This window comes from Actinomadura spongiicola, assembly GCF_003432485.1.
GTDB classification, from domain to species: Bacteria; Actinomycetota; Actinomycetes; order Streptosporangiales; family Streptosporangiaceae; genus Spirillospora; species Spirillospora spongiicola.
Map to the genome: position 1 here is coordinate 401,836 of NZ_QVNQ01000007.1, position 56,667 is coordinate 458,502.

Sequence of the window (56,667 nt, forward strand, 5' to 3'; positions counted from 1 at the left end):
CCAGGAACGGCGTCGGGTCCTCCAGCTCGCTGACCGCGACCCACACGACCGGCGCGTCCGGCGGCGGGCCGGTCAGCGACCGCAGGCCGAGCTGCGGGAGGGCGGCCACGGAGGCCAGCGTGGGCGGCATCGCAATCCCTGTGCAAAGTGTCTATCCCAAGGGGCGGATTTCGCCGTCCCGTACGGTTCATCGTAGGCGCCCGCCGACCTATGTTCAGGCCATGACCAGCCAGGACCCAGCCCCGACCGTGACCGGTGAACGCCCGCCCGCCGAGCCGCGCCTGCCCCAGGAACGCCGCCTCGTCACCGAGATCCCCGGCCCGCGCTCCCAGGAGCTGCACAAGCGCCGGACCGCGGCGGTGCCGCCGGGGGTCGGCAGCGTGCTGCCGGTGTACGTGACCGACGCGGACGGCGGCGTGGTCGTCGACGCGGACGGCAACTCCCTGATCGACTTCGGCTCCGGCATCGCGGTCACCAACGTCGGCAACGCCAACCCGCGCGTCGCCGCGCGGGTGAAGGCCCAGGCCGACCGGTTCACCCACACCTGTTTCATGGTCGCGCCGTACGAGTCGTACGTCGCGGTGTGCGAGAACCTCAACCGGATCACGCCCGGCGACCACGAGAAGCGCTCGTTCCTCGTCAACAGCGGCGCGGAGGCGGTGGAGAACGGCGTCAAGATCGCCCGGTACGCGACGGGACGGCAGGCGGTCGTGGTGTTCGACCACGGCTACCACGGCCGGACGCTGCTGACGATGACGCTGACCGCCAAGAACCTGCCGTACAAGCACGGCTTCGGGCCGTACGCCCCCGAGGTGTACCGGATGCCCCTCGCGTACCCGTACCGCTGGCCGACGGGCCCGGAGAACTGCGGCCCCGAGGCGGCGGCGCAGGCGATCGACCAGATCGGCAAGCAGATCGGGGCCACGAACGTCGCCGCCCTGGTGATCGAGCCGATCCAGGGCGAGGGCGGGTTCATCGAGCCCGCGCCGGGCTTCCTGCCCGCGCTCGCCGAGTTCTGCCGCGCCAACGGCATCCTGTTCATCGCCGACGAGGTGCAGACGGGCTTCGCGCGGACGGGCGACATGTTCGCCTGCGAGCACGAGGGCGTCGTCCCCGACATCGTCGCGACGGCGAAGGGCATCGCCGGGGGACTGCCGCTGGCGGCCGTCACCGGCCGCGCGGACATCATGGACAAGGTGCACGGCGGCGGCCTCGGCGGCACCTACGGCGGCAATCCGCTGGCCTGCGAGGCGGCCCTGGCCGTGCTGGAGGAGATCGAGGAGGGCAAGCTCACCGAGCGCGCCCGCCGGATCGGGGAGATCATGCTGCCCCGGCTGCGCGTCCTGGCCGAGAACCGTCCCGAGATCGGGGACGTCCGCGGTCGCGGCGCGATGATCGCGATCGAGCTGGTGCGGCCGGGCACGAAGGAGCCCGATCCCGAACTGACCGCGCGGATCGCGCGCCGCTGCCACGAACAGGGCCTGCTCGTCCTGACCGCCGGGACGTACGGGAACGTGCTGCGCTTCCTGCCGCCGCTCGTCATCCCCGAGGGCCTGCTGACCGAAGGGCTCGACCTGCTGGAGGCCGCCTTCACGGGCTGACCTGCGCGAACAGCGACCGCCGACCTCCGAACGGGGGTCGGCGGCGCTGTCATGTCCGGGTCACGTCCGGGTACCTGTGAACCCCGCCACTCCGTTACGCGTCCGTTATTGACCCTGGTTAACGGGCCCCGTACGTTCGCAATACGTTTGGGCCCAAATTTTCATGGACGGGCAAGACGAAGGGCGAGGCACTAACATATGGCTAACTCGGACGCAACCCCGGACCTGGTGCTGCTGAACGGCGAGGTCCTCACGGCCGACGCGGAGTTCTCCGTGGCGCAGGCGGTGGCGATCACCGGAGGCACCATCACCGCGGTCGGCGGCACCGAGGAGATCCGCGCGCTGGCGGACCCGCGCACGCAGGTCGTCGACCTGCGCGGCCGCACCGCGCTCCCCGGGATCAACGACTCCCACCTGCACGGCTGCGCGTTCGGCGCGGCCCGCCCGCCGCTCGCGGTGGACGTCGGCTACCCGGCCGTCCGGTCGATCACCGACATCCAGGCGGCCGTGAAGGAGGCCGCGGCCCGCATCCCCGAGGGCGAGTGGATCCGCGGCGGCGGCTGGGACCCCGGCTACCTGTCCGAGTGCGCCGACGGCGGCCGGATGCCCGACCGCGCGGACCTCGACGCGGTCGCGCCCGCCCACCCGGTCTACCTCCAGGACTTCAGCGGCCACCTCACCTGGGCCAACTCCCGCGCCCTCGAACTGGCCGGGGTCACCCGCGACACGCCCACCCCCGAGGGCGGCGTCATCCACACCGACGGCGCCGGCAACCCGACGGGCCTGCTCGCCGAGGGCGCGCAGCTGCTGATCCAGGGCCGGCTGCCCGCGTACACCCGCGACGAGGTCGTCAAGGCCATCCAGGAGTGCGTCGCCGTCCTGCACCGCGAGGGCATCACCAGCTACACCGAGCCCGGTCTCGGCCCCGGCGGCAAGAGCCTGTTCGCGGGCGCCGCCGACCAGCTCACCCTGGACGTCTACGGCGACCTCGCCCGCGCCGGCGACCTCGGCGCCCGCGTCAGCGTCCTGCTGATGCTGACCGGCATGGGCGGCTCGGCCGCCGCGCTCGCCGAGGGCCTCGCGAACGCCCGGATCCCCGAGGACGTGGACCCGCGCCTGCTCCGCGTCATCGGCGTGAAGCTGTTCGCCGACGGCACCCCGCCCAACAAGACGGCATGGATGCGCGACGAGTACAAGGGCGGCGGGTTCGGCTGCCTGTGCGTGCACGGCGCCGCCGACGCGTTCCGCACCAACGAGCTGAACGAGATGGTCCGTCTCGCGCACGTCGCCGGCCACCAGCTCGGCGTGCACGTCACCGGCGACCGCTCGCTCGACGCCGTGGTCGACGCCCTGGAGGCCGCGCAGGTCGCGCACCCGCGCGAAGACCCGCGGCACTACGTCATCCACGCCGACCTCCCGGGGCCGCAAAGCCTCCGCAAGCTCGCCGAACACCGCTTCGGCGCGAACATGAACCCGGCGATCAAATGGACGATCGTCGACATGCTGGTTGAGATCCTCGGCCCTGAACGGGCCGCCTACCAGTACCCCGTCCGCTCGGCGATCGAGGCGGGGATCCCCGTCACCGCCAGCTCCGACGCCCCCGTCACCTACCCCAACTGGCGGCAGGGCATCGCGGCGATGATGCTACGCGAATCGAAGGTCAGCGGCCGCGTGTTCGGCCCGGAGGAACGCGTCGGCCTGCCCGACGCCGTCCGCGCCTACACCTCCAACGCCGCCTGGCAGGACTTCGCCGAGGACTGGAAGGGCACCCTCGAACCCGGCAGGGTCGCCGACGTCACCGTCCTCGACGGCACCATCACCTCGCTCGACCCGCACGACCTCCCGGACGTCCCCGTCGCGATGACCGTCTTCGACGGCAGGGTCGTCCACAGCACCGAAGGTCTCTGACATGCGAATCGCACACATCCTGGCGGCCGCCGTCCTGGCGCTGCCCCTGGCCGCCTGCGGCTCTTCCGACTCCGGCTCCGATTCGGGGCCCATCAACATCGGGTCCGTCTCCTCACTGAGCGGCGCGGTCACCTTCCCCGAGGCGTCGCAGGCAGCCCGCGCCGTCTTCGAGGAGGTCAACGCGAAGGGCGGCGTCAAGGGACGCAAGATCGCCTACACCGCGGCCGACGACAAGGGCGACCCGTCCAGCGCGGCGCTCGCCGCCCGCGACGTCATCCAGAACAAGAAGGCCGTGGCCCTCGCGGGCGGTGCGAGCCTGGTCGACTGCCAGGTCAACGGCCCCATGTACCAGCAGAACAAGATCACCGATGTGCGCGGCATCGGGGTGGACCCCGGCTGCTTCAAGTCGCCGAACATCTCCCCGGTCAACACCGGCCCGTTCTTCGGCTCGACCGTGACGCTCTACTACGCGTCCGAGACGCTGAAGATCGACAAGATCTGCGCGTTCTTCGTCATCATCGGCGGCACCGCGAACGCCTACAAGGAGGGCGTCGAGCGCTGGTCCCAGATCACCGGCAAGAAGCTGCTGATCAACGACCTGAGCCTGTCGGCGTCCACCACCGACTACACCCCCTACGTCCTGCGGGCGCGCGCCGCGGGCTGCAAGGCGGTCCTGTTCAACGGCGTCGAGCCGATGTCCATCGGCTGGGTCAAGGCCGCGCAGGCGCAGAAGATCAACGACATGAAGTGGTTGTTCCTCGCCTCCACCTACACCGCGGAGGCGTCGAAGGCGCTGGGCGACGCCGGCAAGAACGTCGTGGCCCTGTCGGAGTTCGAGCCGTACACCGAGGCCGACTCTCCGGCCAACAAGGACTGGATCGCGACGATGAAGAAGCACAACGTGCCTCTCACCGCGTTCGCGCAGGGCGGCTACCTCGCGGCCAAGCACCTGGTCACCGTCATGGAGGGCATCAAGGGCGACATCACCCGCGAGTCGGTGACGGAGGCGATGAAGAACCTCAAGCCTCTGGAGACGCCCATGACGGGCATGCCGTTCGCGTTCGGGTCCGGTGACACCCACGCGTCCAACCTCGCCGCCAAGTTCGTCCAGCCGGACGGCAAGGGCGGATGGACCGTGCTGACCGACCAGTGGATCAAGCTGCCCAATGCTTGAGGGAGCCATCGCGGGCCTGGCCGGGGGCGGCGCGTACGCCGCTCTCGGCCTGTGCCTCACGCTGATGTTCCGGCTGGTCCGAGTCGTCAACTTCGCGCAGGTCGCGATCGGCGTGATCGGCGTCTACACGATGGCGATCACGGCGGAGCACGGTTGGCCCTACGGCCTGGCCGCGCTCGCGGGCCTGCTCACCGCCACGGTCTGCGCCGCGGCGCTCGGCTGGGTGATGGGCAAGTGGTTCGGTGAGGCGGGCGCCGACCAGCGCTCCGCGATCTCGATCGCGTTCCTGGTCGCGCTGCTCGCCGTCTCCTACCTGGCGTTCGGCACGGACCCGCGCCGCATGCCCGGCAAGTTCGGCGGCTCGCTGTTCACCGTCGGGGACATCACGATCACGCAGGCGGCCGCGGTGTGCGTCGTCGGCTCGATCGCGGTCGCGGGCGGCGCGTGGCTCGTCCTCACCCGGACGGTCCTCGGGCTGCGGCTGCGCGCGCTGTCGGAGCGCCCGACGACCGCGGAGCTGCACGCGATCCCGTCCCGCCGTCTCGGCGTCGGGATGTGGGCGGTCACCGGGCTGCTGTCGGCGGCCGTGCTGCTCGTCATCGCGCCGCAGCAGACCAGCGACCAGACGTCGCTGGCCCTGATGATCATCCCTGCGGGGGCGGCCGCCCTCGTCGGCGGGTTCCGCAGTCTCGGCCTCACGGTCGCGGGCGGACTCGGGCTCGGCGCGCTGCAAGGAGCGCTCGCGCACGTGTCCGAGTTGCAGCAGTACCGCGACACGGTGCCGTTCCTGGCGATCCTCGCCATCTTGATCTGGTCCCAGAGGCGGGAGGTGTGGGATGCGGCGCGTTGATCTCACCTTGTTCACCCAGCCGGGCGCGGCGCTGCTGGTCGTCGTGGTCGCCGCGATCGCCGTACCGCAGTACTGGCTGTTCCTCGCGACGTCCGCGCTGGTGTCGGCGGTCTCGCTGCTCGGCCTCGGCATCGTCGGCCGCGCCGGCATGAACTCGCTGTGCCAGCTGTCGTTCGCCGCCGTCGGCGCGTGGACGGTCGCGCAGCTCAACGTGTGGCAGGCCCCCGGCACGCTCATCCTGTGGACGATCGCGGGTGGTCTCGTCGCGATGCCGTTCGGCGCGCTGATCGGGCTTCCGGCGCTGCGCCTGCGCGGCGTGCACCTCGCCGTCGTCACGCTCGGGTTCGCCGCCGCCGCGGACGTCGTCGTGTCCGCGATCAACTTCCCGGGTGTCGACAGCTACCAGCAGGTCATGCGGCCCGAGTTCATCGCGACCGACCGGCAGTACTTCGTCTACGCGGGTGTGCTGTTCGTCGTGCTCGCGCTCGCCGTCGAATGGCTCGGCCGCACCCGGATGGGCGCGGCGTGGCGGGCGGTCAAGTTCTCCGAACGGGCCACCGCCGCCGCCGGGACGAGCGTCGCCCGCGCGAAACTGTCGGCGTTCGCGCTCAGCGCGTTCGCGGCGGGCCTCGCGGGCGGGCTGCTCGCCGGACAGGTCGGCATGATCACGGCGCAGAACTTCGGGACGATCGGTTCGCTCTCCCTGTTCGTCGTCGCCGTCATGGCGGGCAGCGAATACGTGTTCGGCGCCCTGTTCGGCGGTTTCCTCATCATGTTCGTGCCGGAGTTCTTCCGCCGGGCCGGGGTCTCCCAGGACTGGGCGAACGTGATGTTCGGCGTCGGCGCCGTCCAGGCGCTGTCGCAGGGCAGCAGCATCAGCGAGGGATTCGCCCGCCGTCTGCGCGCCCGCAGGCCGGCGCCCGTTCCGCCACCGCGGGAGGCGTCGGACGGCGGCACACCGCCGCTCGGCACCAGGCCGCTGCTGAAGGCCGAGGGGCTCGGTGTGCGGTTCGGGCAGGTCGTGGCGTTGCAGGATGTGGACCTCGTCGTCCCCGAAGGCACCGTGATGGGCCTCATCGGGCCGAACGGCGCGGGCAAGTCCACGCTCACCGACGCGCTGTCGGGGTTCATCAAGAACGCCGCCGGTACCGTCACGCTCGACGGCCGCCGCCTGGACGGGCAGCCCGTCCACCGCCGGTCCGCCGCCGGGCTGCGCCGCACCTTCCAGCAGGACCGCGTCCCGACCGGCCTCACCGTCGGCGCCTACCTCCGCTTCGCCGCGCACCGCTCGGTGTCCCACGACGAGCTGGAGGAGGTCCGCGCGTTCCTCGGGTGCGCCCCGGCGAAGGCGCACGTCCTCGACCTGGACGTCGGCAGCCGCCGCCTGCTGGAGGTGGCCGCCGCGATCCTCGCCCGGCCCAAGCTGATCGTGCTGGACGAGCCCGCCGCCGGGCTCGCCCACGCCGAGTCGCTCGCGCTCGCCGACCGGCTCATCGAGGTCCCGGCGAAGTACGGCGCGTCCGTGCTGCTCATCGAGCACGACCTCGACATGGTCCGGCGGGCCTGCGCGACGATCGTCGTCCTCGACGCGGGCGCGGTCATCGCCGAGGGGCCGCCCGCCGAGGTCCTCGCCAGACCCGAGGTCGCCCGCGCCTACCTGGGAGACGAGGTCGCACTCACATGAGCGAAGCGAAACGGGGGTCGCGGGGGAAGGCCCCCTCGCTGGGAGCAGGCATGAAAGAGCTGAAACTGGAGGACGTGTCGGTCGGGCGGGGAGGCGCCCCGATCGTCCGGGACGTGAGCCTGACCGTCACGTCCGGGGAGGTCACCGTCCTGCTCGGCCCGAACGGCGCCGGGAAGACGACGCTGCTCGAGGCGATCGCGGGCGTCCTGCCGATCACGTCGGGACGGCTGACCGGCGACGGCGACGACCTGTCCGGCCTCGACCGGGTGTCGCGGGCCAAGCGCGGCATCGCGCTCGTCGAACAGGGACGGACGGTCTTCAGCGGCCTCACCGTCGCGGAGAACCTGCGAGTCGTGCGGCGCGGCACCGGCGGCGACCGCGCCCTCGACCTGTTCCCCGAACTGGGCAAGCGCATGGACACCCAGGCGGGCCTGCTGTCCGGCGGCGAGCAGCAGATGGTGGTGCTGGCCCGCGCCCTGTCGATGTCGCCGTCGGTGCTGCTGATCGACGAGATGTCGCTCGGCCTCGCGCCGGTCATCGTGAAGCGGCTGCTGCCCGCCGTCCGGGCCCTCGCCGACGCGGGCGCCGCCGTCCTGCTCGTCGAGCAGTTCGCGACGCTCGCGCTGGAGATCGGCGACACCGCGCACGTCCTCGCGGGCGGGCGCCTCACCCACAGCGGGCCCGCCGCTCCGCTGCGCAAGTCCCCGGACGTCCTGCACGCCGCCTACCTTGGTGAGCCCGCGGGCCAGAGTTGAGGAGACGCCATATGCAACGGGTTCTGATCGTCACGGGCGGCGGCAGCGGCATCGGCGCCGCGGTCGCCGCGGGCGCCGCCGCCCGCGGCGACCGGGTCGTCATCTGCGGGCGCCGCAAGGAGGCGCTCGAACGGGTCGCCGCCGAGACCGGCGCCGAGCCGCGCGTCTGCGACGTGTCCTCGCCGGAGGCCGTCACGGGCCTGGTCGACGACGTCGTCGCGGCGCACGGACGCCTCGACGGGCTCGTCGCCAACGCGGGCATCGTCCGCAACGGCGGCGTCCTCGACCTGTCGCCGGAGGACTGGGACGCCACCATGCGGACCAACCTCACCTCGGTGTTCCTGCTGGCCAAGGCCGCGCTGCCGCATCTGATCGAGACCAACGGGTCGCTGGTCGCGGTGTCGTCGGTCGCGTCGCTGCGCGTCCCGCTGGGATGCGCGGCCTACGCCACGTCCAAGGCCGCGCTGACGATGCTGACGCAGACGATCGCGGTGGACTACGGGCCGCGCGGCGTCCGCGCCAACGTCGTCTGCCCCGGCTGGGTCCGCACCGAGATGTCCGACGAGGAGATGGCCCACTTCGGTGAACCGCACGGCATCGGACGGGAGGAGGCCTACGACGAGGTCACCCGGCTCGTGCCGCAGCGCAGGGCCGCCGCGCCCGAGGAGATCTCGTCGGCGATCCTGTGGCTGCTCGGGCAGGAGGCGTCCTATGTCAACGGCGCCGTGCTGAGCGTCGACGGCGGCACCGTCCTGCCCGACCCGGGCACCATCCCGTTCGACTTCCAGGTCAGGCTGCGGTAGCGGCGAAGGCCTCCTTGTACAGGTCGGCGAGGATCTCGTAGGAGCGCAGCCGGTCGGCGTGGTCGAAGACCTGGGTCACCACCATGACCTCGTCCACGCCGGTCCGCGCGATCAGCTCGTCCAGTCGCCTGCGGACGGTCTCCGGGCCGCCGATCACCTGGTCCGCGAGCCGCGCGTCGATCATCTGCCGGTCCAGCTCCGTGTACGGGTAGGCCGCGGTCTCCTCCGGGGTCGGCAACGGGCCGGGGGTGCCCCGCCGCAGGCGCAGGAACGCCAGCGCCTGCGGCCGGGACATATCCCGCGCCTCGGCGTCGGTGCCGGCGGCCATCACCGACACGCCGATCATCGAGTACGGCTCGTCCAGCGCGCCGGGACGGAACGACTCCCGGTACAGATTCAGGGCGGGCACCGTGTTCTGCGCGCTGAAGTGGTGCGCGAACGCGAACGGCAACCCGAGCAGGCCCGCGAGCCGGGCGCTGTACCCGCTGGACCCGAGCAGCCACACCGGCGGCTCGTTGCCCGCGGCGGGCGTCACCGTGCTGTCGGCCGCGAAGTAGCCGCGCAGCTCGGCGACCTGCTCGGGGAAGTCGTCCACCGACAGCGCCTCCGGGGAGCGGCGCAGCGCCAGCGCGGTGGCCTGGTCGGTGCCGGGCGCGCGGCCGAGCCCGAGGTCGATGCGCCCCGGGTGGAGCGCCTCCAGCGTCCCGAACTGCTCGGCCACCACCATCGGCGCGTGGTTCGGCAGCATGACCCCGCCGGACCCTACCCGCATGGTGGACGTCGCCGCCGCGACCTGCCCGATCAGCACCGCCGTCGCGGAACTCGCGATCCCGGGCATCGCGTGGTGCTCGGCCAGCCAGTACCGGTGGTAGCCGAGCCGTTCGGTGTGCCGGGCCAGGTCGAGGGTGTTGCGCAGCGCCTGGCCGGACGTGGAACCGCTGACGACGGGCGAGAGATCAAGGACGGAGAAACGAACGCTCATAACGGGCGTCAACCCGCGTCGAGCGTGCCGTCTTCCCTATGCGAGCCACTTGGCGAGGAAGTACACGGCCAGGAACGCACCGAAGATGAGTCCCGGTATGCCGGGAACCGCGATGCTGATCCACGACCAGTTGACCAGCGAACGCGCCCGCCGCGGGTTCTCCTGGAACACGATCTCCGCGCGGCTGTAGAGCAGGGCGGCGACGACCATGAGCGGAAAGAAGACGAGCATCGTGGCGACGCCGAGGACGAACGCGGCCACCTGACCGGACCGGGTGTACGTCCCGTCCGGGCCGATGCCGAAGGGGAGACTGGAGGCGGACTCCGGGACCGAGGCGGAGGAGACGGCTTCTGTCATTCGAGCACTCCGTTCCGTAGTGGGAGTGACCTGGATCATACGCTCGCCTACCGTCCCGCGTGGAGACGAAACATCGTCCGCGTCGACCTCGATACCCCGCGAGGGCGCCGAAGGCACAAGAGAACAGCGAGAGGGGAGCCGTGACGGAGTCGACGGTCGGATCCGAGTACGCGCGCACCCGCGACATCGTCGTGGTGCTGGCCGTGCTGCTCGCCCTCACGGCGGTGCTGGTGATCGTCCTGGTCCAGGTGTGGCCGCCCGGGCCGCGGGTCACCCCCGACGGGCGCGCCGAGATCACGCCGACGTCCACGACGGTGCGCCTGCCGGGATGGTCGCCGACCGTGTCCCGCGAGACGAGCCTGTTCGTGATCGTGATGGCGGCGGGCGCGCTCGGCGCGATCGCGCACGTCCTGCGGTCGTTCTACTGGTACGTCGGGAACCGTGCGCTGCGCCGGAGCTGGCTGGCGATGTACCTGCTGCTCCCGTTCGTCGGCGCGCTGTTCGGGCTGGTGGTGTATCTCGTCGTGCGGGGCGGGCTGACCTCGCCTCTGGGCGGCGCGTCCGACATCAACCCCTACGGGGTCGCGGCCATCGCCGCGCTCGTCGGCCAGTTCTCCCGCGAGACCGCCGAGAAGTTCCGCGCGGTGTTCGGGACCCTCCTTGCGCCGGCGCCCCAGGGACGTGACCACGAGCCGACACCGAGCGTCACGGGCGTGGACCCGTCGGGCGGACCCGTCGGAACCGAGGTCGTCATCCGCGGCACCGGTCTGGCGGACGCGACGGTCGTCCGGTTCGGCGGGGTGCGGGCGGCGGTCGCCGACGTGACGGACACGCTCGTCCGGACGACCGTCCCCGCGGGCGCCGTCTCGGGACCGCCCGTCGTGCACACCCCCACCGGCGTGGCCACGAGCCCGGAGCCGTTCACGGTGGAATGAGCCGCCCGACGAGTTACTTGGTCTCTCGCCGGTGCCAGGCGTCGTACGCGGCGCCGGGGAACACGCGGGGCAGTTGCGAGGTCGGCAGGCGGCCGAGTTCGGCGCCCGTCCTGGCCAGGCCGAACTGGCGCTCGGTCGCGTACGCGGCGCGGTGCAGGCTCTGCGGGCCGGCGACGAGGCAGGTGTAGCGGGTGCCCGGCAGGTCCTCCTCGGGGATCGCGGCGCCGACGGCGAGACTGTTGGACACCGTCACCCACGTGCCGAGGCCCGCGACCTGCCGCTCGGCGCCCTGGTCCTCCCAGCGGTGCTCCAGGATCGGCTTGGAGAAGATCGGGACGAGCAGGTGGGAGGCGCCGACGGACTGGAGTTCACGCTCCCAGCCGATCGAGCGTCCGAGGTCCTCGCAGATCAGCACGGCGAGACGGCCGAGCGAGGAGTCGAGCACGCTGATCGTCGTGCCGGGGCGGGCGTACTCCACGGCCGTGCCGGACGGCGGCGCGTCCGGCAGCCGCCACAGCCTCATCTGCGCGGCGTCCAGCGTGAAGCCGGAGAGCTTGTCCTGGACGAGCAGTTCCTCGCCCGTCCAGCGATCGATGAGGACGGCGCGGTTCGGCGGCGGGTCCTCCCCGCCGAGGGGGCCGCTGCCGAGCATGAGGAACCGCAGCGGGCGCCGGTCACGGTCGCGTCCGGCGGTGTCGAACGCGACCTCCTTCCACAGCTCCAGCAACGCGTTCGACAGCGACGTCTCCGGCATGACGGCGAGCTGCGCGCCGGACTCGTCCAGGCGCCTGACGATCGCCTTGATCCGGCTGCGCAGCCCGGCGGAGTCCATGGGGCGGAGCCGGTACACGGTCATCCCGTGCCGCTTCTCGAACTCGATCTCCACGTCGTCGAGCGTCTCCAACACCGGCGCGCAGCCGACCGTGACCGGCTCGTCCCGGCTGAAGTGCGGATCGTGCACCGCGGGCAGCACCCGATGCTCGATCTTGTTCCAGGCGGCCTGCGGGACGCGGTGGACGCCGAAGAACTCCGCCTTCGTGCGCAGCCCGAGCGGGCGGCCGGGGAAGGCGCAGCGGGGGAGCAGGGCACCGGTCGTGCCCGGCCCGTTCAGCCTGCCCTCGGTCAGGTAGGTGATGAGCGTTCGGGCCATGGCGGGCGCGTCGTAGCTCGGCGCGTACGGGTTGGCGTGGGCCAGCGCGATGTCGAGCCCGAGCATGATGACGAAGCGGCCGCGGTCGCCGTGCTCGGCGACGATCTCGGCGGTGGTCGCGGGGTCGAGCACGCCGACGTCCAGGACGGTCTCGGCGATCTCGCCGGCCCGCCGCCGGATCCGCTCGTCGGCGTACCAGCGCGTGGCCGTCCAGTCCTGGAAGACGTCGTCGGCGATGGAGTCGTAGAGCCGGACGAAGAGATCAGCTGGTTCGGCCGGGTGGGCGGCGGTGGCCAACTGATCCGTCATAAGCGCCCCCGGGGTGATGGCATGCGCGATTACAGGTGGTGGCTCGATGCTAACCGTCGCGAGCCTCCGTTTCAGTGTCGTCTGCAACAGAGGTGGTTCTCCCGGCGTCACTTGACAGTCACTTGGCATGCGCGCATGCTGGAGGAGTTCGGCGGTGCTCGTCGACCTTGGGAGAGTGACCATGAGCGCTGACTTCACCCCCGCCCCCGACCGCCGGGCGGAGGTCCGGCGCCTCATCGACGCGATGGAGCATGCCAAGATCATCAGTGATGGGCACTTCAGCGCCCTCGGCATGCTGATCAACGACGCCTCGCTCAGCGCCGACGAGCCCGCCCTGGTCGAATGCCAGGACGGGCTCCAGTGGCTGCACCGTCACTACATCGACGTCGACGGCCTGGACGGCGCGCAGCGCGAGCAGCGCGGCCGCATCCTCGGGCTGATCGACGTCGTGCACTGGGCGCTCAGGCGGCTCCCGTCCGGGCTCCAGCTCGCGCTCCAGCCCGACGGGCACGCCGCCCGCTTCCTGGTCGCGGTGTTCCGCCGCCAGGGACTGTCCAACCAGGAGCTCGCCGCCGAACTCGGCACCGACGAGACCGAGATCAGCCGGGTCGGCCGCAAGCTGCTGGCCGCGGGCGTCGTGTGGCGGCGCAAGGAGTGGCGGCACAACGCGTGGGACCTCACCCCCCGCGGCCGCCACTACCTGGAGACGTCCGGGCTCCTCCCCGAGGAGACGCCGTCCGTCCGTCGCGCCGAGGCCGTCCGTCCCGCCGAGACCACGCCCCGGTCTCCGGACGCCGTTCCGCGCCGCGTGACGCCCGACCGGCGGTCCTCACCGCCGGAGCCGCGGCGTCCCGCGCACGGCTGAGGCCGCCCGCTACGACGCGGGACGCTCCAGCACGGTGATCAGGCGGGCCAGGCCGTCCGCGCCGTGGCCCTCGGCCACGGCGCGGTCCAGCAGTTCGCGCATCGGCACCAGCAGACCCGGGTCCACGCCCTGCTCGCGGCTGGTGGCCAGCAGACCGGGGAACGCGATCTGGCTGGTCGCCACGCTGGAGACGTCGGTGCCGAACTCGCCCGTGTCCACGGCCCGCGCGTACTCGGGGAACGACGCCATCATCGCGGTCAGCCACGCGGTGACCATCGGGGCGAACCTCGCGGCCTCCACCTTCTCCGACCGGACGAGCGCGACCGCGTGGAAGAAGCCGCCGAGCATCCCGTACATCGCGTCCAGCAGCGCGAGGTCGAACAACGGCGCCATGCTCGGGTCGCCGCCGACGAAATCGGGCCTGGCGAGCAGACCGAGCACGTCCCGGTACTCGTCGAACGCGGCCTCGTCGCCGCTGTAGAGGATGAGCGCGTCCGGCCCACCGATCATCGGCGGGACGGCCATGATGCCGCCGTCGACGTACCGGCCGCCGTGGCCGGTGACGCGTTCGGACATGGCCCGTGCCTGCCGGGGCGTGCCGCTGGTGAGCTGCACGATCGTCCGTCCCGCCAGGACGTCCCCGGTGAGAATGTCCTCCGCGTCGGCGTACACCGACAGGCACACGATCACCAGCAGGCTGGCGGCGACCGCGTCGGTGGCGGTCGCCGCCACCGTCGCGCCCTTCGCCGCGAGCGGCTCGGCCTTGGCCGGTGTGCGGTTCCAGACGGTGACGTCGTGCCCGTGCTTCAACAGCGTCTCGGCGAGCGCCGTCCCCATGAACCCCAGGCCGAGGACGCTCACCGGTGTCTTCACAGTCATGATCATTCCTTTCTGCTCAGGGGACCGAGTCTGCCGACGGCGGGTTCGGGAAACCTTCGGGCCGCATTACGGTGGCGGGTATGCGATCCGGGGTGCACGTGCGTTTCGGGGTGCTCGGCCCCCTGGATGTGCGGACGGTCGATGGCGCCCCGGTGAAGGTCGCCGACCGCAAGGTCCGCGCGCTGCTCGCCGACCTTCTCGCGCACGCCGGACGCGCCGTCCCCGCCGACCGGCTGATCGACGACATGTGGGGCGACGACCTGCCCGCCGACCCGGTCGCGACCCTCCGGGCACGCGTCTCCCAGCTCCGCCGCACCCTGGACGACGCCGAACCCGGCGCCCGCGCCCTGGTCGAGAAGAGCCCGCCCGGGTACCGCCTGAACGTCCGCCCCGACGACGCCGCGCGCTTCGAGGAACTCCTCGCCGACGCTCGCGCGGCCACCGACCCGGCGGTCAGGGCCGCGCTCGTGACCGACGCCCTGTCCCTGTGGCGCGGCCCCGCCTACGCCGACTTCGCCGACGCGGCGTTCACCGCGCCGGAGATCGCGCGCCTGGACGAGCTGCGGCTCGCGGCCGTGGAGACGCGCGCCGAGGCCCGGCTCGAACTCGGCGACCACGAGGCGCTGACGGCCGAACTGCGCGTCCTCGTCGACGAGCATCCGCTCCGGGAACGGCTCCGCGCGGCCTACATGCGCGCCCTGTACCGCGCGGGCCGTCCCGCCGAGGCGCTCACGACCTACGAGGACCTTCGCCTGCGGCTCGGCGAGGACCTCGGCGCCGATCCCGGCCCGGCCCTCACCGACCTGCACCTGTCCATCCTGCGCGGCACCTTCGCCGTCCCGCGCGACCTGCCCGCCGACGTCACGTCGCTGATCGGCCGCGACGCGGACGCGCACGAGGTCGAGGGCCTGCTGCGCGGCTCCCGGCTCGTGACGCTGGGCGGCCCGGGCGGGGTCGGCAAGACCCGGCTGGCCCTCGCCGTCGCCAGACGGACGAGGGAGCGGCATCCCGACGGTGTCCGGTTGGTGGCGTTGGACGAGGGACTGGAAGCGGGCGCGTCCCTCGACGACGTGGCGTCGTTCGTGGCCGGTGCCCTGGGGGTCCGCGACGACGCGGGCGTCGCGGGAGATCCGGCCGCCAGGCTCGGCGCGGCGCTGCGCGGACGGCGGGTCCTGCTCGTCCTCGACAACTGCGAGCACGTCGTGGAACCGGTGGCCCGCCTGGTCGCCGGGCTGCTGCGGGACACCGCCGAACCACGCGTCCTCGCGACGAGCCGCGAACCGCTCGGAATCTCCGGTGAGCGGCTGTGGCACGTCCCGCCGCTGAAGGCGGACGCCGCCGCCGAACTGTTCACCGAACGCGCCGCCGTCACCGTCGACTCGGCCGCGACCCGGACGGCGGTCGCGGAGATCTGCGCGCGGCTCGACGGCATCCCGCTCGCGCTGGAACTGGCCGCCACCCGGGTCCGGGCCCTCGGCGTCCGGGAGTTGGCGGCGCGGCTCGACGACCGGTTCCGGCTGCTCGCGTCCGGCAGGCGGGACGCGCCCGCGCGGCAGCGCACGCTCCGCGCCGTGATCGACTGGAGCTGGGAACCGCTCGGCGAACCGGAACGGACCGTGTTGCGGCGGCTCGCGGTCCACTCGGGCGGGTGCACGCTCGACGCCGCCGAACAGGTCTGCGGCGCCGACGTCGACGTGCTCGCGCGCCTCGTCGACAGGTCACTGGTCATCGTCGGTGAGGGCCCCCGCTACCGGCTCCTGGAGTCGGTCGCCGCGTACGGCGTCGAACGGCTCCACGAGGCGGGGGAGTACGCGCGGACGCGCCGCCGCCACGCCGAGTACTACGCGGCGTTCGCCGAGACCACCGACCTGTGCGGCCCCGGCCAGGGGGAGGCGCTGCGGCGGCTGCGGGCCGAGTCGGGGAACCTGCGGACCGCCCTGGACCACGCCGTCCGCGACGGCGCCGCCGACCTGGCGTTGCGGCTGGTCAACGCGATGGGCTGGGCCTGGTTCCTGTGGGGGCGGTCCGGTGAGGCGTGCCGCGCGTTCGGCCGGGCCCTCGCCGTCCCCGGAGGCGACCCGGACAGGACCGCCACCGCCATGACCTGGCACACCGGTTTCGCGATGCTCGAAGGCGACGGCCACGACCGCGACCGGCGCTGCCGCGACGCCCTCGCCGCGCACAGCGGGAGGAACCCGTGGGCGGAGTGGTTCCTCGGCTTCACCCGCAACGGGTTCGGCGACCTCGACGCGATCGACGAACTGGTGTCGTCCGCGCTCGACGGGTTCCGCGACATCGGCGACGCGTGGGGTGAGGCGGCGGCGCTCGCCACCCGGGCCGCGCAGGCGCTGACCGCGGGCGACCTGTCCCGCGCGGGCGTCGACGGCGAACGCGCCCTGGAGCTGTTCCGGAAGACGAACGACCGCTGGGGACGGCTCCGGGTGATCGAGACCCTCGGCCATCTCGCCGAGGTGACCGGCGACTACGACCGCGCCGCGCGGCTCCACGAGAGCGGGCTGCGCGACGCCGAGGAACTCGGGCTGGTGACGGAGATGGCCGCCGCCGTGTCCCGCCTCGGCCGTATCGCGCTGCTCACCGGCGACCTCGACCGCGCGGACGGCCTGCACGAACGCGGCAGGAGGCTGGCGGTCAGCGAGTCGCATCGCCGGTTGGAGCACTTCGCCGAGATCGGGCTCGCGCTGTCGGCCCGCCGCCGCGGCCGGCTGGACGAGGCGGAGACGATCCTGCGCGGCTGGCTGGACTGGTGCCGCGACATCGACGGCGCGCCCGGCCTGGCGTTCCTGCTGGCCGAACTGGGCTTCGTCGCCGAACAGCGCGGCGACGCCCGCCGGGCCCTCGACCTGCACGCCGAGGGACTGGCCGCGGCCCGCGCCACCGGCAACCCGAGGGCGGTCGCCCTGGCGATGGAGGGCATGGCCGGGGCGCTGTCCCTCGCGGGCCGTGACGCGGAGGCCGCGGCGTCGCTGGACGCCGCGGCCTCCGCCCGGGAAGCGGCCGCCGCGCCGCTGCCCGCGGCGGAACGCGGGGACGTCGACCGGATCGAGCGGCGCCTCAGACGCGGTCGGCCGCGATGAGCAGGTACTGGAAGCTGCCGCCCTTGTAGGCGTCGAGAAAGGCCGACTCGATGCCGGTGGCCAGGGACGACTTCGCGCGCAGCTCCCAGTACGGGATCGTCGAGGCGGTGAGGTCCACCACGCTCACCGGGACGAGCCGGTTCGCCGCCAACTCCCTGAAATACGTGCTGCGCGGATGGATGTCGCAGATGTAGTGCGCGTTGATCTCGCTGACGGCCCGCGACGGCAGCCCGTAGGCGTCGTTGTAGCAGCCGGTGACGCACACGTACCGTCCGCCGCGCTTCAACAGCCGGGCGTGCTCGGCGAACAGCAGGGAAAGCTCCACGTACATCGTGCTCTCGTTGTTCCAAGCGGCCTGGTAGGCGCCGGTCTCGAAACCGGTGTCGAGCATGTTCTTGAAGTGGAAGCTCACCTTGTCGTCCACGCCGCGCCGCTCGGCCTGCTCGGTGGCGAACGCGACCTGCGACTCGGAGATCGACACCCCGTCCACCCGGCAGCCGAACCGCTGGTGGGCCATCAGGCTGGACCCGCCGCGTCCACAGCCCGCGTCCAGCACCCGGTCGGAGGGCCGGAGGGGGCCGAGATGGTTCATCAGCAGGTCGGCCTGTGCGGTCTCCAACCGGTGCAACTCGGCGATCGTCCGCTCCTCGCGAGTGTCCTCAGGGCCGTCCAGAACGGTCCAGTCCACGACGCCGACGCCATAGTGGTGGTGGTAGATGCCGTCCACCTCGCCCAGCCGCAGGTTGACCGGGTTCCGCTCGGCGTTCCAATAGTCGGCGACGGAGTGCTGGTAGAGGCTGGTGAGAACCGCGGAGCCGTGGTTGGAGCTCATATCGGGGTGATCCTTTCTCGACGGGTCGTCACTTGTAGCGGTCGGAGGATCCGTGCCAGTCGAAGCCGCCGGCCATCCAGCCCTGCACGCCGAGCAGGAACCGCTGGAGTTCGGGGGACGGGAGCGCGGCGAGCTCCTTCTGACCGGCCTCGAAGCCCCGGACGAAGTGGTTGTGCATCGCGACGGCGGTCTCGGCCGCCTCGCGCAGCGGGCAGCCCTCCTCCTCGGCGATCAGCAGGACCACGTTGCAGTCGGGCAGCTCGTCGGCCGCCTCCTTCTCCGCCGAATACAGGTCGTTCACGATGACGGAGGCGGTGCCCGCCTGCATCACCGCGCGGTGGACGCGCGGCTCCCAGAACAGGTTCGCGTCGAGCTGGTAGCCGCCGACGATGTCGACCAGCGTCATCGACGTGTAGAAGCTGTCGTGCTGCCGCGCGGCCAGATACCGCCACACCGGGGGCCGTTCGCCGGTGTGGCGCCACGCCGCGTACGCGGCCCAGCTCACGTACATCTGGGACGTGATGGTGCAGATCCGCATGACCTGGGACGTGCTCCCGAGGCGCCGCACATGTTCGGTGGCCGAGCGCAGCGCGACGAGGACGGGATCGGCGCGGATCGCGTCCTCCAACTGCTCGGTGTACCTTCCGGCGGGCGGCGGCGGGTCCATCGCCGACATCACGAGGGCCAGCCGGGGCGGCAGCTCGACCGGCGCGGCCCCGAGGTCGGTCTCGTCGGCGTAGTAGTCGTCGCTGGCCCACCACGCGGCGTTCATCTTGGCCGCGAGGAGCAGCGCGTCGACGTCGTCGGTCTCGGGATGGGCGAGGACGGCCAGGCGCCCGAACCCGGTGTCGCGGAACCGGTCGAGCCGGTCGGCGTAGATCCCGACCTCGGCGGCCCACGCGACCAGCCGGTCGTTGACCTCGCGGGCGAGGTCGTCGTCGACCCGCGCCGTCAGCGGGCAGTACAGCGGGGGAAAGGAGCCGTCGCCCCACTCCCGCTCGGCGTACCCGGGGGAGAAGTGACCGCCCTTGCGCGTCGGACTCGGGAGACTTGGACCCGGGAGACTCGGGCTCGGGAGGCGAGGGGGCGGAGGCGCGAGGACGGCCCCCCGCGCGGGCGCGACGACCGCTTCCGCGTCCGGTGTGTCGACGCCCGGCATGTCGGGGCGCAGCAGGTCCGTGACACGCGCCGCCGACGTGCCCAGACCGCTCGGGCCGGACAGGAGCCGGTTCACCCTCTCCGCCAGCTGCTCGTCCATCGTCGTCCCCTCGCTGGAAGGCGTCTCCAGGGAGCCGTGTGGCTCCGGGGAACAGTTACTCATAGCTTTGCCTCGGCTACAACCGGCTATGACCTTTCCCTGCGGTGACAGAATGTGACCGGTCGGTTTCTAGCTCATATCGGCGCGGTGAGCAGGAGAACGGAGGCGGCGGCGCCCACCAGCCCGGCCGCCTGCGCCGCCGACAGCCGTTCGCGCAGCGCGGTGACACCGAGCAGGACGGGCACGACCGGGTACAGCGACGACAGGACGACCGCGACCACGACGAGCTGCTCCCGCGTGGCCAGCAGGTAGCAGACGAGGGCCGCCGCGGCGAGGCCCCCGTTCGCCGCCGACCAGAACGCCGGCATCCCGGACGACGACCGGCGTTCCGGCCCTCCCGGGCGCGTGCGCATGATCGGGAGGATCGTCAGTACGGCCGCGACGCGTCCCACCGCGACCGGCCAGATCCCCGAACCGTCGTCGGCCTGGGCGAGCGCGAGGTACTGGATCCCGATGCCGGCACCGGCGACGAGCCCGTTGCCGATCGCCGCCCGCACCCTGCCGTGTTCATCCGACCGTGAGCGGGACACCAGCCACAGCGCGGGCAGGACCACGACGATCCCGGCCCAGGCGGGCAGTGACGGACGGTCGCCCAGCAACGCCACGCCGACGACGACCGGCAGCGCCACACCGCCGACCGCGCTGACGGGCACGACCACGCTCATGTCGCCCCGGCTGAGTCCGCGGTAGAGGAACACCATCGCGAGGCCCGTTCCGGCTCCCGACAGCGCGCCCCAGCCGAGGTCGGCCACGTGCACCCGGTCGGCGGGGACGAACAACGCGGCGACGACCGCGCACACGAGCCCGCCCACCTGCCCGAGGAGCGCCACGGCCCGGTAGTCCACGCGCCGGGACAGCAACCCGCCCACCACATCGGCGACGCCGTAGGCGAGCGCCGACGCCAGTGCCAGGAACGCGCCCGTCACACGCTCCCCGCCGCGTCGCGTTCGGCCTGACCGACGGGGCACACCGCGCCCGCGACACAGCATCGCCGGTCGCACAGGCGGCACATGACGTCCGCGTCACCGATCCGCGCGTACAGACGGGTCAGCAGTTTGGCGAGGAGAGCGGTGAGCGTCGCCCGCTCGTCGTCGTCGAGGACGTCCAGCACGTCGGCCAGCGGCGCGCCACGCGCGGCGAGCATGTCGCCGACCGTGTCCTCGCCCGCCTGGGTGAGCCGTACGCGCACGACGCGCCCCTCCCCGCGCCGCCGGGTCGCCAGGCCGGAGGCCTCCAGGCCGTCCACCATCCGCGCGGCGGCGGACTGGGTGAGGCCGACGCGGCGCCCCAGTTCGGTGACGCCGACGTCGGGGGCGTCCGCCAGGACGATCAGCGCGGCGGCCGCGCTGGCGCTCACCCGTCCGGCCCCGGTGGCCCCGGCGAGCACGAGGTCGGTCACCGCCAGCGAGGTGGCGCCCAGCAGATTTCCCAGTCGTTCATGCATGACTCATGCATTATAACGCCGTGGGATGCTGGCCGGGTGGCGCGTGCACCCGGAGGTCGCCAGATGGATCAGCAGGCCGAGCCCGCCGACGCGCGGCGGCGCATCGCCCGCACGGACGTGCTGCTCGCCGACCCGCGCCTGGTCGAGGCCGCGGGACGGCTCGGTCGCGGCGTCGTCAAGGCGGCCGTCGTCCGGGCGCAGCACAGAGCGCGGGTGGGAGAGATCGCCCCGGAGGCGGTCGCCGACACGGCGGTGGAGGCGCTGCCGCCGACCGCGTCCGGGCTGCGTCCCGTGCTCAACGCGACCGGCGTCCTGCTGCACACCAACCTCGGCCGGGCGCCGCTGTCGGACGCCGCCCGGGACGCCGTGGCCGTGGCGTCCGGCGCCACCGACGTCGAACTCGACCTCGACACCGGCCGCCGCGCGAGACGCGGACGGTCCGCGCTCGCCGCCCTGGTGGAGCGGGTGCCGCCGGCGGAGGCCGCCCACGTCGTCAACAACGGCGCCGCCGCGCTCGTCCTGGCGGCGACCGCGCTCGCCGCCGACCGGGAGATCGTGATCAGCCGCGGAGAGATGGTGGAGATCGGTGACGGCTTCCGCATCCCCGAACTGCTCGCCGCGACCGGCGCGCGGCTCCGCGAGGTCGGCACCACCAACCGGACCACCCCGGACGACTACGCCGCCGCGGTCGGCGACGCGACCGGCTTCATCCTCAAGGTCCACCCGTCGAACTTCCGCGTCACCGGCTTCACCCGCGGCGCGGACGTCGCCGAACTGACCGGTCTCGGCGTCCCCGTCGTCGCCGACATCGGCTCCGGCCTCCTCGCCCCCGAACCGCTCCTTCCGGACGAACCCGACGCCGCGTCCATGCTCAGGGCCGGCGCGCACCTCGTCACGGCCAGCGGCGACAAGCTGCTCGGCGGCCCCCAGTGCGGAATCGTCCTCGGCCGCGACGACCTGGTGCGGCGCCTCGCCCGGCACCCGCTGGCCCGTGCGCTGCGGGTCGGCAAGATGACGCTCGCCGCGCTGGAGGCCACCGTCCGGGGCCCGCGCACCCCGACCGACGCGGCCCTGCACGCCGACGTCGCCTCGCTTCGGGAGCGGGCCGAACGCCTCTCCGCGCGCCTGCGGGACGGCGGCGTCGACGCCCGCGCCGTCGACGGCGAAGCGGCGGTCGGGGGCGGCGGCGCACCCGGCGTCGTCCTGCCCAGCGCCGCCGTGGCGCTACCCGAGCCGTACGCGGTGCGGCTGCGGCGCGGGACCCCGGCCGTCATGGGGCGGGTCGAGGACGGACGCTGCCTCCTCGACCTCCGCTCGGTCCCACCCGACCAGGACGACGTCCTCGCCGGAGCCGTCCTCGCGGCCGGACGCTAGACCTCGGTGCCCGTCTCGTCGGTGATCCCGGCCCGCTCCCGGTACTCGCGGACGAGCGCCACGGCGGCGGGCCCGCGCGGCCGCCGTCCCGGGCGGATGTCGCACGCGAGGGCCTTCGCCTCCTGGATGTGCGTGTTCGGGTCCAGGCTGAGATGCAGCAGCTCGTTCGCCGCGTCACCACGGCTGTAACCGTTCGGCCCCCAGTGGTAGGGCAGGCCGATCTGATGCAGCGTCCGGCCGTCCACGACGAGCGCGGCCATCCGCTCCGTCACCAGGACCCGCGCCTCCACCACGGCGCGCGGGCTCACGATCGTCGCCCACCCGCCGTGCTCCAGGTTCCGCATCGCCGCCAGTTCCGGCGACACCTCGCAGAAGAACTCCGGCTGCAACTCGGCCAGATACGGCTGCCACCGCGACATGCCGCCCGCCGTGTGATGCTCGGTGAGCCGGTACGTCGTCGCCACGAACGGGTACACGTCCGCGCCCGGCTCCCCGTCGACGGGTCCGTAGCGGTTGTCGGGATGCCGCGGCGGCAGATGCCGGACCGGATTGCGCTGCTGCCCGTACAGCGGGTTCGTGAACGGCGACTCCTGCGGTTCGTAGTGCGCCGGGAGGGGGCCGTCGGTCAGCCCCGCCGGGACGTACAGCCACGCCTTGCCGTCCGCCTGCATGATGAACGGGTCGTCGCCCGCGAGCGCGTCCGGGCCCGTCGCGTCTTCGGGGGGTTGGTAGTCCGGCGGCCGGTCGGCGATGAAGTCGGGCACGTCATGGCCCGTCCACGTGCCCTGCTCCGCGTCCCACCAGATGAGGGCCTTGCGTTCGCTCCACGGGTTGCCGTCCGGGTCGGCGGACGCCCGGTTGTAGATGATGCGCCGGTTCATCGGCCACGCCCATCCCCACTCGGGAGCGACCCAGTTCTGGTCCCGGCCCGGTTTGCGGCGGGCGGTCTGGTTGACGCCGTCCGCGTAGCAGCCGCAGTAAATCCAGCAGCCGCAACTGGTGGAACCGTCGTCCTTGAGCTGCGTGTAGGACGACAGCGGGTTCCCTTCACCGTCGAACCCGTTGATCTCCGCCAGCACCGCCTCGGCGTCCGGTTCGTCCAGGGGCCCCTCGGTCGGGTAGTCCCACGTCAGATCCAGCACCGGACGGTCCATCTCTTCGGACGACCCCGCGAGCTTCTCCCTGATGATCCGGCCCAGGTGGTACATGAACCACAGGTCGCTGCGTGTGTCCTCGACCGGCTCGACGGCCTTGTAGTGCCATTGCAGCATCCGCTGCGTGTTCGTGAAGCTGCCGTCCTTCTCGGTGTGCGCGGCGGCGGGCAGGAAGAAAACCTCAGTGCCGATGTCCTCGGTCCGCATCTCGCCCGTGTCGATCTCGGGACCGTCCTTCCACCAGGTCGCCGACTCGATCAGCGAGAAGTCGCGGACGACGAGCCACTCCAGGTTCGCCATCCCGAGCCGCTGGATCTTCGCGTTGGCCGACCCGACCGCCGGGTTCTCGCCCAGCAGGAAGTAGCCCTTGCAGTCGCCCGCGATCTGGGCCATCGACGTCTCGTACGTGCTGTGCGCACCCGTCAGGCGAGGCAGGTAGTTGAAGCAGTAGTCGTTGTCCTCCGTCGCCGCGTCGCCCCAGTACGACTTCATCAAGCTGACGAAGTACGCGCGTATGTTGCCCCAGAAACCCTTGCGGGCCGCCTCCGCCTCGATGAACGTGTCCAGGTCCTCGTTCGAGTGCGCGTGCGGCATCGGTATGTAGCCGGGCAGCAGGTTGAACAACGTCGGGATGTCCGTCGAGCCCTGGATGGACGCGTGACCCCGCAACGCCAGGATGCCGCCGCCCGGACGCCCGATGTTGCCGAGCAGCGTCTGCAGGATCGAGGCCGTCCGGATGTACTGGACGCCGACCGTGTGCTGCGTCCAGCCGACCGCGTAGGCGAACGCGGTCGTCCGTTCGGGTCCGGAGTTCTCCGTGACCATCTCGCAGACCTTCAGGAACTGCTCCTTCGGGACACCGCAGATCCGCTCCACCATCTCCGGCGTGTACCGCGCGAAGTGCCGCTTGAGCACCTGGAACACACACCGCGGATGCTCCAGCGACGGGTCGCGCTGCGGGTGGCCCTCACCGATCCCGGCACCGCCCGAACCGTGCGCCTCACCCCGTCCCGCCTCCGACACCCGGGGCTCCCACTGCATGTCGCGTTGCCCGGCCGCGGCCTGGGCGTTCATCCCCTCGTACTGCCACGAGTCGGTGTCATAGGTGCGCTTCTCCCGGTCGAGCCCGGAGAACACCCCGTCGAGATCCTCGGTGTCGCGGAAATCCTCCGAAAGGATCACCGACGCGTTCGTGTACGCCACCACGTAGTCGCGGAAGTACTTGTCGTTCTCCAGCACGTAGCGGACCATCCCGCCGAGGAACGCGATGTCACTCCCGGCCCGCAGCGGCACATGCGCGTCCGCGAGCGCACTCGTCCGCGTGAACCGGGGGTCCACATGGACGAGCTTGGCCCCACGCGCCTTCGCCTCCATCACCCACTGGAACCCGACCGGATGGCACTCGGCCATGTTCGAGCCCTGGATGACGATGCAGTCCGCGTTCTGCAGATCCTGCTGGAACGTGGTCGCGCCGCCGCGTCCGAACGAGGTTCCCAGACCGGGAACGGTGGAGGAGTGTCAAATACGCGCCTGATTCTCGATCTGCACCGCGCCGAGCGCGGTGAACAGCTTCTTGATCAGGTAGTTCTCCTCGTTGTCGAGGGTGGCGCCGCCGAGGCTCGCGAAGCCCAGCGTCCGCCGCACCCGCAGCCCGTCCTCGCTCTCCCACTGCCAGCCGCGCCGCCGCGCGTCTATCACCCGGTCGGCGATCATCTCCATCGCGGTGTCGAGTTCGAGCGGTTCCCACTCGGTGCCGTACGGCCGCCGGTAGAGCACCCGGTGCTCGCGGGCCGACCCGGTGGTCAACTGGAGCGTGGCCGACCCCTTCGGGCACAGCCGCCCGCGGCTGACCGGTGAGTCCGGGTCGCCCTCGACGTGGGTGACCTTGCCGTCCTTGACGTAGACGTCCTGGCCGCAGCCGACCGCGCAGTACGGGCAGACGGACTTGACGACCCGGTCGGCCTCGCTCACCCGCGCCCTGATCCGCTCGGTGCCCGCGCTCTTCGCCGCGGCCCCACGCCCCAGCGGATCGTCACCGGTGAACTGGCGGTAGACGGGCCACGACCCGATCCAGGTACGAACGCCCACGTCACCACCCCTCACCTCGGCGCGCCGTCCACCTACCCGGCGCCCCTCCCACGAAACACCCGGGGCCCTCCGCGAACCGGGAGGCGTCAACCCACGTACAAGTCAGCGGACGTCCAGGCGGACCCTCCGGACAGCGGGACTGCGCATGCGAAGTATCGACGACGGCTGGCTGCGATTCCTGACCGAACTGGAGGACGACTGCCCGGCGTGCCACGGCACCGGCAGGACGGCGAACGCGCGGTGGCGGGCCTGGCACCAGCGCGCCCACGAACTGATCGCGGTGGCCGAGGCCGCGCACCGCGCCAACGAACTGACCCCGGTTCCCCACACCACGCCGGACGGGCCCGCCATCGTCACCGCGGTGGAACGCGCCATCGAGGACCACATGAGGGCCCGTCCCGCGGACCCCGAGGAAACCCCCTGTGGCACGTGCCACGGCATCGGCAGGCAACTCACCCCCGCGGGCCGCATGTTCACCGACCTCCTGACCCGCCACGGCTTCATCCGCAACGCGTAATCGATCAAACCAGACTGATAGATCAAACCAGTTTGTTCTAAGCTGTCGTTGTGTCCACCGTCACAGCACAGCCGCCCGAGTTCCTCCAGCTGACCGGGCACCCGATCCGCTGGCAGCTGCTCACCGAGCTGACACACAGCGACCGCCAGGTCCGTGAACTGGCGGCGCTGATCGGTCGACGCCAGAGCCTGGTCTCCTACCACCTGGCCCAGCTGCGCGAAGGCGGGCTGGTGACCGTACGGCGCAGCTCGGCCGACGGCCGCGACACCTACTACCGCCTCGACCTGGAAGCCTGCCGCGACCGTCTCGCCGAGGCGGCCACCGCCCTTCACCCCGGCCTGCGCCTCGCCCCGGCGCCACCGCCCGCGCCCGTTCCGCGCCCGCCCGTCCGGGTCCTCTTCCTGTGCACGGGCAACAGCTCCCGCTCCCAGATGGCGGAGGCGATCCTGGAACAGGTGGGCGGCTCCCACTTCGAGGCCGCCAGCGCCGGAAGCCACCCGATGCCCCTGCACCCCAACGCCGTGCGCGTCATGCGTGAACGCGGCCTCGACATCGGCGGCCGCCGCTCCAAGCACCTGAGCGAGTTCACCGACCGGACGTTCCACCACGTGATCAGCCTGTGCGATCGCGTTCGGGAAGTGTGCCCCGACTTCCCCGGCCGACCCAGGACCGCGCACTGGAGCATGCCCGACCCGGCGACCGAGGGAACGGACGACGCGACCACCTACCCGGCATTCGTCCGTACCGCGTCCGAACTGAACACCCGCATCCAATTCCTGCTGTCCACGACCTGACAAGATCAAGGGGCGAAGAAATGCCGGAAGACCTGACGAATTTCGTGAACGTCCGCTACATGGTGAACGACGTCGAAACAGCGGTCGGCTTCTACACCGAACACCTCGGCTTCACCGTCAGGACGAACGCGGCACCGGCGTTCGCCGACGTCGTCCGCGGCAACCTGCGGCTCCTGCTCAGCGGCCCGTCCAGCTCGGCGGGCCGCCCCATGCCGGACGGCACCGAGCCGGCACCCGGCGGCTGGAACCGCATCCACCTCATCGTGCCGGACATCGCCGCCGAGGTGGACCGCCTCCGCAATGCGGGCCTCACTTTCCGGAACGACATCGTCACCGGCCCGGGCGGCAATCAGATCCTGCTGGAAGACCCGTCCGGCAACCCGATCGAACTCTTCCAACCGGCCGCCTGACGACCACCGAGCACCGGCGGCCTGACCAGGCCGCCGGTGCTCACGCATGCCCGGCCGGCGACCGTTTCCGGCCAGCACCCGATGCCCGTACACCTGCTCATCGACCCTCCCCACCCCCCGACCCCCGTTTGGAACGATTCTTTGTCAAAGACCCGGTATTGACCCTCGATGATCGATGATCAAGTCGGCTGAAGCGCTTTCATTGGACAATTGAAATGGATCGAAAAGTTGAAAAACTTAGATTGACGATACTTAACTATAGAAGTTATCCTCTGTTCAGATCTTGGATCTGTCAGCGCCGGTGTCCGTCCAGTCCAGACCTCCGGCCCCACTTCTTCGGTCTCCTGAAGAAGTGGAAGCTCCTACTGTTGAGCAGAGGAACCACATGCGTAGAGGTATCGCCGCTTCTGTCGCTGTCACCGCGCTCGCCTTGACCGCGGTGTCCACCACCCCCGCAGCCGCGTCCGGGGAATTTCTCGAACGCGGCCCCGAGGGAGTCACCATCGAGATCGCCACGGTCATGGGCAGTGGATGTCCGCAGGACACCGCCGCGGTGGCCCTGTCCAAGGACGCCGAGGCCTTCACCATCACCTACAGCAAGTACCTCGCCCAGGTGGGCGGCGCTTCACCGCCCACCGACGAGCGCAAGAACTGTCAGATCAACCTGAGAGTGCACGTTCCCCAGGGCTTCACCTACGCCGTCTCGAAAGTGGACTACCGCGGCTTCGCCAACTTGCAACCCGGCGCAACCGCCACCCAGATCGCCAGCTACTACTTCCAAGGCGATACGAGCACCAGGCACCACGCCACCGAATTCAAAGGCCCGCACAAGAAGTTCTGGCAGACCACCGACCTCGTACCGCTGGCCGCGCTCGTATGGTCACCATGCGGTGAACAGCGCAACTTCAACATCAATACGCAACTGCTGGTGGACGTCGGGACCTCGGACGATTCGAAGGTCAGCTACATCAACATGGACTCCACCGACGGCGACATCAACACCACATACCACTACTCCTGGAAGCGTTGCGTTAAACCAGGAAACTGATTCCGGCCAAGCGCAGGGAGTGGCCACCTGGACGCCGGCCGCATACCGGAAGAAGTGTCCAAGACACCGATCGGTCCAACCGGGCCATGCCCTCCTACAACGGGCACGGCCCGGTCCCGCCACAGCCAGAGTCGTGGCTCAGAGCACCGATCCAGACAGGCGCCTCGCTCTCGACACGTGATCCCGCCCACGGCAGGCTCGGGAACGTCCCCATGGTCCGCCATTGGAACGTGGGCCGTCCATGGCCTTCTCCGACGAGCACCAGGAAGTGCCGTTCGTAGTTCTGAAGCAATTCATCGACCGAGTCGGCAAAGCACTCGCCACCACGACCTGACCGGGCACGCCCTGGGCACGATCTCGGGGCGAGAAGGGCCCAGGCGGGAAGTAGGGTTCCTGCCTGGGCCTTTGGGGTGGAGCGGGCGACGGGAATTGAACCCGCGTAGGCAGTTTGGAAGATTTCGGGCCACGATCTTGAAACCAGCCCCAACGCAGGTCACCGCCCACACCCCGTGATCCGCAAGCGACCGTAGCCCCCCGCTATCGACCATCCCAACGGGCACGATCAGGGCACGGCCTTTCGGTGACCGAACCGATCATCGGAAGGCATGGGTGCGGTCAGCTTGGTGTCCTAGCGTTGAAGGGCGGCTCGGGAGGATCCGAGTGTCCGTTGCTGCCTGCGGCCGTCACTTGCCAGCAAGGTTCTCTCGCATCGTCGAGGTAGAGCCACACGTAGACGACGGGGAAGGGCTTGCCTTCGTGATCGAGGGGCGGCTCGGTGGCAGCAGTGGCAAGCTGCTGGGCCAAGATGCCGGCGTAGCCCGTGGAAAACTGCGGACGGTGATTGACTTGCACCACCGTGGTAGGCCGGTCACCCTGCCAGATGGTGAGTTGGTCACCGGTTACACCGATGCTGGTGATGGTGTCTGCACGGATGAGATGGATGTCTTCGGTCACCAGCCAGACCACGGGGGGACTCGTGAAGGCTTCGGGCTCCATAACAGCGGATCCTAGAGGTAATACGGCGTCTTCGAGAGTTTACGTCCGGCCCTTGTGGCTGTCTTGGGCATGCGGCGTAGCCGCTGTTCTTCCCCCACTTTCCTCCCCCCGGCCCCGACGAGACCTGTACTTAGCGACGGACGGGTTCTGTCAAGAGTGGCGCCCGTAGGGCGCCCTTGACAGGTTCCGGCCGTCGCCATCCTCAACACATAGGGGTCGGGGGCAGCCACGTGCATTTCCAGCTCAGCTTGCAACGTCCCTGGACTGGCGGAGTCTGATTACCAGCTCAAAGACGTTTGGGCGGCGGCGCGACCCCGTGGCGGCCGGTGGGGACGGGGCCGGCGGACGTGGCGCGATGCGCGGCCCGGCGCGGGGCCGCGCCAGCGGCCCAGCGCCGCCGCCCCTTGACCGGTGCCAGTCTCGAAGAGTTGATGACGAGGATGGGGCACGCCTCGACGCGGGCGGCGCTGATCTATCAGCACGCAAGCCAGGATCGAGACAGGGTGATCGCGGCGGCCCTCGGTGAGGCATTCAAGGTGGCTTGGGCCGGTGACAAGAGTGACAAGGGCACGCTGAAACGATCGGGCACGCAACGGGCACGGAAGCGTTAACGATCTTGAGGAAAAGCAAGGCCCAGGTGGAGAAACATGCTCTCTGCCTGGGCCTTTGCGGTGGGAGCGGGCGACGGGAATCGAACCCGCGTAGCCAGTTTGGAAGACTGGGGCTCTACCATTGAGCTACGCCCGCGAGCGGATGGAGGGCCCGGCCCTCGATCGCCATCCCGTAGCGTACAGGGTTTTTGGGGGTGGACGTGTCGGTGGGGCGACACGCGCGAGGCTGATCGGGACTAGACTGCTCGGGTCATCGTGTTCGGCGGTGACGTACGGGCTGTAGCGCAGTTTGGTAGCGCACTGGCTTTGGGTGCCAGGGGTCGTGGGTTCAAATCCCGCCAGCCCGACCGGAGGCCGTTCCCGGCCGGGCCGCTCGGCGGTCAGGGTGAGGGCGCCAGGAGGGCGCGGGCCGCTGTTGCGGCGGTGATGATCGCTTTCGGCAGGTTCTCGGGGGCGCGGCCGCCCGCGTTCGCGATGGGGCCCTTGCCGCCCGCGCCGCCGCCGACCTCGCGTGCGGCGGTGGTGAGGAGGTCGCGGGCCTGGACGTGCGGGCCCCCGGCGGCGACCAGGGCCGCCTTCCCGTCGGATTCCGTGCCGAGGATGACGATGCCGTCCGGGCCGCGGTGGGTGAGGATCGTGGTCGCGATCGTGCGGAGGTCGGCGGCGGTCATGTGAGGGACGGTGTCCGCCACGAGCCACCCGCCGGGTACCTGTTCGGCGCGGGATGCGAGGCGGGTCGCGTGGGCGTCCAGTTGGGTTCGGCGCAGGGTCTCCAGGTGTCGTTGGGTTTCCGCGAGTGTTTCCAGGCGTTGCCGTAGGCGATGCGGGGCCTCGTCGGGGGAGACGTGGAGGAGGGCCGCCAGCTCGGTGAGGAGGTCGCGCTGGTGGTCGTAGTGGCGGAGGGCGTCGGCGCCCGTGAGGGCTTCGATGCGGCGCAGGCCCGTGCCGATCGACGACTCGCTGACGATGTGGACGGGGCCCGCCTGGGTGCCGTGGCCTACGTGGGTGCCGCCGCACAGTTCGCGGGACGCGTCGCCGATGTCCACGACGCGGACGGTGTCGCCGTACTTCTCGCCGAACAGGGTGAGTGCGCCTGCCTCTTCTGCTTCGGTGCGGGTCGCTTCCCAGACGCGGACGTCGGGGTCGTCGAGGAGGTAGTCGTTGACCAGGGTCTGGACGACGGCGGTGTCGACGGGGGAGAAGTGCGCGAAGTCGAAGCGGAGGCGGCCCGGTTCGACGCGTGAGCCGCGTTGGGTCGCGTGGTCGCCGAGGAGTCGGCGCAGCATCGCGTGGAGGACGTGGGTGGCGCTGTGCGAGCGGGCGGTCGCCGCGCGGCGGTCGGCGTCCACGATCGCCTCCCCGTCGCCGGTGCGGGCCTCGCCGTCCAGGACGCGGGCGGTGTGGACGTGCAGGCCGTCGAGGCCGAGGCGGGTGTCGAGGACCTGGAGTGTCGCGTCGGACGTGCGGAGCGTGCCGGTGTCGCCGACCTGGCCGCCCGACTCGGCGTAGAACGGGGTGCGGGACAGGATCACCTCGACCTCGGTGCCCTCGCCAGCGGTCGGAATGGGGCCGTCGGGGCCGAGCAGCGTGAGGATGGTCGTTTCGGTGGTTGTCGTGGAGTAGCCGACGAAGTCGGTGGGGCCGTGTTCGGCGGTGATACGGCGGTAGGTGTCCTGGCGTGCGATTTCGTTGTTCTTGTGGCCTCGGCTCGTGTGTCGCGCCTGGAGGCGTTGCTTTTCGAGGAGTTCCGCGAATTCGTTCTCGTCGACCGTTAGGCCTGCTGAACGTGCGGCGTCGATGGTCAGGTCGATGGGGAATCCATAGGTGTCGTGCAGGACGAAGGCGGTCTGGGCGGGAAGGTTTGTGGTTGCTTTTTTGATGGCGGATTCGAGGAGTTGGGAACCCTGGCGTAGCGTTCGCTCGAAGCCTTCCTCTTCGGCTGTGACGACCTGGCGGATCAGGTCGGCATGGTGGCTCAGCTCGGGCCAGGCCGTGCCCTGGTTCTTGATGACGGTCGAGGTCAGGGGCGTCAGGACGAGGTCGTCCATGCCGAGTTTGCGTGCGTGGCGGATGGCGCGGCGCATCAGGCGGCGCAGCACGTAGCCTCTGCCGTCGCGGGAAGGTAGGACGCCGTCGGCGATGAGGAACGCGATGGATCGGGCGTGTTCTGTGACGATGCGGGTGGACGTGTCGTCGCGGCCCGCCATTTCGCGGACGAGTCGGAACGTGGGCGCCAGGAGGTCGGTCTCGCATTCGGTGTCGACGTCCTGGAGGATCGCCGCGAGGCGCCCCAGGCCCAGGCCCGTGTCGATGTTCCGTGCGGGCAGTTCACCAAGGATGGGATATCCGTCTTTTCCTGGGCCCTCTCCCCGGAGGTTCTGCATGAAAACGAGATTCCACAGTTCCTGGTAGCGTTCGCCGTCGACGGCGGGCCCGCCTTCGCGTCCGAAGGACGGCCCTCGGTCGTAGTGAATCTCGGACGACGGTCCGCATGGACCGGGAACTCCCATCGACCAGTAGTTGTCCGCCATGCCGAGACGCTGGATCCGTTCCGAGGGCACACCGAGGCGTTTCCAGAGTTGCACGGACTCGTCGTCGTCCAGGTACACGGTGACCCACAGGCGTCCTGGGTCGAGGTTGTAGTGGCGGGTGAGAAGCTCCCACGCCCAGGAGATCGCCTCGGCCTTGAAGTAGTCGCCGAAGGAGAAGTTGCCGAGCATTTCGAAGAACGTGGAGTGGCGCGTGGTGCGGCCCACGTTCTCGATGTCGGACGTCCGCGCGCACTTCTGTACGGATACCGCGCGTGAGTGGTCGGGCTTCGTCTCGCCGAGGAAGTAGGGCTTGAACTGGTTCATGCCCGCGTTCGTCAGCAGCAGCGTGGGATCGGACGGAATGAGCGGGCTGGACGGCACGACCCGATGGTCGCGTTGTTGAAAGAAGTCCAGAAACGTCGAACGAATGTCAGTCGAACGCATGGAACGGCCTCACGAGGTCGATGGGATGACGGCGCACACCGCCGAGCCGGGCCGGGCACGACTGCTCGTTCCCCAGCTCGGCGCGGCTAGCTCGCCGTCCCACCTCGTGAAGGTCCATCACCGCCAAGCTACCGCGCGGGGCAGCGGATGGCACATGGAATTCCTGTCGCGCTCGGGCGGGTCAGGTGCCTAGGGTGAGCCGCGTGTACGCCTATCTGGGCCCTGCGGAACTGCTTGACCAGGTGCGTCCCGGGGTGGAGGGAGAACCCGTCACATCGGCGGCGGACGTCGAACGGCTCTGTCGGGACGAGCCGTTCACCTATGTCGTGGCGCTCGACGGCACGCTCCGGATCGCCCCGCGCCGCAGCGAGCACGTCGCGTGCGCCGGTGGGCGGAGCGTCCTGGCCGCCGGGGAGATCACCTTTCACGGCACGGCCGTCACGGAGGTCAGCAACCAGTCGACCGGCTACTGCCCCGGCGAGGAATCCTGGCCCGCGGTCGCGGACGCGATCGACCGCGCGGGGCTGGAAAGACCCGACGGCTTCACCCACACCTTCGTTTTCCGACATTGCTCCGGGTGCGGAGAACTCAACGTCGTGAAGGACGACTACCACGTCTGCGTCTTCTGCGAAAAAGATCTCGACCCCGTGTGAGCCTGAGACCTTCTCAGAAGGATCAGGAGGTCTTTTTCAGAGCCTCCAGTTCGGCGGCACGGGAGTCGTACTCGGCGCGGGCCGCGTCGATCGCGTCGATATGGGACTCGGCCCATGCGACAAAGGTGTTGGCCGCCTCCATGAGCGTCGCGCCCATCGGGGTGAGTGAGTATTCGACGCGGGGCGGCATCACCGGGTAGACGGTGCGGGTGACGATTCCGTCGCGTTCCAGTCCGCGCAGCGTGACGGTGAGCATGCGCTGGCTGATCCCGTCGATGTCACGCTTGAGCTCGGTGAATCTCCTGGTGCGCTCACCCAGCATCGCGATCACCATCAACGACCATTTGTCGCCGACCCGGTCGAGGATCTCGCGGGCCCGGCAACTCGCCGAGTGTGGGTGCAGTCCCATGGTTCTCTCCAGGTGACCAGGGCAGAAAAAAGTGCCTTCTTGTGCCGACTTCGAGGGTGTCCGCACCATGGAGACGGTTCCGATCAGGAACCGCCTTACCGTTCGTAACCCTTCACCGCCCTAGGAGACACGATGACGACCGAGCTTGTCGAGATCCCCGGTTACGTCGCGGGCACCTGGACGATCGACCCCGTCCACTCCGGTGTCGGCTTCACGATCAGGCATCTCATGGTCAGCAAGGTGCGCGGCCGCTTCGGGACTTTCGAGGGGACCGTCGTGACCGGCGCCGATCCGCTGGAGTCGTCGGTGACCGCGTCCATCGACCTGGCCTCGATCGACACCGGCAACGCCCAGCGCGACGAGCACGTCAGGGCCGCGGACTTCCTCGACGTCGCCGAGTACCCCACCATGACGTACCGCTCCACCGGCGTGCGCCGTGACGGCGACGGCCACATCTTGGACGGCGAGTTGACGTTGCGCGGGACGACCAGGCAGGTCCCGTTGAAGCTGGAGGTCGAGGGGTTCGGCCCCGACCCGTTCCGGCAGGACGACCCGTTCAAGGGCGCTCGCGCCGGGTTCACCGCCACCGGCGAGATCAACCGGCTGGACTTCGGGATCGGAGACCGCGCCACCGTCCCGGGCGGCGCGCTGGGCCTGGGGGAGAAGGTCGAGATCGTCCTGGAGATCCAGGCCGTGCTGCGCACCGACTGATCGTCCGTGAGCGCGAAGGGGAGGGCCCCTGACCGGCGTCCGGTTGGTCAGGGGCCCGATGTCTCGGCTGTCTGAAGGGGCTGGGAGGGTCCCCTCTGCGAACAGCTCAGCCGAGACCGTTCTTGATGGCGGAGATGAGCTCACCGTTGGCGGTGTCGCCGCTGAGCTCCCAGAAGAAGGAGCCGCCGAGACCCTCGGAGGCCGCCCACTTCATCTTTCCGCCGATGGTGGACGGTGTGTCGTAGCTCCACCACTGGTTTCCGCAGTGCGCGTAGGCCGTACCGGCGACGGTGCCGTTCGAGGGGCACCTGCCCTTGAGGTCCTTGTAGTCCTCGATGCCCTGCTCGTACTTGCCGGGCGCGGGGCCGGTGGCGGTGCCGCCGGGCTCCTTCTGCGTGACGCCCGTCCAGCCGCGGCCGTAGAAGCCGAGACCCATCACCAGCTTGTTGCCGGGGATGCCGAGGCCCTTCAGCTTGGCGATGGTGTCCGCCGTGTTGAAGCCCTCGTGCGGGATGCTCGGGTAGGACGTGAGCGGCGAGTGCGGCGCCGTCGGGCCCTTGGCGTCCCAGGCCCCGAAGTAGTCGTACGTCATCGGCAGGTAGTAGTCGACGTACTGCGACGCGCCCTTGTAGTCGGCCTTGTCCATCTTGCCGCCCGCGCTCGCGTCGGCGGTGATCGCCGCCGTCACGAGGTTGTCGGAACCGAACTTGGACCGCAGCGCGGAAAGCAGCTTCGTGAACGCGTCCGGCCCGCTCTCGTCGCAGGTGAGACCGCAGGCGTTCGGGTATTCCCAGTCGATGTCGATGCCGTCGAACACGTCCGCCCAGCGCGAGTCCTCGACCAGCTTGTAGCAGGAGTCGGCGAACGCGGCGGGGTTCTGCGCGGCCTGGCCGAAGCCGCCGGACCAGGTCCAGCCGCCGAACGACCACAGCACCTTCAGACCCGGGTGCTTCTTCTTCAGCTTGCGCAGCTGGTTGAAGTTGCCGCGCAGCGGCTGGTCCCAGGTGTCGGCCACACCGTCGACGCTCTGGTCGGCGCCGTAGGCCTTCTCGTAGTCGGCGTATCCGTCGCCGATGGTGCACCGGCCGCCCTGGACGTTGCCGAACGCGTAGTTGATGTGCGTCAGCTTGTTCGCGGAGCCGCTCGTCTCGATGTTCTTGACGTGGTAGTTCCGCTGGTAGACGCCCCAGTTGACGAAGTAGCCGATGACCTTGTCGCCGGCGCCGCTGCCGTCGCCGTCGGGGGTGGTCACGGAAAGCGTCTGGGAGGCGGGGGAGCTGTTCCCGGCGGCGTCGTGCGCCTTGACCGTGAACGTGTAGGCGGTTTTGGCGGTAAGTCCGGTAATGGTGGTGCTGGTGCCCGTCACGGACGCGGCCTTGGTGGTGCCGCGGTAGACGTCGTAGCCGGTGACGGCGACGTTGTCGGTTGATGCGTTCCAGGCCAGGGAGACGGAGGTGGGAGTCGAGCCGGTGGCGCGCAGGCCGCTGGGAGCGGTGGGAGCTTCGGCGTCGTCGCCTGGGCCGCTGTCGCCATTGCAGGACGCACCGTTGATCTTGCAGCCGGTGAAGAAGCCGGAGCCGGTTCCGTTGAACCCGAAGCTCGTCTTGTTACCGGCGGCCAGGTTGCCGTTCCAGGTCGGGTTGGTGAAGGTGTAGACGTTCCCGGACACGGTCTGGGTGGCGTTCCACACCGAGCTGATCGACGTCCCGGACGGCAGCTCCGCTTCGAGCTTCCACCCGCTCAGGGGTGCGTCCGTGCCGTTGGTGATGGTGCACGTGCCGCCGAAGCCGCTTCCCCAGTCCTGGGTTTTCGTACATTCGGCCGTGATCGTCCCGGCCGACGACGCCGGTGGCGCCGCCAGCAGGGCGGTGGCGGCCGCCAGGGTTGCTGCGCCGGCGAGCGCGATGCCTCGCCGTCCGCCCTGTCGTGACATGATTCTCCGTTCGTTCGGCCCCCGAGCAAACAGGAATCCCCGCTCAATTCTTAGGAAACTTTCCTAAGAATTGGGTGGATCGTAACCGGGTGGAACGATGCCTTCAAGAGCCGGCGAGGGGGTCCGAGCGTACCGGCGCCGGTGGTCTATTCGGCTGCCTGCACACATACGGGACGGCAGGGGCGAAATTTATTTCAGGCCGATCCGAACCATCCCGGAGCGTCGAGCCGCCATGGATCGTCGGGCGTGACCTGCCGGAGGTCGCGCTCCAGGGCTCGGACGCGGTCGGCGCCGAGCCGCCTGACCCAGTCGTCCCGCACCCGCTCGAAGATCCGCGCCGAGCGGGCCAGCGAGTCGACGCCCCGCGCGGTCAGCCGGACGACCTTGCGCCGGGCGTCGGACGGGTCGGCGGCGCGCTCGACGTAACCCGCGCGCTCCAGCGACTCGACCATCTTGCCCGCCGCCTGCTTGGACACGCCGAGCCTGCGGCCGAGTTCGACGGCCGTCGTGCCGTCCGGGCCGATGGCCTGGAACACGAACCCGTGCATCGGACGCAGCTCGGGATGCCCCTGGACGGCGAGCTCGGCGTGCACCTCGTCGACGATCACGCGGAAGGCGAGCAGGAGCCGCAGCGGCAGTTCGAAGCCGGGCGGGTCGCCGGGGTCACTTGACATAAAAGACAACCTCGTTGACTATATGGACAACCGCATTGACCAATCTAGGGGATCGGGGCTCATGACGCTCATCCGCACCACCGAGAACCGCCGTACCGACACGCCCAACGCGACCGTGACCACGTTCGCGACGCCCACCCAGGGCGGCACGACGGGCATCGCCGTCTGGCGTGTCGACATGGCGCCCGGCCGGACCGGCCCGCTGCACGCCTTCGACACCGAACAGGTCTGGACGATCCTGGAGGGCACCGCCACCGTCGACCTGGACGGCCGCGCGCTGGAGGCGGGCCCCGGCGACACCGTCGTCCTGCCGCCCGACGTCCCGCGCCAGATGACCTCGGGAGCGGACGCCGGGTTCACCGCCATCGTCGCCGCCCACGCCGGCTGCCTGGCCTACGACCCGCACGCCCGCGTCGACGACACCAAGTGCGAACACGAACCCCAGGGCGACGCGCGCCTAGTCCCGCCCTGGGCGAGATGACCGCCGGTCCCGTGTGAGCGTGGGCCCGTGTGAGCGTGGGCTCCGTCTGAGCGCCGGCCCTGTGTGAGAGTGGGCCCCGCGTGACCGCCGGGCCGCGTGGTCGGTACCCTGCGCGCCCGGCATCGGGGGTCCGGACGCTCAGGCGCCCAGATAGGCCAGGACCGCCAGGACGCGACGGTTGTCGTCCTCGGACTGCGGCAGCCCGAGCTTGGCGAAGATGCTGTTGGTGTGCTTGCTGATCGCCTTCTCGGTGACGAACAGCTTCCCGGCGATCGCCGCGTTCGTCCGGCCCTCGGCCATCAGCCCGAGCACCTCGCGCTCGCGGGGAGTCAGTTGTTGCAGCGGCTCCTCGCGGGCGTGCCGGGTCAGCAACTGCGCCACCACGTCCGGGTCGAGCGCGGTGCCGCCGTCCGCGACCCGGCGCACCGCCTCGACGAAGACCTTCACGTCCGAGACGCGGTCCTTCAGCAGGTAGCCGATCCCGCCGCTGCTGTCCGAGAGCAGTTCCCGTGCGTAGAGCTGCTCCACATGCTGCGACAGCACCAACACCGGGAGGCCCGGAATCTCCTTCCGGGCCTCCAGCGCCGCCTTCAGGCCCTCGTCGGTGAACGTCGGCGGAAGCCGCACGTCCACCACCGCGACGTCCGGACGGTGCGTGGTGAGCGCCCGCAGCAGGGACGGGCCGTTGTCCACCGCCTCGACGACCTCGAAGCCGAACGCCTCTAGCAGGCGGATCAGCCCGTCTCTGAGGAGGGCGAGATCTTCGGCGATGACAACGCGCACGGCAGCTCCATGGTCACGACGGTCGGCCCGCCGGGCGGGCTCGTCACGGCCATGGTCCCATCGAATGCCGCCAACCTGCGCTCGATCCCCCGCATACCGGACCCGCGGGCGGGGTCGGCGCCGCCCGTCCCGTCGTCTCCGACGATCATAAGCAACCGGTCGTCCGCGTGCTCGATCTGGAGCCAGGCGCGCTGGGAGCCGGAGTGCTTGACGACGTTGGCGAGCATCTCCGCGACCGCGAAGTACGCCGCGGACTCGACCGGCGCGTCGGGACGTCCAGGCAGGTCGATCCGGACGTCGACGGGCAGCGGCAGGCTCAGCGCTAGCGCCCGGACCGCCCCGTCCAGCCCCCGCTCGGCCAGCACCGGCGGATGGATGCCGCGAACCAGGTCCCGCAGCTCCGTGAGCGCGGATCCACTGGCCGCGCGTGCCTCGGCGAGAAGCTGCCGCGCCGTCTCGGGGTCGTCCCGCATCATCTCCTCGGCGAGCCCGATGTTCATGCTCAGCGCGACGAGCCGGGCCTGCGCGCCGTCGTGCAGGTCCCGCTCGATGCGGCGCAGTTCGGCGGCGGACGCGTCCACCGTCTCCGAACGCGTCTCCGCCAGCCGCTGGACGCGCTCGGTCAGCGCCGCCCGAGTCGGCGCCAGCAGCGACTGGCAGAACAGCGCGTGGACCCTCAGCAACACCGGCCCCAGCCGGACCGACACCGCCGTCAACGCGGCCCCGAGGACGATGGTGCCGATGACGCCGAACGCCCCGTACTCGTCCAGCGTCCAGAACGGCCCCCACCCGTAATCGGTGATCTGCGCCAGCCACGGCGCGACGAGCACGCCCTCCAGGCCGTAGATCGTCATCCCGGTCGCCAGGACCCCGAGGACGAGCGCCACCGGCACGTTCAGCAACGTCCACAGCAGGTCACGCCACGACGCCGGGTCGGAGAGCGTCCATCTCAGCCGTCCGAACAACCCGAGTCCGCCCGCGGGCTCCGGCCGGTACGGGACCGGGATCTCCACCCCTGACCACTCGGCCGCCCACGCGCGCTGCAGGTTGGCGACGGTGCGGATCGCCTGGAACATGACGGGGACGAGCACGACCCCGATGCCGAGCGGAATGAACGCGAGCGACAGCACCGCGAGAATGAACAGGGAGAGGTTCCCCACGTACGCCACGACGATCTGGACGATCGCGCGGACGAAAGTGGTGAGAACGCGCCGCCCGTACGCTCCGAGTCGCGGCCCAATGGCCAGTTCGCGGTCGCTCACCTGTTCCTCCACGGCTGCTCTGTCCGGTAGATCCCGACTCCTTCATTGTGGTCGACCCGCGTCCTTCGCACGGTGGTGTTAAACCCCCTCTCACCGGCGCCGGAGGGGGAGTTAGACCTACCCTGCCCTTCGTGCGATTCGTGTTCCTGGGCCCCGGACGGCGGTGTGGAGGGCCACCTCGTTCCCGTCGGCGGCGTCGACCAGGTGAGCGGCCGGGACGGGCGGGCCGAACTCCGTGAGATCTTTGAGAGGGCGATGCGGGGGTCCGGTCGCACGGGCGCCGGGCTCACCGCCGATCTGCTCGACCGCGTCCGGTCGGCGGTCGGCGTGCTCCACTATTGGACGTCCGGCCGGACGCGCGAAGGGACCCCCGACCGCGTCCCGCCGCGCATCGACGAGAGCCGTGTCGACGAGCTGGACGAGGCCTGGATCCCCGTCCGCACCCCGGACGGACCGGGCGTCCTCGTATGGGACAACTCAGACTGAAATCAGACTGGAAGCGAAACGAGCCGTGACAGCGACCACCAGCCAGACGTCCGCAGGCCATGACGGCCCGCCGCCCATCACCCAGCGCATCGCCGAGGAGATCGGCGTCGGCGAGGGGCAGGTGCGGGTGGCGGTGGAACTCCTCGACGGCGGGGCGACCGTCCCGTTCATCGCCCGCTACCGCAAGGAGGCCACCGGAACGCTCGACGACGCGCAGCTGCGCGCGCTGGAGGAACGGCTGCGCTACCTGCGCGAGCTGGACGAGCGTCGCGCCGCGATCCTGGAGTCGGTCGAGTCGCAGGGCAAGCTCACCGACGAGCTCAGGGCGCAGATCATGGCCGCCGAGTCCAAGGCGCGGCTGGAGGACGTCTACCTGCCGTACAAGCCGAAGCGGCGCACCAAGGCGCAGATCGCCCGGGAGGCCGGGCTTGAGCCGCTCGCCGACCTGCTGATCGGCGACCCGTCCCAAGACCCGGGAACCGCCGCCGCCGGCTACGTCGACGCGGACAAGGGCGTCGCCGACGCCGCCGCGGCCCTGGAGGGGGCCCGCGCCATCCTCGTCGAACGTTTCGGTGAGGACGCCGACCTCATCGGCGCGCTGCGCGAACGCATGTGGAACCGGGGCCGGATGGTCTCGCGCGTCCGGGACGGCAAGCAGGAGGCGGGCGCGAAGTTCTCCGACTACTTCGAGTTCGCCGAGCCGTTCGCGAAACTGCCGTCGCACCGCGTCCTCGCGCTGTTCCGCGGCGAGAAGGAGGAGGTCCTCGACCTCGACCTGGTGCCGGAGGACGAGCCCGCCGAGCCGGGCGCGCGCAGCTCCTTCGAGGTGGAGATCGCGAACCGGTTCGGGATCGTCGACCAGGGCCGTCCGGCCGACGGGTGGCTGGCCGACACGGTCCGCTGGGCGTGGCGCACCCGGATCCTCGTGCACCTCGGCATCGACCTGCGCACCCGGCTGCGCCAGGAGGCCGAGGACGAGGCGGTCCGCGTGTTCGCCGCCAACCTGCGCGACCTGCTGCTCGCCGCGCCCGCCGGGGCCCGCGCCACCATGGGCCTGGACCCGGGCCTGCGCACCGGCGTGAAGGTCGCCGTCGTGGACGGCACCGGCAAGGTCGTCGCCACCGACACGATCTACCCCCACGAACCGCGCCGGAAATGGGACGAGTCGATCGAGACCCTGGCGAGGCTCGCCCGCGAGCACAAGGTCGACCTCGTCTCCATCGGCAACGGCACCGCGTCCCGGGAGACCGACAAGCTCGCCGCCGACCTGATCGCCCGGCATCCCGACCTCGGACTCACCAAGATCATGGTGTCGGAGGCGGGCGCGTCGGTGTACTCGGCGTCGGAGTACGCGGGACGCGAGCTGCCCGAGCTGGACGTGTCGCTGCGCGGCGCCGTCTCCATCGCCCGCCGCCTCCAGGACCCGCTCGCCGAACTCGTCAAGATCGACCCGAAGTCGATCGGGGTCGGCCAGTACCAGCACGACGTGTCCGAGGTGAAGCTGTCCCGCTCCCTCGACGCCGTCGTGGAGGACTGCGTGAACGCCGTCGGCGTCGACGTCAACACCGCGTCCGCGCCGCTGCTCACCCGCGTGTCCGGCATCGGTGAGGGGCTCGCCGACAACATCGTCGCCCACCGCGACGCCAATGGCCCGTTCCGCAGCCGCGGCGGGCTCAAGGACGTCCCGCGGCTCGGCCCGAAGGCGTTCGAGCAGTGCGCCGGGTTCCTGCGCATCCCCGGCGGGGACGACCCGCTCGACGCGTCCAGCGTGCACCCGGAGGCGTACCCGGTCGTCCGCCGCATCCTCGACACGGCGGGCGGCGACATCAAGGGCCTCATCGGCAACACCGCCGTGCTGCGCGCCCTGAAGCCCGCCGACTTCGTCGACGGCTCCTTCGGACTGCCGACCGTCACCGACATCCTCGCCGAGCTGGAGAAGCCCGGCCGCGACCCGCGCCCGGCGTTCCGGACCGCGACGTTCAAGGAGGGCGTCGACAAACTCGCCGACCTGCGACCCGGCATGATCCTGGAGGGCGTCGTCACCAATGTCGCCGCGTTCGGCGCGTTCGTGGACGTCGGCGTCCACCAGGACGGGCTCGTCCACATCTCCGCCATGTCCGACAAGTTCGTCGAGGACCCCCGTGACGTGGCCAAGCCCGGCGACATCGTCCGCGTCAAGGTCCTGGACGTGGATCTACAGCGCAAGCGCATCTCGCTGACGCTGCGGCTGGAGGACGAACAGCGCGATAGCGGCGGACGCCAGAAGCGCGGCGACCAGAGCCGGCGCGGCGGCAGAGGCGGCCAGAGCCAGGGACGCGGCCAGAACCAGGGCCGAGGCCAGGGACGCGGCGAGGGCCGCGGCGAGGGACGCGGCCAGGGTCAGGGACGCGGCCAGAACCGCGGCCAGGGCCAGAACCGGGGACAGGGCCGCGGCCAGGGCGGTCAGAGCGGCGGCGCCATGGCCGACGCCCTCCGCCGCGCCGGCCTCGACAAGGGGCTGCCCGGCACGGACCGCAAGAACCGCTGACGATCAGTCGTCGAAGCCGACCCACCGGCCGTCGGCCCCCGTCTCGGTCGGGGGCCGCGGCCGGACCGGGCGGCGCGGCGACGTCCGTCCGGCCGGTGGTCGCCGAGAACCAGGATCAGCAGCGGCACCGCGACCGCAGGAACCGCCACGAGCGCGATCTTCCACACCGGCAGCCCCGCCGGAGTGATCGGCTCGTCCCCACGCAGCGACACGGGCAGCGACACGGTGGGCAGCAGGCTCGACCACTCGCGCGGGGTGAGCCGCTCCCCGAACAGCACCAGCGGGACGATTCCGGCGCGGCCTTGAAGACGGCGAACCCGAGGGAGTAGAAAGCGGTCGCACCGAAGGCCGCGGCTATCTTGTTCAGCGCGGACGAGTATGAGCCTTCTGAGTGGCCTATGTCACTGAGTGTAGGGAATTGTTAACGCGGATTCGCCCATCTCGGGGCCTCCGATGTCCGCAGCCGGCGCCGCTACCCCATAGACTTGGCCGCGCGAAGGCGCGGAGCCGTGTTCTCGGTGTGCCCGCGCCGCTGAGAGACTTACCGGCCGGGTCACGACGCGGGCGGGCCGTTCGGGGCCGGCCGCGTCCAGGCCGAGGCTCGCAGAGCACGAAGGAAGCACGCGTCGAACGCCGCGGCGAGACAGCGCCCGATCAAGGAGACCGACCCCAGTGAAGACCGATGTCGAGGAGCTGACCCCCACGCGGGTCAAGCTCACCGTCGAGGTTCCGTTCGACGAGCTCAAGCCGAACCTCGACAAGGCGTACAAGGAGATCTCGCAGCAGGTGCGGATCAAGGGCTTCCGGCCCGGCAAGGTCCCCGCACCGCTGATCGACAAGTACGTCGGGCGGGGTGCGGTCCTGCAGGAGGCCGTCAACGACGCGCTTCCCGAGCTGTACGGCCGCGCCGTGGAGGAGTCCGAGATCTTCGTCCTCGGGCAGCCCGACGTCGAGGTGACCGAGCTGGAGGACGGCACCCAGTTCGCGTTCACCGCCGAGGTCGACATCCGGCCGAAGTTCGAGGTGCCCGAATACGACGGCCTCGAGGTCGTGGTGGACGACGCCGAGGTCACCGACGAGCAGGTCGAGGAGACCATCGGCAACCTGCGCGAGCGGTTCGCGTCCCTGACCACCGCCGAGCGGGCCGTCGAGGAGGGCGACTTCGCCACCGTCGACCTCGTCGCCCGGATCGACGGCGAGGAGGTCGAGGACGCGTCCACGTCCGGCTACTCCTACGAGGTCGGCAGCAAGTCGGCCATCGAGGGCCTCGACGACGCGCTCGTCGGCCTCGCCGCGGGTGAGGACGCCACGTTCACCGGCACCCTGGTCGGCGGCGAGCACGCCGGCGAGGAGGCCGAGATCACCGTCACCGTGCAGAGCGTCAAGGTCAAGAACCTGCCGGACCTGGACGACGAGTTCGCCCAGCTCGCCAGCGAGTTCGACACCATCGACGAGCTCCGCGAGGACGTCCGGACGCGGCTCGGCCGCCAGGTGCGGGCGCAGCAGTTGAACCAGGCGCGCGACAAGGCCCTGGAAGCCCTGCTGGAGAAGGTCGACATCCCGCTCCCCGACAAGGTCGTGGAAGAGGAGATCAGCCGCCGCAACCAGCAGCTGGAGCAGCAGCTCCAGATGGCGGGCATGACCAAGGCCGACTACCTCAAGGACGAGGAGAAGTCCGAGGAGGAGTTCGACACCGACGTGGCCGACGCCGCCCGGCTCGCGGTGAAGGGCGGCTTCGTCCTCGACCAGCTCGCCGTCCAGGAGGAGCTGAACGTCGAGAACGAGGAGCTCAGCGAGTACGTCGTCTCGCAGGCCATGCAGATGGGCGTGCAGCCGCAGCAGCTCGCCCAGTACCTCACCGAGAACAACCAGCTCCCGGCGATCGTCTCCGAGGTGCTGCGCAGCAAGGCGCTGAACCTCGTGGTCGAGCACGTCACGGTCAAGGACGAGTCGGGCAACGTCATCGACGTCGAGGCCGTCCAGCGCGAGCTCAGCGGCCAGACCGCCGAGGCCGACACCGCCGAGGCCGACACCGCCGAGGCCGAGACCGCCGAGCAGGCCGACGAAGCCGAGCAGGCCGAGGCGACCGACCAGGCGGAGACGACCGACCAGGCGGAGACGACCGAGGAGGCTCCCGAGGAGACGGCCGAGGCCGCCGCAGAGGAGGCCCCGGCCGCCGAGGCCGAGGGCGCCGAGACCAAGGACGCCGAGGGCGACCAGAAGGACTCCTGAGCCCGGCCGGCCCCTCCGTACGCGTCGTGCGCGCCCCGCATCCGTCCCACCGGGTGCGGGGCGTGTCGCGTTCCGAAGGATCGCGTTATTCCATGACACGCCGGGTGGTGCTCGGGTACGCCCCTGGCGAAAAGGCGGCCCCCCGGGCTTAAGTGGGCCCGTCAGCGCGTTAATGTCCAATCATCCGAACCGATTAAAAGGACCGGAGGAACACCCGGTGAGCATGCCTCCGACTTTCGACGAGTCGTCGCGGATCCAGGCGCGGGTCGCCGAGGCGCCCCTGTTGCCTCTGGGCGACCAGCTGTTCCAGCGGCTGCTGCGCGAGCGGATCGTCTTCCTCGGCCAGCAGGTCGACGACGACATCGCCAACCGCATCTGCGCCGAACTCCTGCTGCTGTCGGCCGAGGACGGCCGCCGCGACATCACGATCTACATCAACTCGCCCGGCGGCTCGGTGACCGCCGGTATGGCGATCTACGACATCATGCAGTACGTGCCGAACGACATCGTCACGGTCGGCATGGGCCTCGCGGCGTCGATGGGCCAGTTCCTGCTGTGCGCGGGGACGCGCGGCAAGCGCTACGCCCTGCCGCACGCGCGGATCATGATGCACCAGCCGTCCGGCGGCATCGGCGGCACCGCCTCCGACATCAAGATCCAGGCGGAGCAGATGCTGTACGTCAAGCGGACGCTCGCCGAGAAGATCGCCGAGCACACCGGGCAGGCGCTCGACCAGATCGAGCGCGACTCGGACCGCGACCGCTGGTTCACCGCCGACGAGGCCAAGGACTACGGGTTCGTGGACCACGTGGTCCTCAGCGCCGACCAGGTGCCCTCCGAGGGCACCGTCTCCTGACGACCTGACCAGACACCCGGAGGCACACAGTGAGCGACCTCATCCGACCCGGTTTCCACGATCTGGTCCGGTCCGGCGTCCAGGCGGGCGGATCCCCCGCGCCGGTCGAGAACCGCTACATCATTCCGTCGTTCGTCGAGCGCACCACGTACGGGGTCAAGGAGATGAACCCGTACAACAAGCTGTTCGAGGAGCGGATCATCTTCCTCGGCGTGCAGATCGACGACGCGTCCGCCAACGACGTGATGGCCCAGCTGATCACGCTGGAGTCCATCGACCCGGACCGCGACATCAGCATCTACATCAACTCGCCCGGCGGCTCGTTCACCGCGATGACGGCGATCTACGACACGATGCAGTTCGTCAAGCCCGACATCCAGACGGTGTGCATCGGCCAGGCGGCGTCCGCCGCGGCCGTGCTGCTCGCCGCCGGAACGCCGGGCAAGCGGGCCGCGCTGCCCAACGCCCGGATGCTGATCCACCAGCCCGCGACCGAGGGCACCTACGGCCAGTCCAGCGACATCGAGATCCAGGCGCGCGAGATCATGCGCATCCGGGAGCTGCTGGAGACCATCCTGGCCGAGCACAGCGGCAAGAGCATCGACGAAGTCCGCAGGGACATCGAACGCGACAAGATCCTCACGGCGGACGAGGCGAAGGACTACGGTCTCATCGACGACGTCTTCGCCAGCAGGAAGCGCAAGGCCGAGGTAGTGTCGTCCTGAGACGACACGAGGACGCGGGAGATCCCCGAGCCCGGGCGTCACACTTCCGGGCGAGGGGCTTCCCAAGTCCGTTGGAGGCGGTAACGTCGATTCCAACGTCGAGAGCCTTCGGGACGCAACCGAGCTGCGCCGCAGCCTCCAAGGCGGCCGGCCCCACGAAAAGGAGACAGTTGGGTGGCACGCATCGGCGACGGTGGTGATCTGCTCAAGTGCTCGTTCTGCGGGAAGAGCCAGAAGCAGGTCAAGAAGCTCATCGCGGGTCCGGGCGTGTACATCTGCGACGAGTGCATCGATCTCTGTAACGAGATCATCGAGGAGGAGCTCTCCGAGACCTCCGACCTCAAGTGGGACAACCTGCCCAAGCCGCGGGAGATCTACGAGTTCCTCGACTCCTACGTCATCGGGCAGGAGACGGCGAAGAAGGCACTGTCCGTCGCCGTCTACAACCACTACAAGCGAATCCAGTCCGGTGACACCGGCCGCGACGACCCCGTCGAGATCGGCAAGTCGAACATCCTGTTGCTCGGTCCCACCGGATCCGGGAAGACGCTGCTCGCGCAGACGCTCGCCAAACTCCTCAACGTCCCGTTCGCCATCGCGGACGCCACGGCGCTGACGGAGGCCGGATACGTCGGTGAGGACGTCGAGAACATCCTCCTCAAACTGATCCAGGCGGCCGACTACGACGTCAAGAAGGCCGAGACCGGGATCATCTACATCGACGAGGTCGACAAGGTCGCCCGCAAGAGCGAGAACCCGTCGATCACCAGGGACGTCTCCGGTGAGGGCGTCCAGCAGGCCCTGCTGAAGATCCTGGAGGGCACCACCGCGAGCGTTCCGCCGCAGGGCGGCCGCAAGCATCCCCACCAGGAGTTCATCCAGATCGACACCACCAACGTGCTGTTCATCTGCGGCGGCGCCTTCGCCGGTCTGGAGAAGATCGTCGAGTCGCGGGTCGGCAAACAGGGCATGGGCTTCGGCGCCCAGATCCGCTCCAAGTCCGACTTCGACGAGTCGTCCGCCGTCCTCGGCGACGTCATGCCCGAGGACCTGCTGAAGTTCGGCATGATCCCCGAGTTCATCGGACGGCTTCCGGTCATCACCTCGGTGCACAACCTCGACCGCGAGGCCCTGATCAACATCCTCACCGAGCCGAAGAACGCGCTGGTCCGCCAGTACCACCGCCTCTTCGAACTCGACGGCGTCGACCTGGAGTTCACCGACGACGCGCTGGAGGCCATCGCCGACCAGGCGATCCTGCGCGGCACCGGGGCCCGGGGGCTGCGCGCCATCATGGAGGAGGTCCTCCTGTCGGTCATGTACGAGGTGCCGAGCCGCCAGGACGTCGCCCGCGTCGTGATCACCCGCGAGGCCGTCCTCGAACACGTCAACCCGACGCTCGTCCCCCGGGACCGCCCCAAGCGCGAACCGCGGGAGAAGTCCGCCTGAGCGGGTCACTGAGCGCCTCATCCGACACGCCCTCGACCGCCCGGTCGGGGGCGTTCGGCTTGGTCGGCCCCTGGAGGCCTCTGTCGGCCCTGCCGGGGGTCAGTGGCGGGTGGACTCGCCGAGTCCGGCCTCGCGGGCGACGACGATCGCCTGGGCGCGGTCGGCGACGTGCAGCTTCATGAAGATGTTCGACACGTGGTTGCGAACGGTCTTCTGGCTGAGGAACAGCGTCGCGGCGATCTCGGGGTTGCTGCGGCCCTGCGCGATGAGCCCGAGGACCTCCCGTTCCCGGTCGGTCAGCTCGGGGAACGCGGCCCGTTTCGGGTCGGGCATGTCGGTGAAGTAGGTGAGGACGCGGCGGGCGATCTCGGGGCCGTAGATGGCCTCGCCCGCGGCGACGGCCCGGACCGCGCGGGCGATCTCCTCGGCGCCCGACTCCTTGAGCAGGTAGCCGCGGGCGCCCGCGCGCATCGCCGCGAAGACCGAGTCGTCGTCACGGAACATCGTGAGGACGAGGACGCCGATGCGCGGGCTGGTCCGGGTGATGGTGCGGGTGGCCTCGATGCCGTTGCCGCCGGGCATGTGCAGGTCCATCACGACGACGTCGGGTTGGAGCTCCGCCGCGAGCCGCACCGCGTCCGGCCCGTTCTCGGCCTCGCCGACGACGTCCACGCCGAGCGCCTGGAGCAGCCCCTTCAGACCCTGCCGGAACACCGGATGATCATCGGTGATGAGGACCCGGATGGTGTCGGTCATTACCCCCGCCTCTTCCCCATGGAAGGACGATGGTACCCGGCCGCCGACGTCGCGGCGGCGAGCGGGAGATGGGCCGTGACGACGGTGCCGCCGCCGTTCCTGGACATGATCTCGCAGTTGCCGCCGACCTCCGCCGCCCACTCCTTCATCGCGGCCATGCCGCGCCGCGGCCTCGGCTGGCCGCCGTTGCGGAGCGAGTCGGGCAGGCCGGGGCCGGTGTCGGCGACCATCAGGTGCAGCTCGACGTCCCGCGCGAGCCGGACCGTCGCGGTGCTCGCCGGGGCGTGCAGCCGGACGTTCGTCAACGCCTCCTGGACGATGCGGTACGCCGCGACCTCCACCGCCGCGGGCAGTTCCAGATGCTCGCCGTCGAAGCGGACGTCGACCCGTTCACAGCAGCCCTCGGCGACCGACTGGATGGCCGCGACGAGGCCGAGATCGTCCAGCGCGGGCGGGCGCAGGCCGTGGGCGAGGTCGCGGATCTCCCCGACGGCGCTGGCGAGCCGGTCCCGGACGTCGGCCAGCAGCGGGTCGGCGCGCTGCGGCTCGCGGGCGAGCGTGAGGCGCGCGGCGTCCAGCGACATCGCGAGGCTGGCGAGCGTCGGGCCGAGGCCGTCGTGCAGGTCACGCCGCAGCCGCCGGCGTTCCTCCTCGCGGCTGGCGAGGATCCGCTCCCGCGACCGTTGCAGGTCGGCGGTGAGACGTCGGAGGTGAGGGATGGTCGCGGCACGTGCCGCCACGGCCCCCGCGGTGAACGCGCCGGCCAGCACGGCAGCGCGTGCCAGTGCCGCTCGCATCCCGTCCCTCTCGTTCGCCCCGCCGCCGCGGGTGTTCTCCGCCACCCTTTCCGGCGGGGCGACCCGGTGTCAGGTGACCTGTGTCCCGACCGCGACGGGAAACGCTTCGACGGGTGAGGGCGTCAGCTCTCCACGTCCGCTCGGGTGTCGCACATCTTCGCCAACAGGTCCTTGTGCCTGTCGATCTCCGTCCCGATGTCGATCGTGGTCACGATCGCGAAGGTGGTCCGGGTGGACCACATGGCGAGAGTGGTGGACGAGCCGGTGGAGCCTGTCGGCCCTCGCGTCTCGGTGTGGATCACTGTGATGAGGGCGACGCCGTCACCGCACGCGTCCTGCGGATTCGAGGTTTCGGGGCGGTAGCTGGTCTGACCGTCGTCCCTGAACTCGGCGGCGACGGCGCTGTTGAAGGACGCCTGCGGGTCGTTCAGGTCGTGGGTGCCGTTGACGCCCACGAACAGGACCCTCTCGTCACCGTTCCCGTACACCGCGCTCACGGTGCCCTTGACCGCCCAGTCGGTGGCAGCGGCGTAGATGACGCTGGTCAGTTTCTCGACCAGCTTCTCGCTGCTCGCCTCGGCGGCCGGGTCCCGGCTCAGCCCGTCCGCGACAGGCGGTGTGGACAGCTCGTGGGAGGTCCGCACGAGGTAGGCGGCGTACCCTCCCACGGCCAACACCAAGATCAGGACCACGGCCCCGGCCAGGAAGCCGATGACCTTGCCGCCGCCCCTGCGACGCGGCGGACCGTACGGCGCCCCCGGGAACGGCCCACCGGGACGCATGGGCGGGCCAGGAGGCACCGTCCTGCCGCCGGGGTGCATCGGCCCACTCGGAGGAAAGGGCCCGCCCGGCCCTACCGGCCCGCCTGGCCCCGTTGGCCCGACTGGGCCTAACGGCCCGCCCGGAGCCGCGGGTCCGCCTGGAGGAAAGGGCCCGCCCGGGGGTTCGGGACCGTCGGGGGGCGAGGTGGGCGAGGTGCCGCCGGATGGGGGAGGGGGGTTCCAGGCACTCAATTCGTCTTCCTTCCTCTGGTTGGGCGGCGAGGAGCTCGGCGGGGTGCTCGCCGCTCGGAATTGTCGCGTACGCGCGGGCCTCGCGGACCTGGACATCCGACCCGTCCGGTCCCCGTAGAATCGTCAGCCGTGACACAGCCCAGTACTGAGCGCGGCCACGGGGCCGCCGCGGACGTCGACCTGCCCACCCAGTACCGCCCGGCGGACGTCGAGGGCCGCCTCTACGAGCGGTGGGTATCGGCGGGGCTGTTCACCGCGGGCGAGGACGGTCCGCCGTTCTCGATCGTGATCCCGCCGCCGAACGTCACCGGTTCGCTGCACATGGGACACGCGCTCGACCATTCCATCCAGGACACCCTCGTCCGGCGGCGGCGCATGCAGGGGCACGCCACGGTGTGGGTCCCGGGCATGGACCACGCGGGCATCGCGACGCAGAACGTGGTGGAGCGCGAACTGGCCAAGGAGGGCGTGTCGCGGCACGACCTCGGCCGGGAGGCGTTCGTGGAGCGGGTGTGGCAGTGGAAGGCCGAGTCGGGCGGGCGGATCCTCGGCCAGATGCGCCGCCTCGGCGACAGCGTCGACTGGACGCGTGAGGCGTTCACGATGGACGACGACCGCGCCACCGCCGTCCGGACGATCTTCAAGCGGTTGTTCGACGACGGGCTGATCTACCGCGCGGAGCGCATCATCAACTGGTGCCCGCGCTGCCTGACGGCCCTGTCCGACATCGAGGTCGAGCACGAGGACGTCGACGGGGAGCTGGTCTCGATCCGGTACGGGTCCGGCGACGACGAGCTCGTGGTCGCGACCACGCGGGCGGAGACGATGCTCGGTGACACGGCCGTCGCCGTCCACCCGGACGACGCCCGGTACAAGCACCTGGTCGGGCGGGAGATCGAGCTTCCGCTGACCGGCCGCCGGATCCCGGTCGTCGCCGACGAGCACGTCGACCCCGAGTTCGGCACCGGCGCGGTGAAGGTGACCCCGGCGCACGACCCGAACGACTTCGAGATCGGGCGGCGGCACGGGCTGCCGTCGTTGACGGTCATGGACGAGCGGGGCGTCGTGACCGCGTCCGGGCCGTTCGAGGGCCTGGACCGGTTCGAGGCGCGCCCGGCGGTCGTGGCCGCGCTGCGGGAACAGGGCCGGATCGTCAAGGAGATCCGCCCGTACGAGCATTCCGTCGGGCACTGCCAGCGCTGCGCCACGGTCGTGGAGCCGCGCGTGTCGTTGCAGTGGTTCGTGAAGGTGGAGTCGCTGGCCCGGGAGGCGGGCGACGCCGTCCGTGACGGTCGTGTCACGATCCATCCGCCGGAGATGGCGGCCCGCTATTTCGAGTGGGTCGACAACATGCACGACTGGTGCATCAGCCGGCAGCTGTGGTGGGGTCACCGCATCCCCGTCTGGTACGGCCCGGACGGCGAGGTCATGTGCCCGGGGCCCGGTGAGGAGCCGCCCGCCGGTTGGACGCAGGACACCGACGTCCTCGACACCTGGTTCTCGTCCGCGCTGTGGCCGTTCTCGACGCTGGGGTGGCCCGACGAGACCGCGGAGCTGAAGCGGTTCTATCCGACGTCGGTCCTGGTCACCGGGTACGACATCCTGTTCTTCTGGGTCGCCCGGATGATGATGTTCGGGCTGTACGCGATGGACGGCGTCCAGCCGTTCGACACGATCGCGCTGCACGGCATGGTCCGTGACCAGTTCGGCAAGAAGATGTCCAAGTCGTTCGGGAACGTCATCGACCCGCTCGACTGGATCGACGCGTACGGCGCCGACGCGACCCGGTTCACGCTGCTGCGCGGCGCGAACCCGGGCGGGGACGTCCCGGTGGCCGAGCAGTGGGCGCAGGGGTCCCGCAACTTCTGCAACAAGCTGTGGAACGCGACCCGGTTCGCGTTGATCAACGGCGCGCACGTCCGTGGCGCGATGCCCGCCGAGGTGTCCACGGTGGACGCGTGGATCCTGTCGCGGTTGCAGGCGGTCATCGCCGAGGTGGACGAGTACCTGGATTCCTACGACTTCGCGAAGGCCTGCGAGACGCTCTACCACTTCGCGTGGGACGAGGTCTGCGACTGGTACGTCGAGCTGGCCAAGGTCCAGCTCGCCGACGAGCGGGCGGAGGCGACGCGGCGCATCCTCGGCGAGGTGCTCGACAAGCTGCTGCGGCTGCTGCACCCGGTGATCCCGTTCGTGACCGAGGAGCTGTGGACGTCCCTGACCGGCGGCGAGACGATCGTGACGGCGCCGTGGCCGGCGCCCGAGCCGGAGCGCGCCGACCGGGACGCCGAGGTTTTCGTGGAGTCGTTGCAGCGGCTGGTGACGGAGGTGCGGCGGTTCCGCGCCGACCAGGGCCTCAAGCCGGGCCAGAAGGTCGCGGCGGTGCTGGAGTGGGACGGTTCGCCGCTGGCGGCCCACGAGCAGGGCGTCCGCGCGCTGCTGCGCCTCACCGAGCCGGGCGACGCCTTCTCGGCGACCGCGTCCCTGCCGGTGGAGGGCGTCACCGTCCGGCTCGACACCGCCGGGGTCATCGACGTCGCCGCCGAGCGCAGACGGCTGGAGAAGGACCTCGCCGCCGCCCGCAAGGAGGTCGAGCAGGTCGGCCGCAAGCTCGGCAACGAGGCGTTCATGGCGAAGGCGCCCGAGGCGGTCGTCGCCAAGAACCGGGATCGGCTCGCGCAGGCGGAGGCCGACATCAGGCGGCTGGAGTCGCAGCTGACCGCGCTGCCCACGGGCTGACCCGCGGTCGTGGACCTTCGGGAGTGCAATGGCCGATTCACCTTCCCGGTCCGACACGCCGGACGCCGCGTCGCCCTGGGGCGACGCGCGTCCGTGGTGGACGGCCGACCACGGCGACGGGACGGGTCCGCACGGCATGGTCCCGGACGTGACGGGGCCGCAGCTCGTGATCGGGGACATGTCCGGCGGATATCCGGTGGTCCCGGTCGCCCAGGGTGGCACGGGACCGCTGCCGGTCATGCCCGGCCCGCCGCCGCACGGCCCCATGCTGCCCGGTCCGACCCTGCCCGGGGCCGGACGGCAGGGCCCGCCGCCTCGACCCGCTCGGAGACGGCCGCTGCGTGTTCTGCTCGTCGCCGGTGCCGTCATGGTCGCCTCCGCGGTCCTGATGGCCGGGGTGGTCGCGTTCCGCGTGGAGGGCGGCGGTGACGGCGGCGGCAGGGGGACGGGCACGACCGGCGGCGTTCTCGCGTCCCGGAAGGTGATCGACGCGGGTGCGGTCGCCGGTGGGCTGCGCAGGGACGCCCTGACGTCGCCGCCGGCGAGTGCGGCGTACCCGTTCGTCGCGGGCGCGATCTGGGCGACCGGGGTTCCCGTCGCCGAACGCGGCCAGGCCGTCTACGCCGAGGGGCCCGGCCGTCCGATCAACCTTCTGTTCGTGGGCGGGACGGGCCCGGTCGGCGATCCAGCCGCGTTCCTGCGCAGGGCGCGGCCGACGACGTTCATCGCCGGGCAGGGCGCGGAACCCGGCGCGCAGGGCGGCAAGGCCGTCTGCGGCACGTTCGCCGTCCTCGCCGACACCCACACGTATTGCGCGTGGGCGACCGAGGACTCCTATGGTGTCGTCGCGTCGAACCGTCCCACGCTGAGTCCGCACTTTCCGTTGATGGCCGAGCTCATGCGCCGGATCAGGAGGGACGTCGAGAGGCCGCGGTGACGAAGAGGCGCTCGGTGTCGGCGTCCACGACGTCGAGGACCAGCCCGGTGAAGTAGACGGTGCCGAGGACGACCACGTGGTGACCGAGGGCGGCGAGGGACGAAGCCGTGACGGCGTCCGGGCCGACGACGTCCCAGTCGGGCGGCAGGGGATGGTCGAAGCGCAGCCGCCGGTACGGGAGCCGCACGAACGTCACCGGCAGCCCGCGCAGTTCGGCGACGGCGCCGTCGACGTCCTTGTGGTCGGGCAGGCAGACCACGACATGGTCCACGCCGCCCCAGGCGCGCCGGGCCGCGGTGAGGGCGGCGGCGACACCCGTCCGGTCCACGGCGGAGTCGATGAGCAGCCTCGTCGCCGAGCCGGGCACGTCATGCCACGACAGCCGTCCGGGCAGGACGACCGACGCCAGCACGTCCCGGAGCGGCCCCGCCGCGGGTTCGGCGACGCCGGGCAGGCGGCGGGCCGCGACGACGCCGAGTTCCGCGCCGCCGCGCTGCAGCCCGTTGGGGAGAAGGTCGTCCGGGAGGCCGCTGTCGCCGCGCTCGACCCGTTCGACGTCCCCGAGCACCCCGGCGACCTCCGCCGACTGCGGCGCCGACACGACGACCGTCCCCGGGCCCGCCACACCGAGTTTCTCCTTCGCGATCTCCGCCGGGGTGTCGCCGAGCACGCCGCGATGCTCGCCGAAGATCGGCGTGATCGCGGCGACGGCCGGGGGGAACAGCGACACCTCGTCCGACCGTCCGCCCATTCCCGCCTCCAGCACGAGCGCGTCCGCGCCGGCCCGGCGCGCGTGGACGACGCCCGCGACGGTGAACAGCCCGGACGGCGACAGGTAGCCGCCCGTGGGCGGCGGCAGCGCGGCGAGGCCCGTCTCCAGGATGTCGCCCAGCGCGGCCAGTTCCGCCTCGGACACGGCGCGCCCGTCCACCCTGATCCGGTCGCGGTCGACGCGGAGCCCGGGGCTGGTGACGGTGCACACCCGGAGACCTGCGGCCGCGAGGAACGCGGAGGCGTACGTCGCGGTCGTCCCCTTGCCCTTGGAGCCCACGACGGTCAGGACCGGGACGTCCGGGCCGAGGACGCCCAGGACGGCCGCCAGCGCGCGGGCCCGCCCTAGGTCGCGGGTCTCCCCGGGAGCCCGCCCCCGCCACTCCCGGTAGAACACGTCCATAGCTCCAGTGTGGGCCCGGACGGAACGCGACGAACCGCCGAGTAGGCTCTGTGACCGTGAGTCAGGTATCCGAGCCGTCCGACTACCGGAACGCCGTCGGCGCGATCATGGCCCGTGGCGTGGAGTGGGAGATCGACCCCACGCTCGACCGCGTCCGCGACCTGGTCGACGTCCTGGGGGAGCCGCAGCGCGCCTACCCGGTGATCCATATCGCGGGGACGAACGGCAAGTCGAGCACCGCCCGGCTCGTCGAGGCGCTGCTGCGCGAGCGCGGCCTGCGCACCGGCCTGTACACCAGCCCGGAGCTGACCACGCTGCGGGAGCGGATCGCGATCGACGGCGAACCGATCACCGAGGAGCGGTTCGTCGAGGCGTACGAGGACGTGCTGCCCTTCGTCCAGCTGGTCGACGGCAAGCACGCGACGCCCCTGTCGTTCTTCGAGGTCCTCACCGCCATGGCGTTCGCGGCGTTCGCGGACGCGCCGGTCGACGTCGCGGTCGTCGAGGCGGGGATGGGCGGCGCGTGGGACGCCACGAACGTGGCCGACGGCGCCGTCGCCGTCGTCACCCCCATCGGGCTCGACCACACCCGCTACCTCGGCGACACCCTCGCCGAGATCGCGGGCGAGAAGGCGGGGATCATCAAGACCGGGTCGGTGACGGTGCTGGCGCAACAGCCCGTCGAGGCCGCGGAGGTGCTGCTGCGCCGGGTCGTGGAGGTCGGCGGCACGGCGGCGCGCGAGGGCATCGAGTACGGCGTGCTCGGCCGGGACGTCGCGGTCGGCGGCCAGCAACTGCGGCTCCAGGGCCTGCACGGCGTCTACGACGAGGTCTTCCTGCCGCTGTTCGGCGACCACCAGGCGAGCAACGCCGCGACGGCCCTCGCCGCCGTGGAGGCGTTCGCGAGCGGCGCCCCGACGCGGGGAGAGGCCAATCTGGAGGCCGCCACGCGCATCGCGCCCGGCGAGTCCTACCTCGGCGGCGCGGAGGGGCAGCTCGACCCGGCGCTGGTGCGCAGCGGCTTCGCCAAGTCGGCCTCGCCCGGCCGCCTGGAAGTCGTGCGGACCGGTCCGACCGTGCTGCTGGACGCCGCGCACAACCCGGCCGGGATGGCCGCGACCGTCGCCACGGTCACCGAGTCGTTCGGTTTCACCCGGCTCGC

Annotated in this window: 48 protein-coding genes and 2 tRNA genes (2 of these 50 cut by a window edge); 28 read left to right on the forward strand and 22 right to left on the reverse strand. The window is 70.8% G+C overall.

What is annotated here, in order from left to right; all coding sequences use genetic code 11:
* Positions 1-130, reverse strand: the 5' portion of a protein-coding gene (locus tag D0T12_RS23820; RefSeq protein ID WP_117401885.1) for a PucR family transcriptional regulator. The gene continues 1,349 nt to the left of window position 1, outside the view; 130 of the gene's 1,479 nt are visible here — the first part of the coding sequence; its start codon is at positions 128-130; the stop codon falls past the left edge of the window.
* Positions 131-221: 91 nt separating this feature from the next.
* Here D0T12_RS23820 and gabT point away from each other — a divergent pair, with 91 nt between their 5' ends.
* From gabT to D0T12_RS23855, 7 genes are all read left to right on the forward strand, one after another.
* Complete coding sequence (gabT, locus tag D0T12_RS23825) at positions 222-1,601, forward strand: 4-aminobutyrate--2-oxoglutarate transaminase (protein ID WP_117401886.1); 1,380 nt, start codon at positions 222-224, stop codon at positions 1,599-1,601.
* A 198-nt stretch (positions 1,602-1,799) separates the two neighbouring features.
* Entirely contained in the window at positions 1,800-3,509 is a 1,710-nt protein-coding gene (locus D0T12_RS23830; RefSeq protein WP_117401887.1) for an amidohydrolase, read from the forward strand.
* A 1-nt stretch (position 3,510) separates the two neighbouring features.
* Positions 3,511-4,683, forward strand: coding sequence for an ABC transporter substrate-binding protein (locus D0T12_RS23835; protein ID WP_117401888.1), 1,173 nt, complete (start codon positions 3,511-3,513; stop codon positions 4,681-4,683).
* Positions 4,676-5,533 (forward strand): branched-chain amino acid ABC transporter permease, encoded by an 858-nt coding sequence (locus D0T12_RS23840; RefSeq protein WP_117401889.1) that lies wholly within the window; start codon positions 4,676-4,678, stop codon positions 5,531-5,533. Before D0T12_RS23835 ends, D0T12_RS23840 begins: the two co-directional genes overlap by 8 nt.
* A complete protein-coding gene (locus tag D0T12_RS23845; RefSeq protein WP_117401890.1) occupies positions 5,520-7,217 on the forward strand; it encodes a branched-chain amino acid ABC transporter ATP-binding protein/permease in 1,698 nt (565 codons plus the stop codon). Before D0T12_RS23840 ends, D0T12_RS23845 begins: the two co-directional genes overlap by 14 nt.
* A gap of 50 nt (positions 7,218-7,267) precedes the next feature.
* Complete coding sequence (locus D0T12_RS23850) at positions 7,268-7,972, forward strand: ABC transporter ATP-binding protein (RefSeq protein WP_117401891.1); 705 nt, start codon at positions 7,268-7,270, stop codon at positions 7,970-7,972.
* 11 nt (positions 7,973-7,983) lie between these two features.
* Complete coding sequence (locus D0T12_RS23855) at positions 7,984-8,775, forward strand: SDR family NAD(P)-dependent oxidoreductase (RefSeq protein WP_117401892.1); 792 nt, start codon at positions 7,984-7,986, stop codon at positions 8,773-8,775.
* On the opposite strand, the gene D0T12_RS23860 is transcribed toward D0T12_RS23855, so the two are convergent.
* Both D0T12_RS23860 and D0T12_RS23865 read right to left on the reverse strand, forming a co-directional pair.
* Complete coding sequence (locus D0T12_RS23860) at positions 8,762-9,757, reverse strand: LLM class flavin-dependent oxidoreductase (RefSeq protein ID WP_117401893.1); 996 nt, start codon at positions 9,755-9,757, stop codon at positions 8,762-8,764. The two genes, D0T12_RS23855 and D0T12_RS23860, sit on opposite strands and share 14 nt — an antisense overlap.
* Before the next feature lie 36 nt (positions 9,758-9,793).
* A complete protein-coding gene (locus tag D0T12_RS23865) occupies positions 9,794-10,114 on the reverse strand; it encodes a hypothetical protein (protein WP_117401894.1) in 321 nt (106 codons plus the stop codon).
* 140 nt (positions 10,115-10,254) lie between these two features.
* Here D0T12_RS23865 and D0T12_RS23870 point away from each other — a divergent pair, with 140 nt between their 5' ends.
* Complete coding sequence (locus tag D0T12_RS23870; protein ID WP_199487649.1) at positions 10,255-11,049, forward strand: IPT/TIG domain-containing protein; 795 nt, start codon at positions 10,255-10,257, stop codon at positions 11,047-11,049.
* 13 nt (positions 11,050-11,062) lie between these two features.
* Here D0T12_RS23870 and D0T12_RS23875 read toward each other — a convergent pair whose 3' ends face one another.
* Positions 11,063-12,508, reverse strand: coding sequence for a carbon-nitrogen hydrolase family protein (locus tag D0T12_RS23875; RefSeq protein ID WP_147339613.1), 1,446 nt, complete (start codon positions 12,506-12,508; stop codon positions 11,063-11,065).
* A 181-nt stretch (positions 12,509-12,689) separates the two neighbouring features.
* Here D0T12_RS23875 and D0T12_RS23880 point away from each other — a divergent pair, with 181 nt between their 5' ends.
* Positions 12,690-13,373, forward strand: coding sequence for a hypothetical protein (locus D0T12_RS23880; protein WP_117401896.1), 684 nt, complete (start codon positions 12,690-12,692; stop codon positions 13,371-13,373).
* 9 nt (positions 13,374-13,382) lie between these two features.
* Here D0T12_RS23880 and D0T12_RS23885 read toward each other — a convergent pair whose 3' ends face one another.
* Positions 13,383-14,252 (reverse strand): NAD(P)-dependent oxidoreductase, encoded by an 870-nt coding sequence (locus D0T12_RS23885; protein ID WP_117401897.1) that lies wholly within the window; start codon positions 14,250-14,252, stop codon positions 13,383-13,385.
* A gap of 80 nt (positions 14,253-14,332) precedes the next feature.
* On the opposite strand from D0T12_RS23885, the gene D0T12_RS23890 reads away from it, so the two are divergent.
* Complete coding sequence (locus D0T12_RS23890; RefSeq protein ID WP_117401898.1) at positions 14,333-17,347, forward strand: BTAD domain-containing putative transcriptional regulator; 3,015 nt, start codon at positions 14,333-14,335, stop codon at positions 17,345-17,347.
* Here the strand turns inward: D0T12_RS23890 and D0T12_RS23895 are convergent.
* The 4 genes from D0T12_RS23895 to D0T12_RS23910 all read right to left on the reverse strand — a co-directional run bounded on the left by D0T12_RS23895 (position 17,325) and on the right by D0T12_RS23910 (position 20,941).
* Positions 17,325-18,179: a geranyl diphosphate 2-C-methyltransferase gene (locus tag D0T12_RS23895; RefSeq protein WP_117401899.1), complete on the reverse strand. Its 855-nt coding sequence runs from the start codon at positions 18,177-18,179 to the stop codon at positions 17,325-17,327. The two genes, D0T12_RS23890 and D0T12_RS23895, sit on opposite strands and share 23 nt — an antisense overlap.
* A gap of 28 nt (positions 18,180-18,207) precedes the next feature.
* Positions 18,208-19,437, reverse strand: a complete 1,230-nt coding sequence (locus D0T12_RS23900) for a family 2 encapsulin nanocompartment cargo protein terpene cyclase (RefSeq protein ID WP_199487650.1) — start codon at positions 19,435-19,437, stop codon at positions 18,208-18,210.
* A gap of 134 nt (positions 19,438-19,571) precedes the next feature.
* On the reverse strand, positions 19,572-20,423 hold the full coding sequence (locus D0T12_RS23905; protein ID WP_199487651.1) for an EamA family transporter: 852 nt from the start codon (positions 20,421-20,423) through the stop codon (positions 19,572-19,574).
* Positions 20,420-20,941 carry a MarR family transcriptional regulator gene (locus tag D0T12_RS23910; protein ID WP_117401901.1) on the reverse strand — a complete coding sequence of 174 codons (522 nt, stop codon included), beginning with the start codon at positions 20,939-20,941 and terminating at the stop codon, positions 20,420-20,422. Before D0T12_RS23910 ends, D0T12_RS23905 begins: the two co-directional genes overlap by 4 nt.
* A 63-nt stretch (positions 20,942-21,004) precedes the next feature.
* Between D0T12_RS23910 and selA the strand changes: the two genes are divergently transcribed.
* Positions 21,005-22,315, forward strand: coding sequence for an L-seryl-tRNA(Sec) selenium transferase (selA, locus tag D0T12_RS23915; protein WP_199487652.1), 1,311 nt, complete (start codon positions 21,005-21,007; stop codon positions 22,313-22,315).
* On the opposite strand, the gene fdh is transcribed toward selA, so the two are convergent.
* Positions 22,312-25,557, reverse strand: coding sequence for a formate dehydrogenase (gene fdh, locus D0T12_RS23920; protein WP_147339614.1), 3,246 nt, complete (start codon positions 25,555-25,557; stop codon positions 22,312-22,314). The two genes, selA and fdh, sit on opposite strands and share 4 nt — an antisense overlap.
* 145 nt (positions 25,558-25,702) lie before the next feature.
* On the opposite strand from fdh, the gene D0T12_RS23930 reads away from it, so the two are divergent.
* The 4 genes from D0T12_RS23930 to D0T12_RS23945 all read left to right on the forward strand — a co-directional run bounded on the left by D0T12_RS23930 (position 25,703) and on the right by D0T12_RS23945 (position 28,326).
* Positions 25,703-26,074 (forward strand): hypothetical protein, encoded by a 372-nt coding sequence (locus tag D0T12_RS23930; RefSeq protein WP_117401905.1) that lies wholly within the window; start codon positions 25,703-25,705, stop codon positions 26,072-26,074.
* 50 nt (positions 26,075-26,124) lie between these two features.
* On the forward strand, positions 26,125-26,868 hold the full coding sequence (locus tag D0T12_RS23935) for an arsenate reductase/protein-tyrosine-phosphatase family protein (protein WP_117401906.1): 744 nt from the start codon (positions 26,125-26,127) through the stop codon (positions 26,866-26,868).
* A gap of 20 nt (positions 26,869-26,888) precedes the next feature.
* Positions 26,889-27,278: a VOC family protein gene (locus D0T12_RS23940; protein WP_117401907.1), complete on the forward strand. Its 390-nt coding sequence runs from the start codon at positions 26,889-26,891 to the stop codon at positions 27,276-27,278.
* 385 nt (positions 27,279-27,663) lie between these two features.
* Positions 27,664-28,326 carry a DUF4360 domain-containing protein gene (locus tag D0T12_RS23945; RefSeq protein ID WP_117401908.1) on the forward strand — a complete coding sequence of 221 codons (663 nt, stop codon included), beginning with the start codon at positions 27,664-27,666 and terminating at the stop codon, positions 28,324-28,326.
* Positions 28,327-28,941: 615 nt separating this feature from the next.
* Here D0T12_RS23945 and D0T12_RS23950 read toward each other — a convergent pair.
* Together D0T12_RS23950 and D0T12_RS23960 are read right to left on the reverse strand one after the other, a co-directional pair.
* Positions 28,942-29,322, reverse strand: coding sequence for a hypothetical protein (locus tag D0T12_RS23950; protein ID WP_117401909.1), 381 nt, complete (start codon positions 29,320-29,322; stop codon positions 28,942-28,944).
* A 676-nt stretch (positions 29,323-29,998) separates the two neighbouring features.
* Positions 29,999-30,069, reverse strand: a tRNA-Gly gene (locus D0T12_RS23960).
* A 137-nt stretch (positions 30,070-30,206) separates the two neighbouring features.
* Between D0T12_RS23960 and D0T12_RS23965 the strand changes: the two genes are divergently transcribed.
* Positions 30,207-30,280 (forward strand) — tRNA-Pro (locus D0T12_RS23965).
* Between the two features lie 33 nt (positions 30,281-30,313).
* Here the strand turns inward: D0T12_RS23965 and alaS are convergent.
* Positions 30,314-32,908: an alanine--tRNA ligase gene (gene alaS / locus D0T12_RS23970; protein ID WP_117401910.1), complete on the reverse strand. Its 2,595-nt coding sequence runs from the start codon at positions 32,906-32,908 to the stop codon at positions 30,314-30,316.
* Between the two features lie 194 nt (positions 32,909-33,102).
* Here alaS and D0T12_RS23975 point away from each other — a divergent pair, with 194 nt between their 5' ends.
* Positions 33,103-33,561 (forward strand): hypothetical protein, encoded by a 459-nt coding sequence (locus D0T12_RS23975; protein ID WP_233526255.1) that lies wholly within the window; start codon positions 33,103-33,105, stop codon positions 33,559-33,561.
* A gap of 22 nt (positions 33,562-33,583) precedes the next feature.
* On the opposite strand, the gene D0T12_RS23980 is transcribed toward D0T12_RS23975, so the two are convergent.
* Positions 33,584-33,970: a winged helix-turn-helix transcriptional regulator gene (locus tag D0T12_RS23980; RefSeq protein ID WP_117401912.1), complete on the reverse strand. Its 387-nt coding sequence runs from the start codon at positions 33,968-33,970 to the stop codon at positions 33,584-33,586.
* Positions 33,971-34,102: 132 nt separating this feature from the next.
* Between D0T12_RS23980 and D0T12_RS23985 the strand changes: the two genes are divergently transcribed.
* On the forward strand, positions 34,103-34,681 hold the full coding sequence (locus tag D0T12_RS23985) for a YceI family protein (RefSeq protein WP_117401913.1): 579 nt from the start codon (positions 34,103-34,105) through the stop codon (positions 34,679-34,681).
* 106 nt (positions 34,682-34,787) lie between these two features.
* On the opposite strand, the gene D0T12_RS37195 is transcribed toward D0T12_RS23985, so the two are convergent.
* Together D0T12_RS37195 and D0T12_RS23995 are read right to left on the reverse strand one after the other, a co-directional pair.
* Positions 34,788-36,614, reverse strand: a complete 1,827-nt coding sequence (locus D0T12_RS37195) for a glycosyl hydrolase family 18 protein (protein ID WP_117401914.1) — start codon at positions 36,612-36,614, stop codon at positions 34,788-34,790.
* A 194-nt stretch (positions 36,615-36,808) separates the two neighbouring features.
* Positions 36,809-37,288, reverse strand: a complete 480-nt coding sequence (locus D0T12_RS23995; RefSeq protein ID WP_117401915.1) for a MarR family winged helix-turn-helix transcriptional regulator — start codon at positions 37,286-37,288, stop codon at positions 36,809-36,811.
* Between the two features lie 61 nt (positions 37,289-37,349).
* Between D0T12_RS23995 and D0T12_RS24000 the strand changes: the two genes are divergently transcribed.
* Entirely contained in the window at positions 37,350-37,769 is a 420-nt protein-coding gene (locus tag D0T12_RS24000; RefSeq protein ID WP_117401916.1) for a cupin domain-containing protein, read from the forward strand.
* A 138-nt stretch (positions 37,770-37,907) separates the two neighbouring features.
* Here D0T12_RS24000 and D0T12_RS24005 read toward each other — a convergent pair whose 3' ends face one another.
* Together D0T12_RS24005 and D0T12_RS24010 are read right to left on the reverse strand one after the other, a co-directional pair.
* On the reverse strand, positions 37,908-38,552 hold the full coding sequence (locus D0T12_RS24005; protein WP_117401917.1) for a response regulator: 645 nt from the start codon (positions 38,550-38,552) through the stop codon (positions 37,908-37,910).
* Entirely contained in the window at positions 38,504-39,814 is a 1,311-nt protein-coding gene (locus D0T12_RS24010; protein WP_117401996.1) for a sensor histidine kinase, read from the reverse strand. The genes D0T12_RS24005 and D0T12_RS24010 overlap by 49 nt, the downstream gene beginning before the upstream one ends.
* Before the next feature lie 165 nt (positions 39,815-39,979).
* On the opposite strand from D0T12_RS24010, the gene D0T12_RS24015 reads away from it, so the two are divergent.
* The 6 genes from D0T12_RS24015 to clpX all read left to right on the forward strand — a co-directional run bounded on the left by D0T12_RS24015 (position 39,980) and on the right by clpX (position 48,089).
* A complete protein-coding gene (locus D0T12_RS24015; RefSeq protein ID WP_117401918.1) occupies positions 39,980-40,300 on the forward strand; it encodes a DUF6210 family protein in 321 nt (106 codons plus the stop codon).
* 25 nt (positions 40,301-40,325) lie between these two features.
* Positions 40,326-42,827 carry a Tex family protein gene (locus D0T12_RS24020; RefSeq protein WP_117401919.1) on the forward strand — a complete coding sequence of 834 codons (2,502 nt, stop codon included), beginning with the start codon at positions 40,326-40,328 and terminating at the stop codon, positions 42,825-42,827.
* Positions 42,828-43,499: 672 nt separating this feature from the next.
* Positions 43,500-45,059, forward strand: a complete 1,560-nt coding sequence (gene tig / locus D0T12_RS24025) for a trigger factor (RefSeq protein WP_117401920.1) — start codon at positions 43,500-43,502, stop codon at positions 45,057-45,059.
* Between the two features lie 223 nt (positions 45,060-45,282).
* On the forward strand, positions 45,283-45,915 hold the full coding sequence (locus tag D0T12_RS24030) for a ClpP family protease (RefSeq protein WP_117401997.1): 633 nt from the start codon (positions 45,283-45,285) through the stop codon (positions 45,913-45,915).
* A 62-nt stretch (positions 45,916-45,977) separates the two neighbouring features.
* Entirely contained in the window at positions 45,978-46,640 is a 663-nt protein-coding gene (locus D0T12_RS24035; protein ID WP_121434683.1) for an ATP-dependent Clp protease proteolytic subunit, read from the forward strand.
* A 174-nt stretch (positions 46,641-46,814) separates the two neighbouring features.
* Positions 46,815-48,089: an ATP-dependent Clp protease ATP-binding subunit ClpX gene (gene clpX, locus D0T12_RS24040; protein WP_117401921.1), complete on the forward strand. Its 1,275-nt coding sequence runs from the start codon at positions 46,815-46,817 to the stop codon at positions 48,087-48,089.
* A gap of 99 nt (positions 48,090-48,188) precedes the next feature.
* On the opposite strand, the gene D0T12_RS24045 is transcribed toward clpX, so the two are convergent.
* The 3 genes from D0T12_RS24045 to D0T12_RS24055 form a co-directional block, all read right to left on the reverse strand.
* Positions 48,189-48,845: a response regulator transcription factor gene (locus tag D0T12_RS24045; protein ID WP_117401922.1), complete on the reverse strand. Its 657-nt coding sequence runs from the start codon at positions 48,843-48,845 to the stop codon at positions 48,189-48,191.
* Entirely contained in the window at positions 48,845-49,642 is a 798-nt protein-coding gene (locus tag D0T12_RS24050) for a sensor histidine kinase (RefSeq protein WP_117401999.1), read from the reverse strand. The genes D0T12_RS24045 and D0T12_RS24050 overlap by 1 nt, the downstream gene beginning before the upstream one ends.
* 122 nt (positions 49,643-49,764) lie before the next feature.
* Complete coding sequence (locus D0T12_RS24055; protein WP_117401923.1) at positions 49,765-50,424, reverse strand: hypothetical protein; 660 nt, start codon at positions 50,422-50,424, stop codon at positions 49,765-49,767.
* A gap of 360 nt (positions 50,425-50,784) precedes the next feature.
* Here D0T12_RS24055 and D0T12_RS24065 point away from each other — a divergent pair, with 360 nt between their 5' ends.
* Both D0T12_RS24065 and D0T12_RS24070 read left to right on the forward strand, forming a co-directional pair.
* A complete protein-coding gene (locus tag D0T12_RS24065) occupies positions 50,785-53,394 on the forward strand; it encodes a valine--tRNA ligase (RefSeq protein WP_117401925.1) in 2,610 nt (869 codons plus the stop codon).
* A 28-nt stretch (positions 53,395-53,422) separates the two neighbouring features.
* Positions 53,423-54,331 (forward strand): hypothetical protein, encoded by a 909-nt coding sequence (locus D0T12_RS24070; protein ID WP_117401926.1) that lies wholly within the window; start codon positions 53,423-53,425, stop codon positions 54,329-54,331.
* Here the strand turns inward: D0T12_RS24070 and D0T12_RS24075 are convergent.
* On the reverse strand, positions 54,303-55,505 hold the full coding sequence (locus D0T12_RS24075) for a folylpolyglutamate synthase/dihydrofolate synthase family protein (protein WP_117401927.1): 1,203 nt from the start codon (positions 55,503-55,505) through the stop codon (positions 54,303-54,305). The genes D0T12_RS24070 and D0T12_RS24075 overlap by 29 nt on opposite strands.
* Positions 55,506-55,612: 107 nt before the next feature.
* On the opposite strand from D0T12_RS24075, the gene D0T12_RS24080 reads away from it, so the two are divergent.
* Positions 55,613-56,667: the 5' portion of a bifunctional folylpolyglutamate synthase/dihydrofolate synthase gene (locus D0T12_RS24080; protein WP_117402000.1), read on the forward strand. The gene runs 316 nt beyond the window's last position; the window shows 1,055 of its 1,371 coding nt (coding positions 1-1,055); it begins with the start codon at positions 55,613-55,615; the stop codon falls past the right edge of the window.

Excerpts from the sequence above, each read along its gene's own strand:
- gabT (WP_117401886.1), top strand. The coding sequence starts at position 222 with ATGACCAGCCAGGACCCAGCCCCGACCGTGACCGGTGAACGCCCGCCC.
- D0T12_RS23830 (WP_117401887.1), top strand. The coding sequence starts at position 1,800 with ATGGCTAACTCGGACGCAACCCCGGACCTGGTGCTGCTGAACGGCGAG.
- D0T12_RS23835 (WP_117401888.1), top strand. The coding sequence starts at position 3,511 with ATGCGAATCGCACACATCCTGGCGGCCGCCGTCCTGGCGCTGCCCCTG.
- D0T12_RS23840 (WP_117401889.1), top strand. The coding sequence starts at position 4,676 with ATGCTTGAGGGAGCCATCGCGGGCCTGGCCGGGGGCGGCGCGTACGCC.
- D0T12_RS23845 (WP_117401890.1), top strand. The coding sequence starts at position 5,520 with ATGCGGCGCGTTGATCTCACCTTGTTCACCCAGCCGGGCGCGGCGCTG.
- D0T12_RS23850 (WP_117401891.1), top strand. The coding sequence starts at position 7,268 with ATGAAAGAGCTGAAACTGGAGGACGTGTCGGTCGGGCGGGGAGGCGCC.
- D0T12_RS23855 (WP_117401892.1), top strand. The coding sequence starts at position 7,984 with ATGCAACGGGTTCTGATCGTCACGGGCGGCGGCAGCGGCATCGGCGCC.
- D0T12_RS23860 (WP_117401893.1), bottom strand. The coding sequence starts at position 9,757 with ATGAGCGTTCGTTTCTCCGTCCTTGATCTCTCGCCCGTCGTCAGCGGT.
- D0T12_RS23865 (WP_117401894.1), bottom strand. The coding sequence starts at position 10,114 with ATGACAGAAGCCGTCTCCTCCGCCTCGGTCCCGGAGTCCGCCTCCAGT.
- D0T12_RS23875 (WP_147339613.1), bottom strand. The coding sequence starts at position 12,508 with ATGACGGATCAGTTGGCCACCGCCGCCCACCCGGCCGAACCAGCTGAT.
- D0T12_RS23880 (WP_117401896.1), top strand. The coding sequence starts at position 12,690 with ATGAGCGCTGACTTCACCCCCGCCCCCGACCGCCGGGCGGAGGTCCGG.
- D0T12_RS23885 (WP_117401897.1), bottom strand. The coding sequence starts at position 14,252 with ATGACTGTGAAGACACCGGTGAGCGTCCTCGGCCTGGGGTTCATGGGG.
- D0T12_RS23890 (WP_117401898.1), top strand. The coding sequence starts at position 14,333 with ATGCGATCCGGGGTGCACGTGCGTTTCGGGGTGCTCGGCCCCCTGGAT.
- D0T12_RS23895 (WP_117401899.1), bottom strand. The coding sequence starts at position 18,179 with ATGAGCTCCAACCACGGCTCCGCGGTTCTCACCAGCCTCTACCAGCAC.
- D0T12_RS23900 (WP_199487650.1), bottom strand. The coding sequence starts at position 19,437 with ATGGACGAGCAGCTGGCGGAGAGGGTGAACCGGCTCCTGTCCGGCCCG.
- D0T12_RS23910 (WP_117401901.1), bottom strand. The coding sequence starts at position 20,941 with ATGCATGAACGACTGGGAAATCTGCTGGGCGCCACCTCGCTGGCGGTG.
- selA (WP_199487652.1), top strand. The coding sequence starts at position 21,005 with ATGGATCAGCAGGCCGAGCCCGCCGACGCGCGGCGGCGCATCGCCCGC.
- D0T12_RS23930 (WP_117401905.1), top strand. The coding sequence starts at position 25,703 with ATGCGAAGTATCGACGACGGCTGGCTGCGATTCCTGACCGAACTGGAG.
- D0T12_RS23940 (WP_117401907.1), top strand. The coding sequence starts at position 26,889 with ATGCCGGAAGACCTGACGAATTTCGTGAACGTCCGCTACATGGTGAAC.
- D0T12_RS23945 (WP_117401908.1), top strand. The coding sequence starts at position 27,664 with ATGCGTAGAGGTATCGCCGCTTCTGTCGCTGTCACCGCGCTCGCCTTG.
- D0T12_RS23950 (WP_117401909.1), bottom strand. The coding sequence starts at position 29,322 with ATGGAGCCCGAAGCCTTCACGAGTCCCCCCGTGGTCTGGCTGGTGACC.
- alaS (WP_117401910.1), bottom strand. The coding sequence starts at position 32,908 with ATGCGTTCGACTGACATTCGTTCGACGTTTCTGGACTTCTTTCAACAA.
- D0T12_RS23980 (WP_117401912.1), bottom strand. The coding sequence starts at position 33,970 with ATGGGACTGCACCCACACTCGGCGAGTTGCCGGGCCCGCGAGATCCTC.
- D0T12_RS23985 (WP_117401913.1), top strand. The coding sequence starts at position 34,103 with ATGACGACCGAGCTTGTCGAGATCCCCGGTTACGTCGCGGGCACCTGG.
- D0T12_RS37195 (WP_117401914.1), bottom strand. The coding sequence starts at position 36,614 with ATGTCACGACAGGGCGGACGGCGAGGCATCGCGCTCGCCGGCGCAGCA.
- D0T12_RS23995 (WP_117401915.1), bottom strand. The coding sequence starts at position 37,288 with ATGTCAAGTGACCCCGGCGACCCGCCCGGCTTCGAACTGCCGCTGCGG.
- D0T12_RS24000 (WP_117401916.1), top strand. The coding sequence starts at position 37,350 with ATGACGCTCATCCGCACCACCGAGAACCGCCGTACCGACACGCCCAAC.
- D0T12_RS24030 (WP_117401997.1), top strand. The coding sequence starts at position 45,283 with ATGCCTCCGACTTTCGACGAGTCGTCGCGGATCCAGGCGCGGGTCGCC.
- D0T12_RS24045 (WP_117401922.1), bottom strand. The coding sequence starts at position 48,845 with ATGACCGACACCATCCGGGTCCTCATCACCGATGATCATCCGGTGTTC.
- D0T12_RS24050 (WP_117401999.1), bottom strand. The coding sequence starts at position 49,642 with ATGCGAGCGGCACTGGCACGCGCTGCCGTGCTGGCCGGCGCGTTCACC.
- D0T12_RS24055 (WP_117401923.1), bottom strand. The coding sequence starts at position 50,424 with ATGCGTCCCGGTGGGCCGTTCCCGGGGGCGCCGTACGGTCCGCCGCGT.
- D0T12_RS24070 (WP_117401926.1), top strand. The coding sequence starts at position 53,423 with ATGGCCGATTCACCTTCCCGGTCCGACACGCCGGACGCCGCGTCGCCC.
- D0T12_RS24075 (WP_117401927.1), bottom strand. The coding sequence starts at position 55,505 with ATGGACGTGTTCTACCGGGAGTGGCGGGGGCGGGCTCCCGGGGAGACC.